The organism is Cellulomonas sp. NEAU-ZC6, assembly GCF_056844425.1.
In genome coordinates, this window is sequence record NZ_JBXFYH010000001.1 from 1085674 (window position 1) to 1140572 (window position 54899).

The 54899-nt window shown below is 75.0% G+C and carries 55 protein-coding genes and 4 tRNA genes (2 of these 59 only partly in view); 18 read left to right on the top strand and 41 right to left on the bottom strand.

Annotated elements, in window-relative coordinates:
* Positions 1-312 carry the final stretch of an SDR family oxidoreductase gene (locus tag AC1050_RS05015; protein WP_482386267.1) on the top strand. 1413 nt of this gene lie to the left of the window's left edge, so only the last 312 of its 1725 coding nucleotides appear in the window; the start codon falls outside the window, past its left edge; its stop codon occupies positions 310-312.
* A gap of 189 nt (positions 313-501) precedes the next feature.
* Here AC1050_RS05015 and AC1050_RS05020 read toward each other — a convergent pair whose 3' ends face one another.
* From AC1050_RS05020 to AC1050_RS05050, 7 genes are all read right to left on the bottom strand, one after another.
* The gene (locus AC1050_RS05020) at positions 502-1023 is read right to left on the bottom strand and encodes an acyl-CoA thioesterase (protein ID WP_482386268.1); all 522 of its coding nucleotides are present in this window, start codon (positions 1021-1023) and stop codon (positions 502-504) included.
* Between the two features lie 62 nt (positions 1024-1085).
* On the bottom strand, positions 1086-2693 hold the full coding sequence (locus tag AC1050_RS05025) for a GTPase (protein ID WP_482386269.1): 1608 nt from the start codon (positions 2691-2693) through the stop codon (positions 1086-1088).
* Positions 2690-4654 (bottom strand): GTPase domain-containing protein, encoded by a 1965-nt coding sequence (locus AC1050_RS05030; RefSeq protein WP_482386270.1) that lies wholly within the window; start codon positions 4652-4654, stop codon positions 2690-2692. The genes AC1050_RS05025 and AC1050_RS05030 overlap by 4 nt, the downstream gene beginning before the upstream one ends.
* Before the next feature lie 343 nt (positions 4655-4997).
* On the bottom strand, positions 4998-6680 hold the full coding sequence (gene ettA / locus AC1050_RS05035) for an energy-dependent translational throttle protein EttA (RefSeq protein ID WP_482386271.1): 1683 nt from the start codon (positions 6678-6680) through the stop codon (positions 4998-5000).
* Between the two features lie 141 nt (positions 6681-6821).
* Positions 6822-7373 carry a single-stranded DNA-binding protein gene (locus tag AC1050_RS05040; RefSeq protein WP_482386272.1) on the bottom strand — a complete coding sequence of 184 codons (552 nt, stop codon included), beginning with the start codon at positions 7371-7373 and terminating at the stop codon, positions 6822-6824.
* Positions 7374-7527: 154 nt separating this feature from the next.
* Positions 7528-9084, bottom strand: a complete 1557-nt coding sequence (locus AC1050_RS05045) for a GTPase (protein WP_482386273.1) — start codon at positions 9082-9084, stop codon at positions 7528-7530.
* Positions 9081-10778: a dynamin family protein gene (locus AC1050_RS05050; RefSeq protein ID WP_482386274.1), complete on the bottom strand. Its 1698-nt coding sequence runs from the start codon at positions 10776-10778 to the stop codon at positions 9081-9083. The genes AC1050_RS05045 and AC1050_RS05050 overlap by 4 nt, the downstream gene beginning before the upstream one ends.
* A 144-nt stretch (positions 10779-10922) precedes the next feature.
* On the opposite strand from AC1050_RS05050, the gene AC1050_RS05055 reads away from it, so the two are divergent.
* Positions 10923-10998 (top strand) — tRNA-Arg (locus AC1050_RS05055).
* Between the two features lie 93 nt (positions 10999-11091).
* Here AC1050_RS05055 and AC1050_RS05060 read toward each other — a convergent pair.
* From AC1050_RS05060 to AC1050_RS05085, 6 genes are read right to left on the bottom strand one after another with little or no spacing between them, the layout of a single operon-like run.
* Complete coding sequence (locus tag AC1050_RS05060) at positions 11092-13419, bottom strand: exo-beta-d-1,3/1,6-glucosidase (RefSeq protein ID WP_482386275.1); 2328 nt, start codon at positions 13417-13419, stop codon at positions 11092-11094.
* The gene (locus AC1050_RS05065) at positions 13419-14393 is read right to left on the bottom strand and encodes an ABC transporter permease (protein WP_482386276.1); all 975 of its coding nucleotides are present in this window, start codon (positions 14391-14393) and stop codon (positions 13419-13421) included. The genes AC1050_RS05060 and AC1050_RS05065 overlap by 1 nt, the downstream gene beginning before the upstream one ends.
* A 3-nt stretch (positions 14394-14396) precedes the next feature.
* Positions 14397-15464 (bottom strand): ABC transporter permease, encoded by a 1068-nt coding sequence (locus AC1050_RS05070; protein WP_482386277.1) that lies wholly within the window; start codon positions 15462-15464, stop codon positions 14397-14399.
* Positions 15461-16261, bottom strand: coding sequence for an ABC transporter ATP-binding protein (locus tag AC1050_RS05075; protein WP_482386278.1), 801 nt, complete (start codon positions 16259-16261; stop codon positions 15461-15463). The genes AC1050_RS05070 and AC1050_RS05075 overlap by 4 nt, the downstream gene beginning before the upstream one ends.
* A complete protein-coding gene (locus AC1050_RS05080) occupies positions 16258-17079 on the bottom strand; it encodes an ABC transporter ATP-binding protein (protein WP_482386279.1) in 822 nt (273 codons plus the stop codon). Before AC1050_RS05080 ends, AC1050_RS05075 begins: the two co-directional genes overlap by 4 nt.
* 59 nt (positions 17080-17138) lie before the next feature.
* Positions 17139-18812: an ABC transporter substrate-binding protein gene (locus tag AC1050_RS05085; protein ID WP_482386280.1), complete on the bottom strand. Its 1674-nt coding sequence runs from the start codon at positions 18810-18812 to the stop codon at positions 17139-17141.
* A 216-nt stretch (positions 18813-19028) separates the two neighbouring features.
* On the opposite strand from AC1050_RS05085, the gene AC1050_RS05090 reads away from it, so the two are divergent.
* Positions 19029-19703, top strand: a complete 675-nt coding sequence (locus tag AC1050_RS05090; RefSeq protein WP_482386281.1) for a TetR/AcrR family transcriptional regulator — start codon at positions 19029-19031, stop codon at positions 19701-19703.
* A 55-nt stretch (positions 19704-19758) separates the two neighbouring features.
* Complete coding sequence (locus AC1050_RS05095) at positions 19759-20199, top strand: PGPGW domain-containing protein (protein WP_482386282.1); 441 nt, start codon at positions 19759-19761, stop codon at positions 20197-20199.
* A gap of 7 nt (positions 20200-20206) precedes the next feature.
* On the opposite strand, the gene AC1050_RS05100 is transcribed toward AC1050_RS05095, so the two are convergent.
* Positions 20207-20731 carry a MarR family winged helix-turn-helix transcriptional regulator gene (locus AC1050_RS05100; RefSeq protein WP_482386283.1) on the bottom strand — a complete coding sequence of 175 codons (525 nt, stop codon included), beginning with the start codon at positions 20729-20731 and terminating at the stop codon, positions 20207-20209.
* Between the two features lie 175 nt (positions 20732-20906).
* On the opposite strand from AC1050_RS05100, the gene AC1050_RS05105 reads away from it, so the two are divergent.
* The 3 genes from AC1050_RS05105 to AC1050_RS05115 all read left to right on the top strand — a co-directional run bounded on the left by AC1050_RS05105 (position 20907) and on the right by AC1050_RS05115 (position 21979).
* Positions 20907-21110: a hypothetical protein gene (locus AC1050_RS05105; RefSeq protein ID WP_482386284.1), complete on the top strand. Its 204-nt coding sequence runs from the start codon at positions 20907-20909 to the stop codon at positions 21108-21110.
* A gap of 73 nt (positions 21111-21183) precedes the next feature.
* A complete protein-coding gene (orn, locus tag AC1050_RS05110) occupies positions 21184-21846 on the top strand; it encodes an oligoribonuclease (protein ID WP_482386285.1) in 663 nt (220 codons plus the stop codon).
* A gap of 57 nt (positions 21847-21903) precedes the next feature.
* Positions 21904-21979 (top strand) — tRNA-His (locus tag AC1050_RS05115).
* Between the two features lie 181 nt (positions 21980-22160).
* Here AC1050_RS05115 and AC1050_RS05120 read toward each other — a convergent pair.
* Together AC1050_RS05120 and AC1050_RS05125 are read right to left on the bottom strand one after the other, a co-directional pair.
* Positions 22161-23078 carry an ATP-grasp domain-containing protein gene (locus tag AC1050_RS05120; protein WP_482386286.1) on the bottom strand — a complete coding sequence of 306 codons (918 nt, stop codon included), beginning with the start codon at positions 23076-23078 and terminating at the stop codon, positions 22161-22163.
* Between the two features lie 40 nt (positions 23079-23118).
* Positions 23119-24135 (bottom strand): ABC transporter ATP-binding protein, encoded by a 1017-nt coding sequence (locus tag AC1050_RS05125; RefSeq protein ID WP_482386287.1) that lies wholly within the window; start codon positions 24133-24135, stop codon positions 23119-23121.
* A gap of 221 nt (positions 24136-24356) precedes the next feature.
* On the opposite strand from AC1050_RS05125, the gene AC1050_RS05130 reads away from it, so the two are divergent.
* The 3 genes from AC1050_RS05130 to AC1050_RS05140 all read left to right on the top strand — a co-directional run bounded on the left by AC1050_RS05130 (position 24357) and on the right by AC1050_RS05140 (position 26953).
* A complete protein-coding gene (locus AC1050_RS05130; protein ID WP_482387244.1) occupies positions 24357-25001 on the top strand; it encodes an ABC transporter permease in 645 nt (214 codons plus the stop codon).
* Between the two features lies 1 nt (position 25002).
* Entirely contained in the window at positions 25003-25800 is a 798-nt protein-coding gene (locus AC1050_RS05135; protein WP_482386288.1) for an ABC transporter permease, read from the top strand.
* A 148-nt stretch (positions 25801-25948) separates the two neighbouring features.
* Positions 25949-26953, top strand: a complete 1005-nt coding sequence (locus AC1050_RS05140) for a glycine betaine ABC transporter substrate-binding protein (protein ID WP_482386289.1) — start codon at positions 25949-25951, stop codon at positions 26951-26953.
* A 71-nt stretch (positions 26954-27024) separates the two neighbouring features.
* On the opposite strand, the gene AC1050_RS05145 is transcribed toward AC1050_RS05140, so the two are convergent.
* Entirely contained in the window at positions 27025-28509 is a 1485-nt protein-coding gene (locus AC1050_RS05145) for a dihydrolipoyl dehydrogenase family protein (protein ID WP_482386290.1), read from the bottom strand.
* 250 nt (positions 28510-28759) lie between these two features.
* Here AC1050_RS05145 and AC1050_RS05150 point away from each other — a divergent pair, with 250 nt between their 5' ends.
* Positions 28760-28975, top strand: a complete 216-nt coding sequence (locus AC1050_RS05150; RefSeq protein ID WP_482386291.1) for a hypothetical protein — start codon at positions 28760-28762, stop codon at positions 28973-28975.
* 12 nt (positions 28976-28987) lie between these two features.
* On the opposite strand, the gene AC1050_RS05155 is transcribed toward AC1050_RS05150, so the two are convergent.
* The 5 genes from AC1050_RS05155 to AC1050_RS05175 all read right to left on the bottom strand — a co-directional run bounded on the left by AC1050_RS05155 (position 28988) and on the right by AC1050_RS05175 (position 32133).
* Entirely contained in the window at positions 28988-30592 is a 1605-nt protein-coding gene (locus AC1050_RS05155; protein ID WP_482386292.1) for a methyl-accepting chemotaxis protein, read from the bottom strand.
* A gap of 133 nt (positions 30593-30725) precedes the next feature.
* Positions 30726-31100 carry an STAS domain-containing protein gene (locus tag AC1050_RS05160; RefSeq protein WP_482386293.1) on the bottom strand — a complete coding sequence of 125 codons (375 nt, stop codon included), beginning with the start codon at positions 31098-31100 and terminating at the stop codon, positions 30726-30728.
* A gap of 188 nt (positions 31101-31288) precedes the next feature.
* Positions 31289-31361, bottom strand: a tRNA-Lys gene (locus tag AC1050_RS05165).
* Positions 31362-31437: 76 nt separating this feature from the next.
* Entirely contained in the window at positions 31438-31725 is a 288-nt protein-coding gene (locus AC1050_RS05170) for a hypothetical protein (protein ID WP_482386294.1), read from the bottom strand.
* 111 nt (positions 31726-31836) lie between these two features.
* A complete protein-coding gene (locus AC1050_RS05175) occupies positions 31837-32133 on the bottom strand; it encodes a GroES family chaperonin (RefSeq protein ID WP_482387245.1) in 297 nt (98 codons plus the stop codon).
* Positions 32134-32263: 130 nt separating this feature from the next.
* Here AC1050_RS05175 and bcp point away from each other — a divergent pair, with 130 nt between their 5' ends.
* The 3 genes from bcp to AC1050_RS05190 all read left to right on the top strand — a co-directional run bounded on the left by bcp (position 32264) and on the right by AC1050_RS05190 (position 34709).
* Complete coding sequence (bcp, locus tag AC1050_RS05180; RefSeq protein ID WP_482386295.1) at positions 32264-32731, top strand: thioredoxin-dependent thiol peroxidase; 468 nt, start codon at positions 32264-32266, stop codon at positions 32729-32731.
* A gap of 28 nt (positions 32732-32759) precedes the next feature.
* Positions 32760-32842: transfer RNA gene (locus tag AC1050_RS05185), tRNA-Leu, on the top strand.
* A 193-nt stretch (positions 32843-33035) separates the two neighbouring features.
* The gene (locus AC1050_RS05190; RefSeq protein WP_482386296.1) at positions 33036-34709 is read left to right on the top strand and encodes a methyl-accepting chemotaxis protein; all 1674 of its coding nucleotides are present in this window, start codon (positions 33036-33038) and stop codon (positions 34707-34709) included.
* Positions 34710-34772: 63 nt separating this feature from the next.
* Here the strand turns inward: AC1050_RS05190 and trxA are convergent, their stop codons facing one another.
* Positions 34773-35144 (bottom strand): thioredoxin, encoded by a 372-nt coding sequence (gene trxA, locus AC1050_RS05195; protein WP_482386297.1) that lies wholly within the window; start codon positions 35142-35144, stop codon positions 34773-34775.
* Positions 35145-35279: 135 nt separating this feature from the next.
* Between trxA and AC1050_RS05200 the strand changes: the two genes are divergently transcribed.
* Entirely contained in the window at positions 35280-35834 is a 555-nt protein-coding gene (locus AC1050_RS05200; protein ID WP_147796132.1) for an NUDIX hydrolase family protein, read from the top strand.
* A gap of 6 nt (positions 35835-35840) precedes the next feature.
* Positions 35841-36533 (top strand): Pr6Pr family membrane protein, encoded by a 693-nt coding sequence (locus AC1050_RS05205; RefSeq protein ID WP_482386298.1) that lies wholly within the window; start codon positions 35841-35843, stop codon positions 36531-36533.
* Between the two features lie 15 nt (positions 36534-36548).
* On the opposite strand, the gene AC1050_RS05210 is transcribed toward AC1050_RS05205, so the two are convergent.
* The 7 genes from AC1050_RS05210 to clpS form a co-directional block, all read right to left on the bottom strand.
* Positions 36549-38165, bottom strand: coding sequence for an ABC-F family ATP-binding cassette domain-containing protein (locus AC1050_RS05210; protein WP_482386299.1), 1617 nt, complete (start codon positions 38163-38165; stop codon positions 36549-36551).
* Positions 38162-38794: an RdgB/HAM1 family non-canonical purine NTP pyrophosphatase gene (gene rdgB / locus AC1050_RS05215; RefSeq protein ID WP_482386300.1), complete on the bottom strand. Its 633-nt coding sequence runs from the start codon at positions 38792-38794 to the stop codon at positions 38162-38164. The genes AC1050_RS05210 and rdgB overlap by 4 nt, the downstream gene beginning before the upstream one ends.
* Positions 38791-39603, bottom strand: coding sequence for a ribonuclease PH (rph, locus tag AC1050_RS05220; protein WP_482386301.1), 813 nt, complete (start codon positions 39601-39603; stop codon positions 38791-38793). Before rph ends, rdgB begins: the two co-directional genes overlap by 4 nt.
* Positions 39604-39640: 37 nt before the next feature.
* Complete coding sequence (locus AC1050_RS05225; RefSeq protein WP_482386302.1) at positions 39641-40444, bottom strand: MBL fold metallo-hydrolase; 804 nt, start codon at positions 40442-40444, stop codon at positions 39641-39643.
* A 188-nt stretch (positions 40445-40632) separates the two neighbouring features.
* Positions 40633-41448, bottom strand: a complete 816-nt coding sequence (gene murI / locus AC1050_RS05230) for a glutamate racemase (RefSeq protein WP_482386303.1) — start codon at positions 41446-41448, stop codon at positions 40633-40635.
* On the bottom strand, positions 41445-42185 hold the full coding sequence (locus tag AC1050_RS05235; RefSeq protein WP_482386304.1) for a DUF2017 family protein: 741 nt from the start codon (positions 42183-42185) through the stop codon (positions 41445-41447). The genes murI and AC1050_RS05235 overlap by 4 nt, the downstream gene beginning before the upstream one ends.
* Positions 42186-42473, bottom strand: coding sequence for an ATP-dependent Clp protease adapter ClpS (gene clpS / locus AC1050_RS05240; protein ID WP_482386305.1), 288 nt, complete (start codon positions 42471-42473; stop codon positions 42186-42188).
* 61 nt (positions 42474-42534) lie between these two features.
* Between clpS and AC1050_RS05245 the strand changes: the two genes are divergently transcribed.
* On the top strand, positions 42535-43914 hold the full coding sequence (locus AC1050_RS05245; protein ID WP_482386306.1) for a nicotinate phosphoribosyltransferase: 1380 nt from the start codon (positions 42535-42537) through the stop codon (positions 43912-43914).
* A 218-nt stretch (positions 43915-44132) separates the two neighbouring features.
* On the opposite strand, the gene AC1050_RS05250 is transcribed toward AC1050_RS05245, so the two are convergent.
* The 11 genes from AC1050_RS05250 to AC1050_RS05300 all read right to left on the bottom strand — a co-directional run bounded on the left by AC1050_RS05250 (position 44133) and on the right by AC1050_RS05300 (position 54603).
* Positions 44133-44288, bottom strand: a complete 156-nt coding sequence (locus AC1050_RS05250; protein ID WP_482386307.1) for a hypothetical protein — start codon at positions 44286-44288, stop codon at positions 44133-44135.
* 178 nt (positions 44289-44466) lie between these two features.
* The gene (locus AC1050_RS05255; RefSeq protein ID WP_482386308.1) at positions 44467-46272 is read right to left on the bottom strand and encodes a DEAD/DEAH box helicase; all 1806 of its coding nucleotides are present in this window, start codon (positions 46270-46272) and stop codon (positions 44467-44469) included.
* Complete coding sequence (locus AC1050_RS05260) at positions 46269-46649, bottom strand: DUF3039 domain-containing protein (RefSeq protein ID WP_454051571.1); 381 nt, start codon at positions 46647-46649, stop codon at positions 46269-46271. The genes AC1050_RS05255 and AC1050_RS05260 overlap by 4 nt, the downstream gene beginning before the upstream one ends.
* Positions 46650-46786: 137 nt before the next feature.
* Complete coding sequence (locus AC1050_RS05265) at positions 46787-47695, bottom strand: hypothetical protein (protein WP_482386309.1); 909 nt, start codon at positions 47693-47695, stop codon at positions 46787-46789.
* Positions 47696-47841: 146 nt separating this feature from the next.
* A complete protein-coding gene (locus AC1050_RS05270) occupies positions 47842-48195 on the bottom strand; it encodes a DUF2200 domain-containing protein (protein ID WP_482386310.1) in 354 nt (117 codons plus the stop codon).
* Positions 48196-48199: 4 nt separating this feature from the next.
* A complete protein-coding gene (gene nagB, locus AC1050_RS05275; protein ID WP_482386311.1) occupies positions 48200-48994 on the bottom strand; it encodes a glucosamine-6-phosphate deaminase in 795 nt (264 codons plus the stop codon).
* Positions 48994-50016, bottom strand: a complete 1023-nt coding sequence (locus AC1050_RS05280; protein WP_482386312.1) for an ROK family protein — start codon at positions 50014-50016, stop codon at positions 48994-48996. The genes nagB and AC1050_RS05280 overlap by 1 nt, the downstream gene beginning before the upstream one ends.
* A 1-nt stretch (position 50017) precedes the next feature.
* A complete protein-coding gene (locus tag AC1050_RS05285; RefSeq protein WP_482386313.1) occupies positions 50018-50995 on the bottom strand; it encodes a carbohydrate ABC transporter permease in 978 nt (325 codons plus the stop codon).
* Positions 50992-51954, bottom strand: a complete 963-nt coding sequence (locus tag AC1050_RS05290) for a carbohydrate ABC transporter permease (protein ID WP_482386314.1) — start codon at positions 51952-51954, stop codon at positions 50992-50994. The genes AC1050_RS05285 and AC1050_RS05290 overlap by 4 nt, the downstream gene beginning before the upstream one ends.
* 71 nt (positions 51955-52025) lie before the next feature.
* Entirely contained in the window at positions 52026-53324 is a 1299-nt protein-coding gene (locus AC1050_RS05295; protein WP_482386315.1) for an extracellular solute-binding protein, read from the bottom strand.
* A 103-nt stretch (positions 53325-53427) separates the two neighbouring features.
* Positions 53428-54603: an ROK family transcriptional regulator gene (locus tag AC1050_RS05300; protein WP_482386316.1), complete on the bottom strand. Its 1176-nt coding sequence runs from the start codon at positions 54601-54603 to the stop codon at positions 53428-53430.
* A gap of 131 nt (positions 54604-54734) precedes the next feature.
* Between AC1050_RS05300 and AC1050_RS05305 the strand changes: the two genes are divergently transcribed.
* On the top strand, positions 54735-54899 hold the start of the coding sequence (locus AC1050_RS05305) for an LLM class flavin-dependent oxidoreductase (RefSeq protein ID WP_482386317.1). The gene runs 885 nt beyond the window's last position; the window shows 165 of its 1050 coding nt (coding positions 1-165); its start codon is at positions 54735-54737; its stop codon lies beyond the right edge, outside the window.

Sequence of the window (54899 nt, forward strand, 5' to 3'; positions counted from 1 at the left end):
CTGCTGCGGCTGCGCGCCGAGATGCGCGTGCCCGGCCTCGCCTGGCTGGAGCTGCGCGTCGAGCCCGACGGCGAGGGGTCCGACCCGGCCGACGTCTCGTCCGAGCGGTGGCGGTCCCGGCCGACCACGTTCGCGCAGCGCGCGGTCTTCCACCCGCACGGGCTGGCCGGCCAGCTCTACTGGTGGTCGGTGTACCCGTTCCACGGGATCGTGTTCGGCGGGATGCAGCGGAACATCGCGCGGGCGGCGGAGACGGCCGAGCGGTCGCGCAAGGACCTCCCGGACGGCAGAGCGGTCCCGACCCAGCCGTGACGCGTTCGCCGAGATAGGACGCTCGCGTCGAGATAGGCCCCTCCGAGGACCTACCTCGACGGCGGGGCCCTATCTCGGCGTCGGGCGTCGGGTCGGCTTCAGGCCAGGCCAGGCCAGGCCGGGTCGGGCCGGGCCGGGGTGGGCCGGGGTGGACCGGGGTGGGCCGGGGTGGGCGTGTGCCAGGACGCGTCAGCGGCCGCGGCGGCGGAACGTCGGGGGCTCCTCGACGTACGGCAGCCACGCCGCGCGCTCGACCTCGCCGATCCGGCGCGGCGACCCCGTCGCGGCGTCGACCAGGACCAGCGTGGTCACGGCGCGGGCGTACGGGTCGGCAGCCCCGGGCTCGGCGTCCTGCACCTCGTAGCAGACGTCGATGCTGGCGCCGCCCAGGTGCCCGATCCACATGTCGACGACGACGGGCGTGCGCCGGTAGCCGAGCGGGCGCAGGTACTCGACCTCCTGCCGGGCGACCAGCGTCGCGGTCTGCGCTCCGGGGCCGGCGTCGAGGACGGCGGTGGGCCACCGCTCGGCGGCGGGCGCCTCGGCGGGCGCGGCGACGGCCTCGCCCGGTGGCGTCGCGGCGGCCGGGTGCGCCCAGAACGCCTCGATCCGCGCCTCCTCGAGCAGCCGCAGCATCTCGACGTTGTTGACGTGCCCGTAGGCGTCCATGTCGGACCACCGCAGCTGGACCGGCACCCGCAGCCTGGTCATGCGCACTCCCTCGCTCCCGGCCGGCGTCCCCGGCCCGGGAGCCATCCTGCACCGCCCCGAGGTCAGCGGCCCCGCTCGCCCGTCGCCCGGCGCGCCTGCTCCCGGCAGGTGGCCAGGTCGGCGAGCACCCCGGCGACCGGGTCGACCACGCGCTGCCGCGCGACACCGCCGACCGCCACGAGCAGCCGGGCCCGGGCCGCGCGGGCGCGCCGCGCCGCCGCCGCCCGGGCCAGCACGGCGGCGAGCAGCGCGAGCAGCACCCCGGCCAGCAGCCCGCCGAGCAGCAGCGCGGTCGGCACGGGCACCGGCCCCCACACGGGGGTCTCGGGCTCGGGCAGGTGCAGGTACGCCATCCCGGCCAGCAGCCCCAGCCAGACGGCGCCCGCGACCGCGGCGGCGAGCAGCACCCACTGCAGCAGGCCGAGCGCGCGGGCCCACGCCGGCGCGCGGTCGGGCAGCAGGACGGTCCCGCCGACGGCACGGTCCAGGTCGTCGCCCAGGTCGGCGGTGCCCACGCGCGCACGGGCGTCGAGCGCCCAGGCGTCCGGGACGTCCGCCGTGGCGTCGTCCACGTAGCGGCGGACGGCCGCCCCCGCGGCAGCCCGTGCGGCCGGGCCGGGCGCGGGCAGCGAGGTCCGCTCGGTCCCGTCCGTGGCCGCGTCGCGGCCCAGGTGCAGGCGGCGCAGCGGGTCGGGACGGAACCGGGCCAACCAGCGGACGGGCGGCCAGCCCGCGCGCGCCGTCGCCCGCCGCACGCTCGCCGCCCGCACGGCACGCACCACCAGCGGGACGCCGGCTGCCTCGCCGAGCGCGTCCACCAGCGCCGCCTCACGACCGGAGCGCCCGTCCCGTCCGGTGCGCCGGGAGGTGCCGGGTCCCTCGCACGCGTCCAGCACCCGCCGCGCGGCGACCTCGACGTCGGCCTCCCAGCGGCGGGTCGCGGCGAGGCGGCGCTCGGCGGCCTCGTCCAGGAGGCCGCGCAGCGCGTCCAGGCCCTCCCCGGTGCGCGCCGAGACCGCGAGCGCCCGGACGCCCGGCAGCCCGTCCTCGGCGGCGAGCCGGCGCAGGTCGCCCAGCACGGCGTCGACCTCCGCCGGGGCGAGCCGGTCGGCCTGGTTGAGCACCAGCACCACCACGTCGGCGTGCCGGGCGAGCGACCGCAGGTACCGCTCGTGCAGGGCGGCGTCGGCGTACTTCTGCGGGTCGACCACCCAGACCAGCAGGTCGACGCGCTCCATCAGGTGCTCGGAACGCACCCGGTGCTCGGTGACCACGGAGTCGTGGTCGGGCAGGTCCAGCAGCACCAGCCCACCTGCCGCACGCGACCCGGCGGCGGCGCCGACCTCGTGCCGGCTGCGCACGCCGAGCCAGTCCAGCAGGGGCCCCGCACCCTCGCCCCGCACCGCGGCCAGCCCCTCCGACGTCGTCGGACGCTGCACGCCGGTCCGCGCGAGCTCCTCGCCGACCAGGGCGTTGAACAGCGTCGACTTGCCGGATCCGGTCGCGCCGGCCAGCGCGACGACGGTGTGCTCGGCGGACAGCGCGGCGCGCTCGCCCGCGTGCGCGACGACGCCGCGCGCCCGCTCGACGACCTCCGCGGGCAGGCGCTCCTCCCCCGCGTCGAGCGCCGTCGCCAGCGCCTCGACCCGGTCCCGCAGCGTCAGGCTCATCCGGCGTCCCCGCGGCCGAGCAGGCGGCGCCAGAAGCCCGGCCGGCTCGGCGGCCGGCCGTCGGTGGTCCCCGGGGCGACCGCCCCCGCGGTGCCGCTGCGGTCGCCGGCGCGCCAGCGGTCGGCACCGCGCAGGCTCGGGGCACCCAGGGCGCTCCCTGCGTCCGCGGTCGCCCGCTCCACCCCGGCACCACGGGCGGCGCGGCCCGCCCGCTCCGCGCGTGCGGCGTCCTGCACCGCCAGCGCGGCCGTGCGCAGCCCGCCGCCTCCCGCGACCGTCAGGGCGTCGAGCTGCGCCGTGTACCGGGCGGCCTCGCCGTCGAGCACCTGGCGCACCCGGGTGTCCAGCCGCTCGCGGGCGGTCGTGGTCAGCCGGCGGACGGCGTCGTCGCCGAACACGGCCTCCAGCAGCTTCTGCGCGACGACCGCCGTGCCGCCGGCGATGCCGACCTCGACGCCCGTCAGCCCGCCCGTCGACGCGAACGCCAGCACCATCAGGCTCACACCCAGCGCGTTGACGCCGAACGACAGCGCCCGCGCGGTGCCCCGCTTCTGCACGCCCTGGTCGCGCACCAGGTCCAGCACGTCCGCCTGCCACGCGCGGATCTGCTGCTCCACCTCGGCGCGCAGGGTCGCCGACGACCGGGACAGGTCGAGGTCCGGCAGCAGCGCCGCGCCCGCGGGGTCGCCCCGCCAGGCCGCGTGCGTGCGCTCGGCCGCCCCGTCGGCGGCGTCCAGGACGACCGCCGCGAGGCCGTGCGCGATGGCCTGCTCGACCGGGGGCGCCGCGGGCCGCCCGCGCACGAAGCCGACCACCCGGTCCCGCAGCCGGCCGACCTGGTGCTCCACGGAACGCAGCAGCTCGCCGGTGCCGACGAACTCCTGCCAGCGCGCCAGCACCTCGCCGCGCAGCATGGCGCCGTCGGAGGTGGCGATCTCGACCTGGGTCGCCGCGTCCGCGTACGCGCGGGCCACGGCGTCCCGCAGCCGCGCGTCCGCGACCACCTGCTCGTCGCCGGCCGTGGCGAGCAGCAGCGCACGCCGCCCGAGGTCGTCCACCACGCCGTCCCGGGTCAGCAGCGCGACCTCCTGCCGCGCGTCCGCGTCGGCGAGCTCCGACAGCCAGGCGGCGACCTCGCCGACGGCGTGCTCCGGCAGCAGGCCGTCGTCGGCCAGCCCCTCCTCGACGGCGAACAGCGGCGCACCCTCCAGGCCGGCCGCGTCCATCATCCGGCGCAGGTCGCTGACCGCGGCCTCGGCGCCGGGGTCGACGCGGTCGACGACCAGGGCCACCTGCGCGTGCCGGCGGGCCGCGCCGTCCAGCAGGTCCCACGGCACCGCGTCGGCGTACCGGGCGGCGGTCGTGACGAACAGCCACAGGTCGGCAGCGGCGAGCAGCTGCGCGGCGAGCTGCCGGTTCGCGGTCTCGACGGAGTCGACGTCCGGGGCGTCCAGCAGCGCCAGGCCCCGGGGCAGCGCCGGGCTCGGGACGAGGCGCACGGCCTCGACGCCCGCGCCCGCGCCCGCGCCGCCGGCCGCCGACGCGCCGTCCCGCGGTCCGGTGACCCGGGCGAGCGCGGGCAGCACCCGGTCGCTCGCGAACCACCGGGCGTCCAGCGGGTGGTGCACCAGCACGGGCGAGCGGGTGGTCGGCCGCAGCACCCCCGGGTCGGTGACCCGCTCGCCGAGCAGGGAGTTCACCAGCGTCGACTTGCCCGCGCCGGTGGACCCGCCCACGACGACGAGCAGCGGCGCGCTCCCGGCCCGCAGCCGCGGCAGCAGGTAGTCGTCCAGCTGGTCGAGCGCGGCCTTCCGGTCGGCCCGCGCCGCGGCGGCGTCCGGGGTGTCGAGCGGCAGGGCGAGGTCCCGCAGGCGCGCGTGCAGGCGGTCCAGGGCGTCGACCAGCGCGGCGTCCGCGCCGGTCACCGGGGCCGGAGCCGGCGTCGGGGTGTCGTCGACCATGCGCCCATCCTGCCGCCCGCGCACCCACCGCGCCCGCGCGCCCTCCACCCACCGGCTCAGCGCGGGGCCGGGCTCACCGTGCCGGCACCCCCGCGCGGTGCCCCGGACGGCGCCCTGGCAGCCCGAGGTCGTCATACCTGGGCGAGGTCGTCATGCACGTGTGACGACCTCGCCCACGTGTGACGACCTCGCGGGCCGGGGCCCGGCCCGGGACGGACCGCGGCCGGGGTGGCGTCCGCTCGCCGGGCGACAGCGGGCCGCCGGAAGCGCACCCGGCCCGGACGCGGACCGGCCGCCGTCCCCGGGTGGGGGCGGCGGCCGGTGCGGTGGTGCGGGTGCTCGCTCAGTCGCGCGTGAGCTTGCGGTAGGTCACGCGGTGCGGGCGCGCGGCGTCGGCGCCGAGGCGGGCCACCTTGTTCTCCTCGTAGGAGGCGAAGTTGCCCTCGAACCAGTACCAGCTGGACGGGTTCTCCTCGGTGCCCTCGTAGGCCAGGATGTGGGTCGCCACCCGGTCGAGGAACCACCGGTCGTGGGACACCACGACGGCGCAGCCGGGGAACTCCAGCAGCGCGTTCTCCAGCGAGCCGAGGGTCTCGACGTCGAGGTCGTTGGTGGGCTCGTCGAGCAGCAGCAGGTTGCCGCCCTGCTTGAGGGTGAGCGCGAGGTTCAGGCGGTTGCGCTCACCACCGGACAGCACGCCCGCGGGCTTCTGCTGGTCGGGGCCCTTGAAGCCGAACGAGGCGACGTAGGCGCGGGACGGCATCTCGACGTTGCCGACCTTGATGAAGTCGAGCCCGTCGGACACGACCTCCCAGAGGGTCTTCTTCGGGTCGATGCCGCCGCGCGACTGGTCGACGTAGGAGATGGAGACGGTCTCGCCGACCTTGAGCTCGCCGCCGTCCAGGGGCTCCATGCCGACGATCGTCTTGAACAGCGTGGTCTTGCCGACGCCGTTCGGGCCGATGACGCCGACGATGCCGTTGCGCGGCAGCGTGAAGCTCAGGCCGTCGATGAGCTTGCGGTCGTCGAAGCCCTTCTCCAGGTCGTGGGCCTCGAGGACGACCGAGCCCAGGCGCGGGCCCGGCGGGATCTGGATCTCCTCGAAGTCGAGCTTCCTGGTGCGGTCGGCCTCGGCCGCCATCTCCTCGTAGCGGGCCAGACGGGCCTTGGACTTCGCCTGGCGGCCCTTGGCGCTGGACCGGACCCACTCGAGCTCGTCCTTCAGGCGCTTGGCGAGCTTGGCGTCCTTCTTGCCCTGCACCTCCATGCGGGCCTGCTTCTTCTCCAGGTAGGTGGAGTAGTTGCCCTCGTAGGGGTACAGGCGGCCGCGGTCGACCTCGCAGATCCACTCCGCGACGTGGTCGAGGAAGTACCGGTCGTGAGTGACGGCGAGGACGGCGCCGGGGTACGACGCGAGGTGCTGCTCGAGCCACAGCACGCTCTCGGCGTCCAGGTGGTTGGTGGGCTCGTCGAGCAGCAGCAGGTCGGGCTTCTCCAGCAGCAGCTTGCAGAGCGCGACGCGGCGGCGCTCACCACCGGACAGCACGGTGACGTCGGCGTCCGGCGGCGGGCAGCGCAGCGCGTCCATCGCCTGCTCGAGCTGGGCGTCGAGGTCCCAGGCGTCGGCGGCGTCGATGGCCTCCTGCAGGACGCCCATCTCGGCGAGCAGGGCGTCGAAGTCGGCGTCCGGCTCCGCCATCAGCGCGGAGATCTCGTTGAACCGGTCGATCTTGCCCTTGATCTCGGCGACGCCCTCCTGCACGTTGCCGAGGACGGTCTTCTCCTCGTTCAGCGGCGGCTCCTGCTGGAGGATGCCGACCGTGAAGCCGGGGCTGAGGCGCGCCTCGCCGTTGGAGGGCTGGTCCAGCCCGGCCATGATCTTGAGGATCGTCGACTTGCCCGCGCCGTTCGGTCCGACGACGCCGATCTTGGCGCCGGGCAGGAAGTTCAGCGAGACGTCGTCGAGGATGACCTTGTCGCCATGCGCCTTGCGCGCCTTGTACATGCTGTAGATGAACTCAGCCACTGGCTCTTCGTCCGCCTCGGTGCTCGTCGGGTGCTCGGGTGTCGTACGTCGCCGGCGGCCGGGGGCCGCGCCGGCCGCAGCCCGCGCGCCCCGGGTGGGGGCGCGTGCGGGCGGCGCCGGGCGACGTCGCGATCACCCAGCCTAGGCGATCGACGCCTCGGGGACACGGTCCCCCGGGTCCTCGTCCTCGAGCACCTGGGCGCCGGACACGTCCACCGGCAGGTCGTGGGCACCGCCGTCCGTCCCCGGACCCGCGGCCCCGGCGCCCGCACCTGCTCCCCCGGCACCCGCTGCGCCCTCGGCGCCCTCGGCGGGCGGGCCGTGCACGGTGCGCGTGAACCGCACCGTGCCGCGGCTCATGTCGTACCCGACCGACTCCGCCGTGATCTCCCCCGTCGTGCGCTGCTGCCCCTCGGGCGTCACCCAGTCGACCAGCCGCAGCCGACCGTGCACGACGACGGGCTCCCCGCGCCGGACGCACTCCGCCACGTTGAGCGCGAGCTGCCGGAACGCCTTCACCGTGAACCAGCTCGTGCCGCCGTCCACGTACGCGTCCTGCTCCCGGTCGTACACCCGCGGCGTGCTCGCCAGTCGGAACCGGGTGAACGGCACCTGCCCCTCGCCGCCGCGGTAGCAGACGGGGTCGCTGCCCACCAGGCCGATCACGGTGATGCCGAGCTCGTTGACCGCCACGCGTCCTCCTCGTCCGTGCCGGCACCCGGTCGGGCCGGCCGTGGGACGACGTTCCCGCGCCGCGACCGGCACGACCCGAGCGCGCGGGCCCTCGCTGGGGACGACCCGCAGCCACGCGGCCTGTGGACCACGCGGTGCCGCGTGACGACCCGGCTCAGCCCTCGCGCGCGCCGGCCGCGAGCTCGCGCACCCGCCGGTGGTCCGCCAGCACGGCGGACGTGGGCTCGGCCAGGCACCGGCGCGCCACGCCCTCCAGCGCCTCGCGCCCGTCGCGCCGCACGCGCTCGGCCCGTCGCAGCGCCGCCGACCGGCGGGCACGCACGGCCAGCACCGCGCACACGACGGCCAGCACGACCAGCCCGGCGGCGACCGGCCAGGCCAGACGCAGGGCGTCGGACACCCCGCCCGCGCCAAACGCCTGCCCGCCGCCGATGGCGGCCGCGGCGACCGCACCCGCCCCGAGGACGAAGGCCAGCACGGACAGCGTCGCGCCGAGCGCGGATCGCCGGGCGACGACGGCCACCCGGGACAGCGCCTCGTCGGCTGCCGAGCGGATCTCCTCGGTCTCCGCGAGCGCACCGCGCACGGACTCCGCCCACCGTCGCGGCAGCCGCGCGGTCACGGTGTCCGCCCACTGCCCGCGAGCGAGCGCGACGGACCCCGGCTGCACGGTGACGAACGACGGCACGGGGTCCTCGCTGCCGCGCACCACCGCGGCCACGGCGTCGGCGATGGCCGGCAGCCCGGCGGCCTGCGCGAGCGTCACCGCGACCGGCGTCACGTCGAGCACGTCGGCGGCGGGCTCCGCGTCGGCCACCTCGCCCTCGACCAGGCGCGCCGCGTCGGCGATCTCCGCCGAGGCCCGGCGCGCGGCGAGGCTCTGCCGGCCGACGACGGACGCGAGGGTGTCACGCATCTCCGCCACGCCCTCGCCGGTGCGGGCCGAGGTGGCGCGCACCTCGACGCCGGTCAGGCCGTCCTCGGCCAGCAGGCGGCCCACGTCCGTCTCCAGCGCGTCGCGCTGCTCCGGCGGCACGGTGTCGACCTGGTTCAGCACCACGAGCATCGCGCCCTCGTGCCCGACCAGCCGGCGCAGGTACCCGGAGTGCAGCGAGTCGTCCGCGTACTTCTGCGGGTCCACGACCCAGACGAGCAGGTCCGCCATCGGCAGCAGCCGGTCGACGGCCTCGCGGTGCGCCTCCTCGATGGAGTCGTGGTCCGGCAGGTCCAGCAGCACGAGGCCGCGCAGCGGCGCCTCGGTCTCGCCGTCGAGCGCGCTCTCCCGCTCGATCCGGCGGTCGGGGTCGACGTCCAGCCAGTCGAGCAGCGCGTCGCCGCCGGTGCCCCACACGCACGCCGCCGGCCGGGCGGTCGTCGGCCGCTTCACGCCGACCTCCGCGAAGTCGAGGCCGGCGACCGCGTTGAACAGGCTGGACTTGCCCGACCCGGTGCCGCCGAGCAGAGCGACGACCGTGTGGTCCACGCCCAGCGCGAGCCGGGCGCGGACGCGGTCGCCGATCACCCGCACCCGGGCGGCGGTCGCGGGGTCGACCCGGTCGCCGGCGACCGCGAGCGCCTCATCCAGCCGCGTGAGGCGGCGGGTCAGCACGGCGGTGTCGCTGCGGGGGTCGGCCTCGGCCGCGACCGCGCCGGCGTCCGCGGACGTGGTCGTGCCGACGACGGGCAGGTCCGCCTCGCGCGGGTCGGTCATGTCAGCCCCTTGATGACGGCGAGCCGCAGCCGCAGGGTGGAGGCCGCGTCCGCGGCCAGCTCCGGCCGGTCCAGCGCGGCCGCGACGGCGTCGCGCTCGCGCCCGGCCTGGTCGGCGGCGTGCTGGGCGAGCCGCTCGCGCAGCACGGTCACCGCGGCGGTGCCGCGCTCGCCGAGCAGGTCGGTCAGCATCCGGTCGGCCGCCTCGAGGCCCGCCGCGGCGGCGAGCGCGAGTGCGGCGAGGCCCTCGTCGCCCAGCGCCCGCCGCGCCGCGGCCGCGCGCTTCGTCGCCTTCGCGGCCGCACGCCGGGCGGCCCGGTCGGCGCCCGCGGGCGCGGTGACCGGCTCGGCGGTCGTCTCGTTCAGGACGTCGACGGCGCCGGCGACCCACTCGCGGGCGGCGCGCTCGACCTCGCGGGGCCGGTCGGCGGCGCGGTCCGTCGCGGACCAGGCCTCGGCGACCGATGCCCCGCCCGCGGGCCCGGCGACCAGGGCGTCGCGCAGCGAGCGCTCGGTGGCGGCGCCGACGGCGGCGAGCGTCGACCCGGCGGACGACACGAGGTCCTGCACCAGCGGCAGCACGGCGGTCGCCCGCTCCCGGCCGGTGCGGCGGGACCGGTCGACCCGGCCGGAACCGCGCAGCACGTCGGACAGCGGCGCCCCGGGCGCGGTCAGCTCGGCCCAGCGCGCCTGCGCCGAGCCCTGGGCCACGCCACCGCGGGTGACGGTGCGCCGCGCCTCGTCGGCGGGTGCGCGCACCGCGTCGTCCAGCGCCGCGGCGATCGCGGCCGCGGCGGAGGCCTGGGCGTCGACGGCCTCGGCGAGCTCGTCGACCCACGGCCGCAGCGCCGCCAGCGAGCCGCGCAGCGTTCGGGCGACGACGGTCCGGGCGCGGTCCGGACCGGCGAGCATCGTCAGCCACCGGGTGATCGGCGCGACGGTCGCGGGCTCCAGCAGCCCCTCGTGCGGGCCGAGGTCCGGCACGACGAACAGCGGCGAGCCCTGCATCCCGTGCCCGCGCAGCCGCTCCAGCAGGTCACCGCGGACCGTGGGGAGGGACGTCGGGTCGACGCGGTTCAGCACCATCGCCACCGACGCGCCGCGCGCCGTCGCCCCGCTGAGCACCCGCCAGGGCAGCGCGTCGCCGTAGCGGGCGGCGGTCGTGACGAACAGCCACAGGTCGGCGGCCTCGAGCAGCCGGTGCGCGGACCGGCGGTTGCCCGCGTCCACGGAGTCCAGGTCGGGTGCGTCCATCAGGGCGATGCCGCGCGGCACCTCGTCGGACGCCACGACGTCCACGGCGTCCGTGACCGGGTGCTCCGCCATGAGCTCGGCGTCCTCGGGGTGGTGCACCAGCACCGGCCGCCGGGTGGTCGGCCGCAGCACGCCGGCGAGGCTCACCTCGGACCCGACCAGCGAGTTCACCAGCGTCGACTTGCCCGCGCCGGTCGAGCCCGCGACCACCACGATCGCCGGTGCGGTGAGCTGCCGCAGGCGCGGCACGAGGTGGTCGGCCAGCTGGTCGACCAGCCGGGTCCGGGACGCGCGGCTGACCTCGACACCGGGCACGTCCAGCGGGAAAGCGGTCGCCCGCACGTCCCGCTCCAGGTCCCGGATCGCGTCGAGCAGGGACGTGGCGGCCAGCGGCCGGTCGAGGATGTCCCTCGCGGCCGAGCCTGCCGCCTGCGCGTTCACCCCGTCATCCTCTCGTGTGAACGCAACCGCGGCCAAACGCCCGCGCCGTGTGACCTGCGACGGTGTCCGCCGATCGCCCCGCACGACCGTCCGCCGCGCCGCGTAGGCTGGTGCGCCGACCGGCGGACGCGCGCCGCCGGCCGCGCCTCCATAGCTCAATGGATAGAGCAACGGCCTTCTAATCCGTCGGTTGCAGGTTCGAGTCCTGCTGGGGGCACCACCCCTCCGCCGAGGTGGAGCGACCGGCACGAGGTGCTGCCGGACACCGCTCGACCTCGGCCGGGACGCCTACCTCGACGAGCGAGAACCGGGGTCAGACCACCTCGAACGTCGCCCGGAGCAGGTCCGCGGCCTTCGACGACCGCCCCACGCGCACCTCGAATGCCCCGGCCTCCACGACCCGCTCCCCCGCCGCGTCGACGATCGTGCAGTCCGCGACCGCCAGGTCCAGCGTCACCTCGACGGACGCCCCCGGCGCGAGGTCCACCTGCCGGTACCCCTTGAGCTCCTGATCGGCCCACGACGCCGACGTGAACGTGTCCGACACGTACAGCTGCACGGTCTCCCGCGCCGGCCGCGTCCCGGTGTTCGCCAGGGTGACGGTGGCCCGCACCGTGTCACCGACCGAGGCCGACTCCCGATCGAGCCGCAGGTCCGCGTACTCCACGGTCGTGTAGGACAGCCCCTCCCCGAACGCGAACGCCGGCTGCTGGGTGAGGTCGGCGTACCGGTCGCCGTGCTGGCCGCGGATCTGGTTGTAGTAGGTCGGCTGCTGCCCGGCGTGCCGGGCGAACGAGATGGGCAGCCGGCCCGACGGCTCCGTGAGGCCCAGCAGCACCTCGGCGACGGCCGCGCCGCCCTGCATGCCGGGGTTCGCCACCCACAGCACCGCCTCGGCCCCGAGCGCGGAGTCCGGCAGCACCAGCGGCTTGGACGCGAGCAGCACCACGACCAGCGGCGTCCCGGTGGCCGCGAGCGCGTCGAGCAGCGCGACCTGGCCGCCGACCAGCTCCAGGGTCGCGGTGGACCGGCCCTCGCCGACCAGCTCGATCCGGTCGCCGACGACGGCCACGACGTAGTCCGCGTCCTGGGCGGCGGCGACGGCCTCGGCGATCATCGCCTCGTCCGGGGCGACGGGCACGCCGATGTCGGGGCGCGGCTGGCCGTCGGGGTAGAGCGGGCCGGCCGGGTCGGGCACCAGGTCGACGATGTCGGCGCCGGGGCTGTGCGTGACCGCCCACCCGACGGGTGCGGCGGCGCGCAGGCCGTCCAGCACGGTGACGATCATGTCCCGCGGGTGCCCCTCGGGCAGCCAGTCGGCCTGCCCCGAGTTGCCGGCCCAGTCGCCCAGGGTCGACTCGTGGTCGTCGGCGAGCGGGCCGACGACGGCCACCCGGCGGGGCGTCGGGTCGCCGCCGGCGGCGTGCACGGCCGCAGGAGCGGGCACGCCGCCGCCGTCGACGACCCGTCCCGCGGCGCCCGGGACGCCGGAGAAGCCGCCGGCGAGCGGCAGCACCCCGGAGTTCCGCAGCAGCACGACCGAGCGCCGGGCGACCTCCAGGTTGAGGTCGGCGTGCGCAGCGGCGCCGACGACCGGCGCCTGCGCCGTGACGTCCGGCCGGCGCGGGTCCTCGAACAGCCCGAGCCGGAACTTCAGCGTGAGGATGCGGCTCACGGCAGCGTCCAGCTCGGCCTCGGCCAGCAGGCCGGACTCGATCGCCTCGAGGGCGCCGTCGAAGAACCCCGGCGTCGTCATCACCATGTCGTTGCCCGCCTGCACCGCGGCCGCGGCGGCGTGGGCGTAGTCGGGCTGGACCTTCTGCTCCCAGACCATGCGGCCGACGTTGTCCCAGTCGGTGATCAGGGTGCCGGTGTAGCCCCACTCGCCGCGCAGCACGTCGTTCAGCAGCCAGTCGTTGACCGTGATCGGCACGCCGTCCATGGTCTGGTAGCCGAGCATGAAGGTGGCGCAGCCCTCGCGGGCGACGCGCTCGAACGGCGGCAGGAACCAGGACCGCAGCTTGCGTCGCGAGATGTCCGCCTCGGAGGCGTCCCGCCCGCCCTGGGTCTCGGAGTACCCCGCGAAGTGCTTGGCGGTCGCGAGGATCGCGGTCGGGTCGTCGAGGCCGGTGCCCTGGTAGCCGCGGACCATCGCGGACGCGAGCTCGCCGATGAGGAACGGGTCCTCGCCGAAGGTCTCGTCCACGCGGCCCCAGCGCAGGTCGCGGGCGATGCAGAGCACCGGGCTGAACGTCCAGTGCACGCCGGTGGTGGCGGCCTCGCGGGCGGTGACCCGGGCGACCTGCTCGACCAGGTCGACGTCCCAGGACGCCGCCATGCCGAGCTGGGTCGGGAAGATCGTCGACCCGGCGAAGAACGAGTGCCCGTGGATGCAGTCCTCGCCGACCAGCAGCGGGATGCGCAGCCGGGTCTCGGCCGTCAGGTCGTGGGCGTGCGCCAGCCGCTCGGGCGACGCGTGCAGGATCGAGCCCACGTGCTTGCGCAGGATGTCGTCCGCGTAGTCGCCCCGGGCGTCGAGCTGGAGCATCTGCCCGACCTTCTCCTCGGCGGTCATCCGGGCGAGCAGGTCCTGCACGCGGTCGGCGACGGGGAGGCTGGCGTCGAGATAGCTGGCAGTCATCAGGTGGTCGGTCCTTGCGTCGTGTTCGAGGTGACGGCGGTGACGCCGGCGGTGGTGTCGAGGCCCTTGCGGCGCATCGCGCGGGCGAGTTCTCCGGCAGAACGCAGCCGCGGGTTGATGTACTCGTCGATGCCGAAGTTCAGCAGTGCCAGCGCGACACCGATCGCCGCGATGCACAGCCCCGGCGGCAGGAACCACCACCACTGGTTCTGGGTGAAGGCCCCCTGGGCCGAGGCCCAGTTCAAGATCGTGCCCCAGTTGTACGCGTTGACCGGGATGACGCCGATGTAGGACAGCGTGGTCAGCCCGAGGATCGCCGCGGTGACCGAGCCGACGAACGACGACGCGATCAGAGCCGTGAGGTTGGGCAGCATCTCGACCCCGATGATGCGACGCAGCGGCTCGCCGTTGAGCCGCGCGGCCTGGACGAAGTCGCGGTTGCGCAGCGACATCGTCTGGGCCCGCAGCACCCGCGCGCCCCATCCCCACCCGAGGATCCCGAGGATCGCGGCGACCACCCACAGCGGGGGGTTGGTGAACCGCGAGGCGATGATGATCAGGATCGGGATGCCCGGGATGACGAGGAAGACGTTCGCCAGCGCCGACAGGGCCTCGGACCGCCACCCCGACAGGTAGCCGGCCAGGACGCCGATGACGATGGCGATCGCCATCGAGATCAGCGAGGTGAGCGCACCGACGACGACCACCCCGCGGGTGCCGTGGACCACCTGGCTCAGGACGTCCTCGCCGAGGTGCGTCGTGCCGAACCAGTGCGTGCTGCTCGGCGGTTGCAGCCGGGCCGTCGCGTCGATCTGCGTCGGGGAGAACGGTGCGAGCTGGTCGGCGAAGACCGCGACGAGCACGAAGACCGCGAGGATCGACAGGCCGGCGATCGACTTGCCGTTGCGGAACATCGCGAGGGCCGCGCCGAACCGGGCGCCACGGCCCGGAGGAGTCAGCTGCGTGGTCGACATCTCTCAGGCCTCCGACTGGCGGGTACGGGGATCGAGGACCGCGTAGGCGACGTCCGCGAGGATGTTGGCGATCAGGACGGCCAGCACGATCACCAGGAACCCGCCCTGCATGAGCGCGTAGTCCTTGGCGTTCGTGGCGTCCAGGAGCATCTTGCCGACGCCCGGGTAGGAGAAGACCTGCTCGACGATGATCGCGCCGCCGACGATGAAGCCGATCGACAGGGCGAACGACTGGATCTGCGGCAGGACGGCGTTGCGCGCGGCGTAGCGCCACAGGACGCGCCGGTTCGGCATGCCCTTGGCCTGCGCGACGGTGACGTAGTCCTCGTCGAGGACCGTGAGCATCATGTTGCGCATGCCGAGCATCCAGCCGCCGAGCGAGGCGACGACGATCGTGGCCAGCGGCAGGGCCCCGTGCGTGATCACCTGCCCGGCGAACTCGAGCGTCAGGCCCGGCGTGGTGCCGATCCCGTAGGCCTTGCCGATGGGGAACCAACCGAGCGTGACGGCGAAGACCGAGATCGCCATCAGCCCGATCCAGAAGTACGGGACGGTGGACAGGAAGGTCGTGACCGGGATGAGCGCCTCCAGGCGCGACCCGCGCCGCCAGCCGACGATCGCGCCGCCGACGGTGCCGATCAGGAAGGAGAGCACGGTCGCCAGCCCGATCAGGCCCACGGTCCACGGCAGCGCGTTCGCGATGACCTGGCCGACCGGCTGCAGGCCGTGCGTGATGGCCACGCCGAGGTCGCCGCGGGCCAGCATCGCCAGGTAGTCCACGTACTGCTGCCACAGCGTCCGGTCGGAGTCCAGGCCGAGCAGGGCGCGCAGCGCGTCGGCCGCCTCCGGGGACATCCCGCGGTTGCGGGCGAGGTAGTTGTCGACCGCGTCACCCTTCATCAGGCGGGGCACGAAGAAGTTGATGGTGACCGCGGCCCACAGGGTGAACAGGTAGAACGCGACGCGTCGGCCGATGAACCGCCAGGGGACCCTCGGCCGGGCCCTCGAGGCCCGGGTCGCGGTCGTCCCGTCGGCGACCACGTCGGTCTCCGGCGTGCTGAGCGTGGTCATCGCGCACCTCCGGCGCTGTCGGCGAAGAAGCGCTCCGGGTCGGGGGACGCCCCTCGGAGCTCGCGGGTGTACGGGTGCCGCGGGCGCAGGATGACCTCGTCGGCGGAGCCGTGCTCGACGATCCGTCCCTGGTTGAGCACGATGATCTCGTCCGAGAAGTACCGGGCCGTGGCGAGGTCGTGGGTGATGTAGAGCACCCCGAGCCCGTCCTGGGCCTGGATGTCGGACAGCAGGGAGAGGACCCCCATCCGCAGGGACACGTCCAGCATCGAGACCGGCTCGTCCGCGACGAGCAGCGCCGGGCGCGGGGCCAGGGCCCGGGCGATGGCGACCCGCTGACGCTGGCCCCCGGACAGCTCGTGGGGCCGGCGGTCGACGACGGCCCCCCCGTCGAGGTGGACCCTGGCCAGCAGACGGTGCACCTCGGCGTCGATCTGCTCCCTCGGCACGACCCCGGAGAGCGCGAGCGGGCGTTCGATGTGGTGGCGGATCGAGTGGTACGGGTTCAGCGACGCGAACGGGTCCTGGAAGACCATCCGCAGCTGCTGGCGGTAGGCGCGCAGCGCCGCGCCCCGGGACGGGACCGGCCTGCCGTCGAGGAGCACCTGCCCGCTGGTGGGCCGCTCCATCTGGGTGAGGATCTTGGCGACGGTCGACTTGCCGGAGCCGGACTGCCCCACCATGCCGATGGTCTGCCCGCTCGCGAGCGTGAACGACACGTCCTGGAGGGCGACGACCGCCCCCGCGCCCCGGACGCGGTAGGTCTTGGAGACGCCTCGGACGTCGATCGACGTCATCGGGCCACCTCGCGCTCGGCCGTCAGGCGGGGGAAGGACGACAGCAGGGTCCTGGTGTAGTCGTGGCGCGGTCGGAACCAGATGTTCGCCGCGGTGTCGATCTCGACGATCTTCCCGGCGCGCATGATCGCGATGCGGTCGGAGATCTCCAGCAGCAGCGGCAGGTCGTGCGTGATGAAGACCACCGAGAACCCGAACGCCTCGCGCAGCCGGGTGATCTCCCGCAGGATCTCCCGCTGCACCAGGACGTCCAGCGCCGTCGTCGGCTCGTCCATGACCACGAGCTGCGGGCGCAGGGCGAGCGCCATGGCGATCATGATGCGCTGGCGCATCCCGCCGGACAGCTCGTGGGGGTAGCTCCTGATGCGCGCCGCGCCGACCTTGACGATCTCGAGCAGCTCGACGACCGCGGCGGTGCGTGCGGACCTGGACATCGCGGGCCGGTGCACCTCGAAGACGTCGGCGAGCTGGGCACCGACCGTCGCCACCGGGTTCAGGGCGCTCATCGCGCCCTGGAAGACCATGGAGATCTTGTCCCACCGGAACGCCATCAGCGCGTCGGCGCTCAGGGCGAGGAGGTCGGTGTCGCTGCCGTCGGCGTCGTGCCAGGTCACCGAACCCCCGGGAATGACGGCCGGGGGCCTGAGCAGGCGCTGGACGCCGTAGGCGAGGGTGGTCTTGCCGCACCCGGACTCGCCGGCGAGCCCGAGCACCTCACCCCGGTGGACGGTGAGGGACACGTCCTGGACCGCGTCCACGGGTGCGGCGGTCTCGTAGCGGACCGAGAAGTCGCGGACCGACAGGAGGGGGTCGCTCATCTGTGAGGTCTCCTTGCGTGAGGGCGCCAGGGGCGGCCGCGGCCGCCCCTGGCGCGGGATCACTCGACGGGCTCGAGCGTGCTCAGGACGAGCGCGACCTCGGGCTGGGTCGGGTCGGCCGAGGCGTACATGTCCGCCTCGGTCGGCCACCCGGTGTAGCTGCGCTCGTTGAACAGGCCCAGCAGCGGGTGCGAGCCCAGCGGGATCGCCGGCACGTCCCGGGCGAACGCCTGCTGCAGCGTCGTCATCGCGGCGGCGCGGTCGGCGTCGTTGTCGGTGCTCGCGTAGGTGTTCAGCGCCGCGTCGACCTCGGGGTCGCGGTAGCGGCCGAAGTTGAAGTCGGCGTTCTCCACGCCGGCGTCGTCGGTCGTGATCCACCGGGTGCCCATGATGGAGTCGTAGACGCCCCAGGCGCCCTCGCCGTCGAGCCAGTGGATGATCGCGTCGAAGTTCCCCGTCTTGCGGGCCTCGTCCCAGCCGCCCCAGTCGGGCTGCTCGATCGTGACCTCGATACCGAGCTCCTTCATCTGCTCGGAGAGCAGCGCCTGCTCGGTGTTCCAGTCGGTCCACCCGGCGGGGACCGAGACCGCGAAGGTGACCGGTTCGCCGTCCGGGTCGACGAGGGCGTCCCCGACTCCCGTGTAGCCGGCCTCCGTCAGGATGGACGTCGCCTTGTCGAGGTCGACCTCGTAGGTCTCGCCCGCGAGCTCGTCGACGACGTCCTGCTCCAGGGACGGGCCGAGGCCGGTCACCGAGTCCACGACGGCCGAGGCGCCCTCCCGGGCGATCTCGACGTAGGCGTCGCGGTCGACGGTCCAGGCGAGCGCCTCGCGCAGCGCCACGTCGTCGAAGGGCTTGCGGGTGAGGTTGAGGAACAGCGTCCCCGCGCCGGCGGTCGGGGTCACCAGGTAGCGGTTCGCCGGGTCCTTGTCGAGAAAGGTCTCCTGGACCTGCGGCAGGAACGCCTGCGCCCAGTCCGCCTCGCCGGTGGTCAGGGCCGTGGCCAGCGCGGAGTTGTCGCCGTAGGAGACGTAGTGCAGCTCCGGGACGGCGAGGTCCCCGTCCCAGTAGTCCGGGTTGGCCGTGAGCGTCACCGACTCCGTCGACCAGCTCGACAGGACGTACGGACCGGTCCCGACGGCCTCGCCCTCGCCGGCGAGCGCCGCGGTCGCCGGGTCGTCGAGGGTGTCCCAGATGTGCTGGGGGACGATCGGGACGTGCAGCACCGTGCCGCGCTTGACGAACTTGGAGTTGCCGAACCTCAGCGTCGCCTGGTTCCCGTCGACGTCGGCGCCCAGGTAGTCCAGCGCCGCGGTGTCGGTGAGCCGCCCGTCGAGGTACATGTCGAACGTGCCGACGATGTCGTCGATGGTGAACGGCTCGCCGTCGTGCCAGGTCACCCCGTCACGCGCGGTGACGGTGAGCTCGGTGTAGTCCGCGTTCCACTCCAGCTCCGAGGCCAGGCGGGGCGTGACGACGCTCGAGTCCGCGGTGTTGACCAGCGCCATCGTCTCGAACATGGCGTAGCGGTAGCCGTACATGCTGGCCGAGCTGTCCCCCAGGAACGGGTTGTTCGACTCGGTGGTGATCGCGCCGTCCGGCTTCGCGATGGTCAGCGCGGCACCGGCGCCGCCGGCCGAGGCGCTCTCCCCGCCTCCCGGTTCTCCGGAGCAGGCCGTCAGCGCCAGCGCGGCGGCCACGCCGAGCGCGATCGCGGGGAACTTCACCCTCATGGTTTCTCCTTCGAAACGAGGCGCCCGCTAAGGACGCCTCTGAGGTCGCGCCGCGTCGTCGCGGTCGCGCTGCGCGAAACGTTACTACACTGTCAGTAAGTAAAATCCAGCCCCGGCAGCAGCCGTGACCAAGTCGTGACCCGCGCCGGCCCGCGTGGGCGGCGCCGCTAGGGTTGGCGGCGTGCCGAGGGCGCGACACGAGGATGCGAGGGACGGATGAGCACCACGAGGCGCGCACCGCGGGCCCGGCCGGAGACCCTGGCCAAGCGCGCCGAGATCCTGCGCGCCGCGACCGCCACCTTCGGCGCCAAGGGCTACAACCGGGGGCCGCTCACGGAGATCGCCGACCAGGTCGGCATGACGCACGCCGGGATCCTGCACCACTTCGGGTCCAAGGACCAGCTCCTCCTCGAGGTGCTGAAGTTCCGCGACCAGACCGACGTCGAGGGCCTGCAGGACCAGCGGATGCCGGACGGCATGGACCGGTTCCGGCACCTGGTGCGCACCGCGTTCGCGAACGAGAGCCGCCACGGCATCGTCCAGGCCTACGCGGTGCTGTCCGCGGAGTCCGTGACCGACGACCACCCCGGTCGCGCGTACTTCGAGGACCGGTACCGCACCCTGCGCCAGGACCTCCGCGACGCGTTCGAGGACGTCTGCGCCGAGCGCGGGATCACCGTGCCCGCGACCGTCGACCGGGCCGCCGCGTCCATCCTCGCCGTGATGGACGGGCTGCAGGTCCAGTGGCTGCTCGCGCGGGACGACGTGGAGCTCGCCGAGGCGAGCGCGTTCGCGATCGAGGCGCTGGTGTCGGCGGTGCTGGACCCGCGGCCGTCGCCGCTGGGCGAGGCGCGCACGGGCGCCGCCGACGCCGGGACCGCCGGCGCGTGACGGCCTCACCCGCGCGACCGGGAACAAAGCGGGCGGCCCGCTCGTCGTTGCTGGCATGACGACACCGACCCCCGCCGGCGCCGGCCCCGCCGAGGGCCCCGCGCCGACCGAGGGCCTCGCCGCCGAGATCGCCGCGGGCGAGCGCACCGACACCGGCGCCCACCGCGCGCTCGCCCGGCTGCGCGCGCGGGTGGAGAAACGGCCGTGGCTGCGGCTCACCTACAAGATCGTGGTGACGACCGTCGGCGCGACCGTGGTGCTCGCGGGCATCGCGATGCTGGTGCTGCCCGGGCCGGGCTGGCTCGCGATCTTCCTCGGGCTCGGGATCCTCGGGACCGAGTTCGCCGTCATCCAGCGGTTCAACCACCGGCTCAAGGCGCTGGTGCTGCGGTACTGGCACCGGTTGCGCGAGCGCCGCGCCCGTCGGGCGGCTGAGCGTCGCGGCACCGCCGAGCGCCGGGCGACCACGGCCGGCCGGGGCTCCCCCACCGCCTGAGGGCGCCTCAGCCCGCCTCGTTGCCGCAGGCCTCCGACGGATCGACCACCGGGTTCTGCGCCTGCAGCCGGTTCTCCGGGTCGAGCGCGCCGAGCACCGCGAGCGCGATCGCGTCCAGCTGGGTCATCTGCTCGGGGGTCAGCCGGTCGACCACCAGCCGGCGCACCTCCCCCACGTGCGACGGCGCCGTGGCGACGACCTTCTGCCAGCCCTGCTCGGTCAGCGACGCGAGCGTCGCCCGCCGGTCGTCCTCCGACCGGGTGCGCGTGAGGTAGCCGCGGGCCTCCAGCCGGGCGGCCACGTGCGACAGCCGCGGCAGGGTCGCGTTGGTGCTGGCCGCCAGGCCGCTCATCCGCAGCGTGCGGCCGGGCGCCTCGGAGAGCTTCGCCAGCACCAGGTAGTCGTAGTGCGAGAGGTCGGCGTCGCGCTGCAGCTGGTGGTCCAGCGCGGCCGGGAGCAGCTCCGCGACCGCCTCCAGGCGCATCCAGGCCTGCAGCTCGCGCGCGCTGAGCCAGCGGGGGTCGTCGGTCATGGACCCATCCTACCCAATGGTTGACGCTTCAATGGAACGCCGAGGCTCGGAGCGGCCGCCGGGATATTCGCGTGACCGGGCGGGTGCGCCGCTGGCACCGTGGGGTTCACCGCGCGGTGCGTCCCCGGGGCCCGGCCAGGCCCCACTCCCGGCTTCACGCAGAGGACCCACCACCATGCACCCCACGCTCACCTACGACCTGATCCAGGCGGACCACCGCGAGCGCCTCGAGACGGCCCGGCTGCTGTCCCGGCACACCGTGTCGCGGGCCACGGCCAGACCCGGCACCGAGTCCCGCGGTCGCCCGCCGGAACGCGTCCGCCAGCCGCGCCTGCGGCTGCTCCTGGCCGCGACCACCGCGGTCGGCGCGATCCGGTGACCCGCAGCACCCGCACCGCACGCGACGAGCCCGCCGGACCACCGTCCGGCGGGCTCTCTCGTACCCTGTCCGGGTGAGCACCCTGAACAACGGCAACGGCAGCGCCGACCGGATCGTGTGGATCGACTGCGAGATGACCGGCCTGGACTCCGTCCAGGACGCCCTCGTGGAGGTCGCCGCCGTCGTGACCGACTCCGAGCTCAACGTGCTCGGCGAGGGCGTCGACGTCATCATCGCCCCGCCGGCCGGGGCGCTGGAGCAGATGGGCGACTTCGTCCGCACCATGCACACGACCTCGGGCCTGCTCACCGAGCTCGCCGGCGGCACCACGCTCGCCGACGCGCAGGAGCAGGTGCTCGCGTACGTGCGGCAGTGGGTCCCGGAGCCGGGCAAGGCGCCGCTGGCCGGCAACTCCGTCGGCACCGACAAGGTCTTCCTGGACCGCGACATGCCGGAGCTGGTCGCGCACCTGCACTACCGGATCATCGACGTCTCCTCGATCAAGGAGCTCGCCCGTCGCTGGTACCCGCGGGTGTACTTCGCCTCGCCCAAGAAGAACGGCGGCCACCGCGCGCTCGCCGACATCCTGGAGAGCATCGACGAGCTCCGGTACTACCGCGCGGCCCTGCTCGTCGCGCAGCCGGGGCCGGACTCCAAGACGGCGAAGGCCGTCGCGGAGCAGATCCAGGCCACGTCGGTGGCGGCCGCGCACCGCGGGACGACCGCCACGTCCTGAGGACCCCGGAACACCCGGTATGCTTGTCGACGGCCCCGGAGGTTTCCTCCGGGCATGGTGGCTATAGCTCAGGTGGTAGAGCGCCTGGTTGTGGTCCAGGAGGTCGCGGGTTCAAGTCCCGTTAGCCACCCCAGCAGAGCGGGCGTCGTACCCACGGGTACGGCGCCCGCTCTCGTGCGTGCCGGGTCCAGCGGCACCCGGGAGTGCCGCCCGCGAGGTCGTCAGACGTGATCGAGGTCGTCACGTGCACGTGACGACCTCGATCAGGTGTGACGACCTCGCCGCGCCGGCACCGGGGCCGGGGCGGCCGCGGGTCAGAGCCGGCGGACGATGGCGTCGGCGAACCGGTCGACGGCCTCGGGCGCCTGCGCGAAGAAGAAGCTCGGCTCGATCAGCTCCAGCTCCAGCACCACGGGGTTGCCCTGGTCGTCCGGGATGAGGTCGACACGGGTGTAGGCCAGCGGCTCCTCGACCCCCGGCAGCAGCTGCGGCAGCGCGTCGACGACCCGCTGGCCCAGCGCGAGCTCGGCCTCCGAGGCGTCACGCGACGTCATGACCTCCTCCTTGTAGAGGACGCCGTCCATCGTGCCCTCGCGGTACGGCCCCTCCAGCAGCGGCGCCTTGCGCACGGCGTGGCTGAGCTTGCCGTCGAAGTAGACCAGCGCGGTCTCCCCCACCGTGTCGACCTGCTTGAGGTAGCGCTGCACCATCACGTGCCGCCCCTCGTTGAGCAGGTTCTTCACGTGGGTGATGGCGAGCGCCCGCGAGGGGGTCTGCCCGGCGTCGTACCGGCCGGTGTCGCGCGAGCCGGCGCTGACCGTCGGCTTGATGACGAAGTCGCCGAACGCGGGGAACCGGGTGTGGATGGCGCGGGCGTTGAAGTTGCGCGCCGGGTCCATCCAGATGGTCGGGACGATCGGCAGGCCGGCGGCCTCCATGGCGCGCTGGTACGTCTTGTCGATGTTCCAGGTGAGCGCCTGCGCCGAGTTGATCAGCGTCGAGGACTGGCTGACGCGCTGCGCCCACCACCGGAAGTCGCGCGGGTGCTCGGTGTAGTCCCAGGTGGACCGGACCACCACGGCGTCGTAGGACGACCAGTCGACGTCCCCGGCGTTCCAGACGGGCGACTCGACCTCCAGGCCGCGGGCCTGGAGCGCCCCCACGAGCGGGGCGTCGTCCGGGTCGAGGTCCGGCAGGGCGGCGCAGGTGGCGAGGGCGATGCGTGTGGTCACCCTGGGCACACTACCCACGCACCCGGTCGCGCGGCGTGGTTCAGCCGACGACAGCCGACTCCGCCGCGTCCCGCGGGGCCGCGTCCTGCGCCCGGTCGACCAGCCGGTGCAGCGCGGCGAGCAGGCCCGGCGCGTCGAGGGCGCCCACGACCTCGTCGCCCTGGCGGACGAGGACGCGGCCCGCGGGCTGCGCCGCCAGCGCGGCGAACGCGGCGTCGAGCGGGTCGCCGACCCGCAGCGGCGCGGCACCGGCCTCACCTGCACCGTCGGCCGGGCCCAGGTCGCCGCGCTCGACCACCCCGAGCGCGAGCAGCCGCACCGCGGCACCCGTGCCCACCAGGTCGGCGACGGCCGCGCCGGCGGGCGCGGCGAGCAGCCGCACCGGGTCGGACAGCTGCTCGAGGTGCCCGCCGCGGCTCAGCACCGCGACGCGGTCGGCCAGCCGGACCGCCTCGTCGACGTCGTGGGTGACGAGCATCACGGTGGTGCCGAGCTCGTCCTTGATCCGCCGGAACTCGGTCTGCAGCCGGCGCCGGCCCACCGGGTCGACGGCGCCGAACGGCTCGTCCATCAGCAGCACGGGCGGGTCCGTGGCCAGCGCGCGGGCGACGCCCACGCGCTGCCGCTCGCCGCCGGACAGCTCGTGGGGGTAGCGGCGCGCGTACCGGTCCGGCGCGAGCCCGACCAGCTCCAGCAGCTCGCCGGTGCGGGCACGCGTCCGCGCCCGGTCCCAGCCGAGCAGCCGCGGCACGGTGCCGACGTTCTGCTCCACCGTCCGGTGCGGGAACAGGCCCACGTTCTGGATGACGTAGCCGATCCGCCGGCGCAGGGCGACCGCGTCGACGGCGGTGACGTCGTCGCCGTCCAGGAGGATCCGGCCCGAGGTGGGCTCCACCAGCCGGTTCGCCATCCGCAGCGTGGTGGACTTGCCGCAGCCGGACGGGCCGACGAGGGCGAGCAGCTCGTGCTCCTGCACGTCGAGCGACAGGTCGCCGACCGCGACGGTGCCGTCGGCGTACGCCTTGCGGACGTGGTCGAACGCGATCGCGGTGCCCATCCGACGACGGTACCCGCGTCGTCCGACACCTGCGCCGCCCCGGCTGCGAATCACCCCGCGGACCACCGGCGGACCGCCCGGGGACCACCCGCGGGCCGTCCGGCGCTGCGCGGTTGTCACCGCACGGCGGTAGCGTCCCTGCGGTGACCACAGCCTCGAGCCCCCTCGGCGCCGCCGGCGACCTCGCCGCCGCGGCCGGCGGCGGCGCGGCCAACCCGTGGCTGTCCTGGGACTACGTCCAGCGGAACTGGGGCGACATCTCCCGGGCGCTGGAGCAGCACGCCGGCCTGACCGTGCAGGCGGTGCTGATCGCGGTGGCGATCGCCGTCCCGCTGGGCATGCTCGCGCACCTGCGCCCGCGGCTGGCGGCCCCGATCGTCGGCACCACCGGCGTGCTCTACACGATCCCGTCCCTGGCGCTGTTCACGGTGCTCGTGCCGTTCACCGGCATCGGGCGCACCCCGGTGCTGATCGGCCTGGTGGTCTACGCGCTGCTGGTGCTGGTCCGCAACGTGCTGGTCGGGCTCGGCGGCGTGGACGCGAGCGTCCGGGACGCCGCGCGCGGGCTCGGCTACGGCCGCCTGCGCCTGCTGCTGACCGTCGAGCTGCCGAACGCGCTGCCCGCCATCATCGCCGGGATCCGGCTGGCGACCGTGACGACCGTCGCGCTCGTCACGGTGGGGGTGGTCGTCGGCTACGGCGGGCTCGGCACCCTGATGTTCCGCGGGTTCCGCAACAACAAGTACCACGCGGAGATCCTGACGGCGACGCTGCTGTGCCTGGCGCTGGCGCTGGTGCTGGACCTGCTGCTCTGGCTGGTGGGCCGCGCCGTGACGCCGTGGGCCCGGCGCGGGCGGGAGGCCTGACGTGGACGTCCTCCAGGAGGCCCTCGCCTGGCTCAACGACCCGCTGAACTGGACGGGCCGGAACGGGGTGATCGCCCTCACCGCCGAGCACCTGCGGCTGAGCGCCCTCGCGGTGCTGCTCGCGGCCGTCGTCGCGCTGCCCCTCGGCGTCTGGCTGGGGCACCGGCGGCGGGGCGGCGTGGTCACGGTCGTGCTGGCCAACACCTCCCGGGCGCTGCCGACCTTCGCGCTGCTGACGATCTTCGCCGCGACCGGGCTGTTCGGCGCCACGGCCACGGTGCTCGCGGTCGCGGTGTTCGCGGTGCCGCCGATCCTCAGCAACACGTTCACCGGCCTGATGGAGGTGGACGCCGACGTCCGGGACGCGGCCCGCGGCGTCGGCATGTCGGGGCGTCGCTCGCTCGCGGTCGTCGAGCTGCCGCTGGCCCTGCCGCTGATCGGCGCGGGCCTGCGGACGGCGGTGACCCAGGTGCTGGCCACCGTGCCGCTCGCCGCGCTCGTGGGCGGCCGCAGCCTGGGCTCGATCATCGTCGAGGGGATGGCCCTGCAGCGGTACGGGCAGGTCGTCGCGGGCGCCGTGCTGGTCGCCGGGCTGTGCCTGGTGATCGAGGGCGTGCTGGCGCTCGTGCAGCGCGGGCTCACCCCCGCGCCCATGCGCGTCGGCACCGGCCTGCGCCGCCGGCCCCGGCCCGGCTCGTCCTCCCCGCAGCCCGACGCCGCCCCGGCCCCGGCACCTGCCGGGACGCCGGACGCCACCCCTGCCGACCCGACCCCCGCCGGCCCGGTCCGGCGCTCGTGACCCGATCGTGACCCGGCACCCCGTCCCCGGGGTTGCCGCACCGGGGCGCCGCCGGTCGAATGGTCGGCGGCCGTCCTACCAGCCCCCATCCGGGGGTGCACCCGCACCGAACACCGTGTGCCACTTCCCGAGAACAGAGGACCCGCACATGAACGCACGTCGATCCACGCTCCCCGCAGCCGCCGCAGGCCTCCTGCTCCTGCTCGCGGCGTGCGGCGACCCGGGCTCGGGTGGCGGCACCGCGGACCCGACGTCCGGCGCCAGCTCCGGCGCCGCGGTCTGCGAGCCCGTCGCCGGCGACCAGCTGGTCGTGCTGGAGGACGACCAGGGCCTGCAGAACGCCGACAACGTGATCCCCGCCGTCAACGCCGAGGCCGCCGCGGCGGACCCCGCGCTGATCCCGCTGCTCAACTCCGTGTCCGAGGCGCTCGACACCGACAAGCTGATCCAGCTGAACAAGTCCGTCGACATCGACCGGCAGACCTCCACCGAGGCCGCGGCCCGGTTCGTCGAGGACGAGGGCCTGGCGGCCTCCGGCGGCGGCGCGGGCAGCGGCCGGAGCGTCGTGATCGGCGCCGCGAACTTCTCCGAGAGCGCCACGCTGTCCGAGATCTACGCGACCGTCCTGCGCTCCGCCGGCTACACCGCCGAGGTGCAGACCATCGGCAACCGCGAGACCTACCTGCCGGCGCTGCAGAGCGGGCAGATCACGCTCACGCCGGAGTACGCCGCCACCCTGGCCGAGTTCCTCAACACCTCGACCAACGGCGCGGACGCGGAGCCGGTCGCCAGCGGCGACCCCGACGCGACCGTCGAGGCCCTCACCGCGCTCGGCGCCGAGGCCGGCCTGACGTTCGGCGAGGTCTCCGCGGCGCAGGACCAGAACGCGTTCGCGGTCACCTCCGCGTTCGCCGAGGAGCACGACGTCACGACGCTGTCCGACCTCGCCACGGCGTGCGGCGGCGGCGTGGTCCTGGCCGGCCCGGCCGAGTGCCCGGAGCGGCCGTTCTGCCAGATCGGCCTCGAGGACACGTACGGCATCACGGTCAGCGAGTTCGCGTCGTACGACTTCGGCCTGATCGGCGACGCCGTGCGCCAGGGCGAGGCCTCCATCGGCCTGGTGCTGTCGAGCGACGGCTCGCTCGCGAGCTGACCCACGGCGGCACGACGACGGGGGCGGGCCCGGCCGGGTCCGCCCCCGTCGTCGTGCTCAGCCCCCGCGGGTCACAGGCCCGCGGTCTCCAGGAGGCGCAGCCACACCTCGCTCACCGTCGGGTAGGCCGGCACCGCGTGCCACAGCCGGTCCACCGGCACCTCGCCGGTGACGGCGATCGTGGCCGCCTGCAGCAGCTCGGCGGCGTCCGGCCCGGTGAACGTGGCCCCGACGACGACACCACGGTCCTCGTCCAGCACGACCTGCGCGGTCCCGCTGTACCCGTCCGCCGACACGGAGGCGCCGGCGACCGACCCGATCGGGTAGGACACCGCCCGCACCCGCAGACCGGCTGCACGCGCCTGCTCCTCGGTCCGCCCCACCCATGCCACCTCGGGCCGGGTGAAGACCACCTGCGGGACCGCCACGTGGTCCGCGGACGCCCGGTACCGGCTCCACGCCGCCGCGCCGCGCTCGGACTCGGCGGCGCCGTCCGCGGACTCCCCGGCCGAGAACCGCGCGGCCACGACGTCGCCCACCACCCGGGCGTCGTACTTGCCCTGGTGCGTGGTGGCCGTGCGCCCCGTGACGTCCCCGACGGCGAACAGCCAGCCGTCCGGCACACCGGTGGCCTGCAGCGCGTCGTCCACGGCGACGGGGGCGCCCGGCTCCAGCCCGATGACGTCGAGCCCGAGGTCCGTGGTCCGGGGCCGGCGGCCGGTCGCCACCAGGACCTCGTCCGCGTGCACCTCGTCCGTGCCCTGCGGGCCCTCGACCGTCAGGTGCACGCCCCGCTCGTCGCGGGACACCCGCGTGGCGGACGCGCCGAACCGGAGGTCCACCCCGAGGTCGCGCAGCCCGGCGGCGACCTCGTCCGCGGCGAACGGCTCGGCACCGGTCAGCAGCCGGTCGCCCCGCACGAGCAGCGTGACCTCCGAGCCGAGGTCCCGGTACGCGACGGCCATCTCGACGCCCACGACGCCGCCGCCGAGGATCGCCAGGCGCGCCGGCACGTCCTTGACCGCCGTCGCCTCGCGCGAGGTCCAGGGCTGCGCCTCGGCCAGGCCCGGGACGCCCGGCACCACCGGCTCGCTGCCGGTGGCGACCACGACGGCGTGCCGGGCGATCACCCGGGTGTCGCCCTCCTCGGTCTCGACGAGCAGCTCCTTGGGACCGGTGAACCGGGCGGTGCCGCGCAGCAGCCCGATGCCGGCGGAGTCCAGCCACTCGACCTGGCCGTGGTCGTCCCAGTGCGACGTGAACACGTCGCGACGGGCCAGGACCGCAGCCGGGTCCAGGGTGCCCTGCACCAGCTCCGCGGCCCCGGGCACGGCGCGGGCGGCCGCCAGCACCGCACCCGGCCGCAGCAGCGCCTTGGACGGCATGCACGCCCAGTAGGAGCACTCGCCGCCCACCAGCTCGTGCTCGACGACCAGCACGGACAGCCCCAGCCGCCCGGCGCGGTCCGCCGCGTTCTCCCCCACCGCCCCGGCACCGACGACCACCACGTCGTAGGTCACCGTCCCGGTGTCCGCCTGCAGGGTGCGCTCGGTCATGCCTGGCTCCGTCCGTCGGGGTGCCGCGCGGGTGCGCGCTCCCCCATCGTGGCCCCTCGACCGGCGTGCAGCCAGGGCGGACGCGGGCCCCGCGCCGGGCGGGATGTGATCCTGGCGTCACTCCACCGGTGCATGAAGGCGGTCACGTTCGACCGGCTATCAGGTGAATTGAGCGGTTTGCCCCGCTGGTGGCGGGTGAAAGTCCCGGATCCGGATACCGGGCCCCGCGGGGCGGTGGGACCTTGGACGCATGAACGAGGACCTCTGGCGCGTCGACGTGACGGACGCGGACATCCGCGGCGCCAAGCGCGCGTGGATCGCCGCCCGCGACGGCGCCGCGTCCGACGCGGAGGTCGACCGCCGGTACGAGGACCTGCGCCGCCTGGTCAGCGCCCAGGCGCAGCAGATCGCCGACCTGGTCCGGGCCCGGACCGCCGCGCGGCGGCTGTCGCCCGAGGCCGACTGAGCCCGCCGCGCCTCAGTAGCGGAACTGCGAGACCCGCCCGCGCAGGTCCTCCGACATCCGGGCCAGCTCCGCCACCGCGGTGCCCATCTGGTTGAGCGTCTGCGACGACTCGGACGCCGCGGACGCCACCCCGGTGATGTTCGTGGCGATCTCGCCGGAGCCGGTGGCGGCCTCGGCCACGGAGCGCGACATCTCGTTGGTCGTGGCGGTCTGCTCCTCGACCGCGCTGGCGATGGTGAGCTGGTAGTCGTTGATGCTGGCGATGATGTGGCTGATCTCGCCGATCGCCGCGACGGCGCCGGTGGTGTCGCCCTGGATCGCCTCGACCCGGCGGGCGATGTCCTCGGTCGCCTTGGCGGTCTCCTGGGCGAGCTCCTTGACCTCACCGGCGACGACCGCGAAGCCCTTGCCGGCCTCCCCTGCGCGGGCGGCCTCGATGGTGGCGTTCAGCGCCAGCAGGTTGGTCTGCTCGGCGATGCTGGTGATGACCTTGACGACGTTGCCGATCTCCTGGCTGGAGGCACCGAGCCGGGCGACCTGCTCGTTGGTCGTCGCGGCGGCGTCGGTGGCCTGACCGGCGACCTTGGCCGCCTGGGACGCGTTCTGGGCGATCTCCCGGATGCTGGCGCCCATCTGCTCGGCGCCGGCCGCGACCGTCTGGACGTTGCGGGACACCTGCTCGGCGGCCGCGGCGACGACGCCGGCCTGCGCGGACGTCTCGTCGGAGCCCGCGACCACCTGGGTGGACGCGGCGGACAGCTCCTCGGCCGCGGCGGCGACCGTCTGCGCCGTCTCCACCACGCCGCTCATCAGCGCGCGCAGCGAGTCCTGCGCCTCGTTCAGCGACCCGGCCATCCGGCCGAGCTCGTCGCGCGAGTCGAGGTCCACCGCGACGGTGAGGTCGCCCTCGCCCATGCTCTGCACGGTGCGCTGGACCGCCGCGAGGTCCCGGACGATCCGGCGCACCAGGACGACACCCAGCGCCGTCGCCAGCACCACGCCCGCGAGCCCGATGGCGATCATCTGGATCCCGGCCGCGTTCGCGCTCGCCGACGCGTCGGCCACCCCCTCGGACGCCTGGGCGGCGACGGAGTCCGTCAGCGCCTGCAGCGCGTCGCCGATCTCGGTCGTGGTGCCGCGGACCTGGTCCGCGTACGCGTCGTGGTACGCCACCGCGTCGGCACCGGCCAGAGGCTCGATCGCCTCGGCCGCGGCCTGGTACCGGGCGTAGGCGTCCTGCAGCGTCGCGTAGGCGGCGTCGTCCAGCACGTAGGGCGCGTAGGCCGCGACGTTCTCCAGCGCGTCGGCGTCGAAGCCCGCGCGCTGCTCCGCGATCTCCGCCCGCTCGCCGGGGGCGACCATCCCGTACTCGAGCACCCGCGCCCGGCTCGCCTGGAACCAGCGCTGCGTGTTGACCAGGTACGTCTGCGGCTCGATCGCCTCCCGCCCCAGGCGGTCGACGGACGACTCCAGGCTGCCCAGGCGGGCGATGCCCAGCGCCGCGACCGCGACGACGACCACCGCGAGCACGCCGAGCACCGCACCGATGCGGGCGCCGACGGGCAGGTCGGCGACCAGCCGGCGGGGGCGGGAGGTGGTGCGGTCGGCAGCGGGCATGCGGAGGACTCCGTCCGGGCAGGGGTGGGCGGGCACGTCGTGACCCACCCGTCCGCATCGGACGGGACCCCGGCACCGTGAGCGACCGGAGCGGGTGAAAGGTGCGACCTTTGGGCGCGTGGGCGCCCGGGCGTCAGGGGCGGACGGACAGCCGGGGCAGCAGCCCGGTGACCTCGAGCACCGTCTCCACCACCGGGCCGATCCCGCGCACGACCAGCTGCTCCCCGGTCGGCTCGAGACCGACGACCAGCCCGGCCAGCAGCCCGACCGCCGAGGAGTCCGCGAACGTGACCTCGGTCATGTCGACGGTCCGCACCTCGCGCAGGTGGCTCGCCAGCTCCGAGCCGCGGGGGCTGTCGGCGCCGACCCGGTCGCGCAGCCGCTCGACGACCGCGACGTCCACCTCGCCGCTCATCCGGAGGAGGGTCGGGTCGGCGCCGTCCACCCAGACGCGGCCGGGCTCGGCGGACGGGACGGCGCTGGCGGCAGCGGCTGCGTCATGAGGCACGCGTCCAGTATGCGGCCCCGGTCCCGCGGATGTCTGCGGGCCCGGCGCGGGTCATTCGCCGAGGAATGCCGTGCACCCGGCACCGACGACCGGCGGGGCGCCGCACGACGGACCGCTCGGAGGCGCTCGACCCGCCGGACGACGAAGGCCTCCGACCCGCGTCGCCGCTGGTCGGAGGCCTTCTGCTGTGCGCCATCAGGGACTCGAACCCCGAACCCGCTGATTAAGAGTCAGCTGCTCTGCCAATTGAGCTAATGGCGCGCGAGAAAGAACGTTAGCACCCTCGGCGGGCGGATGCGAACCCGATCCGCCCGCCGGGGCCCGTTCGTGGCGCAGGTCACGCCGTGGACGTGCTCGCCGCCGCGTCGGGGTCGGCCGGGACGTCGTCCTCGGCCGTCGGCGGCGCGTCCGCGGCGGGCTCCGCGCCCCCGTCGGACCCCTCCCACCAGGCGTCGTCCGGCAGCCCCTCGGCCTGCAGGATCGCCTCGGACCGCGGCTCGGCCGCGGCCAGGTCCGCCAGCAGCGTCAGCGGCACGTGCTCCGCCAGCAGGTCCATCACGGCGTCCGCCGCGTTCTCGTCCACCTCGTGCGCACCCGGCTCGGCCGTCTGCATCTCGTCGTCCATCACGGCACTCCCCCGGTCGTTCCTCACTCCAGGAGAACACCCGCCCCAGGGCGGTGCAAGGCAGCACGCCGAGGGCGAACAGCGCTCCTGCGCCGGCCGGCCCGACGAGGGTCAGAGGTAGAGCCCGGTGCCCTGACCGCCGTCCCGCGGGGCCGCCACGGCGTGCACGTCCTTCTCCCGGAGCAGCAGGTAGCTCTGGGCCTCCAGCTCGACCTCGGCGCGCTCGTCGGGGTCGAACAGCACCCGGTCGCCCACCGTCACCTGGCGCACGTGCTGGCCCGCGGCCACCACCACGCCCCAGGTCAGCCGCTTGCCGACCACGGCGGTCGCGGGGATGACGATGCCCGCGGTCGAGCGCCGCTCGGACGCGTCGGCGTCGAGCTGCACCAGCAGGCGGTCGTTCAGCATCCGGATCGGCAGCCCGGGGCGGCTCGCGGGACCGGCCGTACCGGCGGGGCTCTGATTCACCTGGCTGACGGTACCGGCCGGTCGTCGTACGCTGACGGCGCCCGCACCCGCACCACCCGCAGGAGACGTCATGCCCCGCCTCACCGCCGGCGACACGGCCCCCGACTTCACGCTCCCGACCGCCGACGGCGGCTCGGTCACCCTGTCGGACCTGCGCGGCCAGCACGTCGTCGTCTACTTCTACCCGGCCGCCGGGACCCCGGGGTGCACCAAGCAGGCGTGCGACTTCCGGGACTCCCTCGCCTCGCTGCAGGGCCACGGCTACCGGGTGGTGGGCGTCTCCCCCGACGGCGTCGCGAAGCTGGCGTCCTTCGCCGAGGCGGAGCAGCTGACCTTCCCCCTGGCCTCCGACCCGGACAAGACGGTCCTCGAGGCGTGGGGCGCCTGGGGCGAGAAGTCGCTGTACGGCAAGACCGTCACCGGGGTGATCCGCTCGACCGTCGTGGTCGACCCCGAGGGCACCGTCGAGCTCGCGCAGTACAACGTCAAGGCCACGGGCCACGTCGCCAAGCTGCGCCGGGACCTCGGCATCGACTGACCGGACCGCCCCGGAGAACGGGGCGCACGCGGGAGTGGTGAAACGGCAGCCACGCCAGGTTTAGGTCCTGGTGCCCGAGAGGGCGTGCGGGTTCGAGTCCCGCCTCCCGCACCCCGCTGCACCTCCCCTCCGCTTCACCCGCCGGCGTCCCTCATCACCCGTGTGCGCCGGCCGATGGGACCCGTCCGGGTGAGCCGGCCGGCCGCGGCTCAGGAAGCGCCTTCCCCGCACGACAGGGAGGAACGGGACGCGACGCGCCCCGCGCGGGCGACGGCGGCTGCGGTGGCACGACGAAGGGCCGACGATGACGGCGACGACGGACGACCGGACGGGTACCGCGACGCGTGCACCGCGTCCCCCGCACGGGGCGGGCGGCCTGCCGCACGTGCCGCAGCAGCGCACCGCGCCGGACGGCGCCCCCGGCCGCTCCCCCGCCGGTCGGCGCGGGCTGGGGTTCCTGGGCAAGATCCTGCTCACCGTGTCCGCGGCGCTGGTCATGGTCGTGGTGCTGGGTCTGGTGGCGATCGCCGCCCTGGGGTCCGCGACCGCCACCACGCAGGCGATGGTCGACGACCACGTCACCGGCATGACGCTCGCGAGCGCGATGCGGTCCGAGCTCGGCGTCGCGCAGAAGATCGGGGCCGACATGCGGGCGGCCGAGGCCAACGGCGACCCGTTCAAGGCCGAGGGGCTGGTCGGGTCGCGGGACGCCGCCGTCGCGGAGGCCCTCGCCCGGCACGCGGACTACGTGGCGCTGCCGGACCGGGGCGCGGAGCAGCAGGCCGCGGCCGAGGCCGTGCGCACGGCGCTCAGCACCTTCGCGGGCCTCGCCGGGTCCAGCGCGGGCGCCGACACCGCCGCGCAGTCGGCGGCGGACAAGATCGACGCCCTCATCGCCGTCGAGGCGGACGCCGCCACGGCGGCCGGCGCGGACGCCGCCGCCTCGGGCGACCGGAGCGCGCTGCTGGTGCTGGTCGCGCTGGTCGTGGCCGCCGTGGTGCCGGCCGTCGTCGGCGTGGTGGTCGCGCGCCGGCTGAGCCGGCGGCTGGACCGCGTCGCGTCGGCGGCGCAGGCGCTGGCGGGCGGTGACCTCACCGTGCGCAGCGGCGTCACGGGTGGCGACGAGATCGGCCGGACCGCGGCCGCGCTCGACGCGGCGGCGGCCGCCCTCCAGGACACGGTCAGCGGCATCGTCAGCACCGCCCGTGCCGTCGCCGAGGCCGCCGGGTCGCTGGACGCGTCGACGCAGCGGGTCGTCGCGGGCTCCGACCGCACCTCCGAGCAGGCGGGCGTCGTCGCCGCGGCCGCGGGCCGGGTGAACGACGACGTGCAGACCGTGGCGGCCGGCGCCGAGCAGATGGGCGCGTCCATCCGGGAGATCGCCCAGAGCGCCGCCGAGGCCGCGCAGGTGGCGGCCCGGGCCACCACGGCCGCTGCCGCCACCAACGAGCAGGTGAGCCGGCTGGGCGCGTCCTCGGCCGAGATCGGCAACGTGGTCAAGGTCATCACGAGCATCGCGGAGCAGACCAACCTGCTGGCGCTCAACGCCACCATCGAGGCGGCGCGCGCGGGCGAGGCGGGCAAGGGGTTCGCGGTCGTCGCGGGCGAGGTCAAGGAGCTCGCCTCGGAGACGGCGCGCGCCACGGACGACATCGCCCGCCGGGTCGACGCCATCCAGGCGGACACCGCCGGCGCCGTCGCGGCCATCGCCGAGATCGGGCAGATCATCGCCCGGATCGACGACTACCAGACCAGCATCGCGTCGGCCGTCGAGGAGCAGACGGCGACCACCACCGAGATGTCCCGGTCCGTGCACGACGCCGCCTCGGGGTCCGGCGAGATCGCCCGCACCATCACCGGGGTCGCGGACTCGGCCGCCGGGAGCACCGTCGTGCTGGGCGAGATGAGCGCGGCGGTCGGCGAGCTCGCGCGCGCGGCCGACGAGCTGCGCGAGCGCGTGGCGCAGTTCCGGCACTAGGCGGCGACGCGACGAGGCCCCCGCACGCTGCTGCGTGCGGGGGCCTCGTCGGTGCGTGGTGGGTCAGCTCTGCGCAGCCCCGGCCGCGGCGATCTGCGCGCGGACGTCGTCCATGTCCAGCGCCTTGACCGCGTCGACGACCTGCTCCAGCGCCGGTGCCGGCAGGGCACCCGCCTGGTTGAAGACCAGGACGCCCTCGCGGAACGCCATCAGGGTCGGGATCGACGTGATCTGCAGCTCGGCCGCCAGCTGCTGCTCGGCCTCGGTGTCGACCTTCGCGTGCACGATGTCGGGGTGGGTCTCCGACGAGCTCTCGAAGATCGGGCCGAAGCGCTTGCACGGACCGCACCAGTCGGCCCAGAAGTCCACCAGGACGATGTCGTTCTCCGTGATCGTCTTCTGGATGCTCTCGGCCGTCAGCTCGGTCGTTGCCATCTGTCGCCTCCTGTTGTCGGTTTGACGCCAGTAGAGCGCCCGGACCCGGTCCAGTATTCCCGCGACGGCGCCGGCCCGCGTCCCGACCGCGCGTCGGGCTGGGCGGCGGGCCCCGGCCCGGGGTACAACTGCGAGGTGACCGACACGGCTGACCTGCCCCGCGAGCCCGAGCGCCCCTCCGGGTGGCTGAGTCCCGAGGGCATCGCCGCGGCCCGCCGCTCGCTCCCCCTGCTCTACGTCGACGCCGTCCCCGTGCGGGTCGACGACTCCGGCGACGTGGTCGCGGTCGGCCTGCTGCTCCGCGTGACCCCCGAGGGCGTGATGTCCCGCGCGCTGGTCTCCGGCCGCGTGATGTACCACGAGCGGGTGCGCGACGCGCTGCTCCGGCACATCGAGAAGGACCTCGGCCCCGTCGCGCTGCCGCAGGTGCCGCCGACGCCGCAGCCGTTCACCGTCGCCGAGTACTTCCCCACCCCGGGCGTGACGCCGTACCACGACCCCCGGCAGCACGCGGTGTCGCTGGCGTACGTCGTGCCCGTGACCGGGGACTGCCGGCCGCAGCAGGACGCCCTGGACCTCGCGTGGCTGACGCCGGAGGAGGCGTGCAGCGAGCAGGTGCAGGTCGAGATGAACGGCGGCCAGGGCCTGCTGCTGCGCCAGGCGATGGCGCACGTCGGCCGGATGCCCTGAGCCGGCGTGGACACCACGGCCCGCCGCCTGCTGGTCGCCCGGCTGCTGCACGCCCTCCTGGCGGCCGCCGCGCTGGCGGGCATCGCCCTGGAGGTCGGGCGGGCGCTCGCCGACGGCCCCGGTGACGCCGGGACCATGGCGGAGCGGCTGGTCCGGCTCTTCTCCTACTTCACCATCCAGTCCAACCTGCTGGTCGCCGTCGCCGGCGCGCTGCTGGCGGCCCGGCCCGCACGCACCGGACGGGTCGTGGCCGTGCTGCACCTGGACGCCCTGCTGTGCATCGCGGTGACGGGGGTGGTCTACCACGCGGTGCTCGCCGACCAGACCCTCCCGCTGACCGCGAGCGGCGCCCTCGCCAACCTGCTGCTGCACACCGTCACGCCGGTCGGAGCCTGGCTGGTCTGGCTGCTGGTCGGGCCACGGCCCCGGTTCGGGGGCAGCACCGCGGCGTGGTCCCTCGCGTACCCGCTGGCCTGGATCGGCTACACGTTCGCGCGCGGGGCCGTCACGGGCTGGTACCCCTACCCGTTCCTCGACGCCGGTGCGATCGGCACGGCGGCCGCCCTGCGGAACACCGCGCTGGTGGCGGTGACGTTCCTGGTGCTGGCGCTGCTGGTCCGGCTGCTGGAGCGCGTGCTGCCGGGGACCCCGCGGCAGCCCGCCGCGGCACCCGGTCCGGACGTCTCCCGCGTGGCCTGAGGTCCGGCGGGCGGCTCAGAGCGCGATCGCCGGCCAGTCCGCCAGGTCGGCGCGCATCGCCCGGTCGTGCGTCGCGACCACCACGGCGGCCGACGTCATCCGCAGCGCCTCGGTGAGCTCGTCGACCAGGGCGATCGACAGGTGGTTGGTCGGCTCGTCCAGCACCAGCACGTGCGGGGCCGCGACCAGCGCCGCGGCCAGCTCGAAGCGCCGGCGCTGCCCGACCGAGAGCTCACCGAGCGGGCGGTCCAGGTCCTCCTCCTCCAGGAGCCCGAGCGCGGCGACCGGCAGCACGTGCTCGGGGTCCAGCGCCCCGGCCTGCAGCAGGTCGAGCGCGCGCCGCGCCGCCGCGTCGAACCCCGTGGTCGCCAGGCGCGCGGGGCTGTCGTCGTCCTGCACCAGGACGCCGAGCCGGACGCCGTGCGCCGCGGCGCGGTGCCCGCGGTCCAGCGGCACCCGGCCGGTCAGGGCGGCGAGCAGCGTCGACTTGCCCGAGCCGTTCGGCCCGGTGACCAGCAGCCGGCCCGCCGGCGGCAGCTCGACGCGCACGCCCGGCAGGTCCAGCCGGCCGGCGACCCGGGGCGCGCGCAGCTCCAGCAGCGGCCCGCCGTCGTAGCCGACGGGGATGCTCGGCAGGTCCGGGAACAGCAGCGCCGGCGGCGGCACGGGCACCTCGACGGCCTCGGCCTCGAGCTTCTGCACCAGCCGGTCCGCGGCCTTGACGTGGATCCGGGCGCGGGTGGCCCGGCGGTGCTTCTGCGAGCCCTTGGCCGGGCGCCACTCGTCGGACAGCCCCTCGTAGGACTCGTCCAGGCGACGGGCCAGCTTCTCGGCCCGCTTGCGCTCCTGCGCGTACCGGGCCCGCCAGCGGCGCAGCGCCTGGTCCTTGGCGAACCGGTACGTCGCGTACCGCGTCGCACCGTAGAGCACCGGGCGGCCGTCCATCGACGGGTCCAGGTCGAGGATCGCCGTCATGACGTCGTCCAGCAGCTGCCGGTCGTGCGTGACGATGACGACGACGCCGGGCCACTGCTGCAGCTGCGCGGTCAGGTAGTCGATGCCGCCGGCGTCCAGGTGGTTGGTGGGCTCGTCCAGCAGCAGGACGTCGGCCCGCTCGGCGACGTGGCACGCCAGCCGCGCGCGGTACGCCTCGCCGACGCTGAGCGTGTCCAGCCGGCGGTCGTGGTCGCGGGGCGCGCCGAACCGGGTGAGCGCCTCGTCCACGCGGCGGTCGACGTCCCACGCCGCCAGCCGGTCGACGGCCGCGATGGCCTCGCTCAGCGCGGTCAGGTCGCCGCCCTCGTGGTCGAAGCCCTCGACGACCTCGTCCAGCCGGGCAGCGGCGGCTCGCACGTGCGTGGCGGTCCGGCGCACCAGGTCGCCGATGGTGGACCCGGGCGCGACGTCGAGCTCCTGCTGCACCACCGACACGGTGCCCGCGCGGCGCACCTCGCCCGCGGTGGGGTCCAGGTCGCCGGCGAGCAGCCGCAGCAGCGTAGTCTTGCCGGCGCCGTTCTCGCCGACCACGCCGATCCGGTCGCCGGCCGACGCCGACACGCCGACGCCGTCGAGGACGGGCCGGCCGGGGTAGCCGAAGGTCAGCCCGTCCGCGACGAGGTGGACGCCGGTCACGCGCCCGCCCGGCCGCCCAGCACCGCGACGACGGCGGGGACCAGCGCGCGGAACGCCTGCCCGCGGTGCGAGATGCGGTTCTTCTCCTCCGGCGCCAGCTCCGCGCAGGTGCGCGTCTCCCCCGCCGGCACCAGCACCGGGTCGTAGCCGAAGCCGTGCTCGCCGCGAGGCGCGAGCGCGAGCGTCCCGACCAGGTGGCCGAGCTCCACGTGCTCCTCGCCGTCCGGGGTGACCAGGGCGGCGGCGCAGGTGAACCGCGCGGCCCGGTGCTCGGGCGCGATGTCGCCGAGCTGCGCGAGCAGCAGGTCCAGGTTGGCGCGGTCGTCGCCGTGCCGGCCCGCCCACCGGGCGGAGAAGATGCCGGGGGCACCGCCGAGCACGTCGACGGACAGCCCGGAGTCGTCCGCCACGGCGGGCAGCCCGGTGTGCCGGGCCAGCGCGCGCGCCTTGATCAGCGCGTTCTCCGCGAACGTCACGCCGTCCTCCACCGGCTCCGGCGCGCCGACGTCGCGGGCGCCGACCACCTGGTCCGGGTCGAGCCCGGGCAGGGCCGGGACCAGGATCGCGCGCAGCTCGCCGAGCTTGTGCGCGTTGTGCGTCGCGAGGACGAGCCGGGCCGCTCCGGTCACGCGCCGGCCCCCGCAGCCACGACGCCGCCGCGGACGGTGACCGGGCCGGCGGTCGCGTCGAGCGCGAGCACCTCGGTCTGCACGCGGGCGAGCTCCGTCGTGCCGACCAGCGCCAGGTCCAGCAGGGAGTCCAGCTCGGCGCGGTTGAACGGCGCGTGCTCCGCCGTGCCCTGCACCTCGACGAAGTCGCCGGACCCGGTCACGACGACGTTCATGTCCGTCTCGGCGCGCACGTCCTCGACGTACGGCAGGTCCAGCACCGGGACGCCGTCCACGATGCCGACGCTCACCGCGGCGACGGAGTCCCGCAGCACCTGCTTCTTGGCGTTCACCGACTTCTGGGCGATGCCCCACGCGACGGCGTCCGCGAGCGCGACGTACGCGCCGGTGACCGCCGCGGTGCGGGTGCCGCCGTCGGCCTGCAGCACGTCGCAGTCGAGGACGATGGTGTTCTCGCCGAGCGCGGCGACGTCGATGACGGCGCGCAGCGAGCGGCCGATCAGCCGGGAGATCTCGTGCGTGCGGCCGCCGATCTTGCCGCGGACGGACTCGCGGTCGGACCGGGTGGTGGTGGACCGCGGCAGCATCGCGTACTCGGCGGTGACCCAGCCCTCGCCGGAGCCCTTGCGCCAGCGCGGGACGCCCGCGGTGAACGACGCCACGCACAGCACCTTGGTGCCGCCGAACTCCACGAGCACGCTGCCCTCGCCCGCGTCGAGGTACCGGCGGGTGATCGAGATCGGCCGGAGCTGGTCGGCGGCGCGGCCGTCGGCGCGCGCGGTGGTGAGGGCGGAGGGGTCGGAAGTCATCCCCCGAGCCTAACGACCCGCGAGGACACCCCTCGCGTCAGAGCTCGACGACCATCCCGGGCCGGGCCAGGTCGACGGGGCCGTCGTACGCCCCGCGCGCCTCGGCCAGGCTGACCGCCGGGTCGTTCCACGCCACCAGGTGCGTGAGCAGCAGCCGCCGGGAGCCGCCGCGCTGCGCCGCCGCACCCGCCCGCGAGCCCGTCAGGTGCACGCCGCGGGGCGCGTCGGGGGTCGTGTCGAGGTACGCCGCCTCGGCCAGCAGCAGGTCCGCGTCGCGCGCCAGGTCGTCCAGGCCCGCGCACTCGTCGGTGTCGCCGGTGTACGCCAGGGTCACGGTGCGCCCCGGGTCGACGGATGACGGCCCGGTCACCCGGAACCCGAACGCCGGGACCGGGTGCAGCACGGGCACCGGCTCGATGGTCAGCGGCCCGACCTGCACCGGCTCGCCCGCCCGCCAGGTCCCCAGGGCGAGGTGCGCGGCGGTGCTGGTCGCCGGGTCGTGGCCGGACAGCTGCGCCAGCCGCTCGTGCACCCCCTCCGGACCGAACAGCGGCAGCGGCGTCCCGCGCAGCCCGCGCGGGTCGTAGCGCAGCATGACGCCGAGCACCACGACGTCGGCGACGTGGTCGGCGTGCAGGTGGCTGATCGCGACGGCGTCCAGCGCCGCCGGGGCGATGTGCCGCTGCAGGGGGCCGAGCGCACCGTTGCCCAGGTCCAGCAGGACGCTCCAGGTGCGGGTCCCGCCCGCGCCGTCCGGGCCCTCGGCCTGGACCAGGTAGCAGGACGCCGCCGCGTCCGGCGCCGGGAACGAGCCCGCGCTGCCGACGACCACGAGCCTCATCCGCACACTCCCCTGCGATCCGGCGGACCGCGACCCGGCGTCACCGGCGGCCCCGGGGCCATCTTGCCGTGCGCCGCCCGGTCGTGGGCGGCGGTCCGGCGCGGAGGTCGGGTGGCGCTCGTCACGCGCCGTCGCGCGCGGCCGTCGGCGCGGCGGTCGTCAGCGCGGCGGTCGTGAGCGCGCGGTCGTCAGCGCAGCGCGGTGCGCTCCTCGACGTGCCGGACCTCCGGGCCGAGGAACCGCCGCGCCAGGTGCGCGAACGAGTCGGGGTCGCCGGTCGCCAGGAACCGGTGCTCGGGCTCGCCCGCGGCGGGGTCGCGCTCCAGGTCGTGCGCCACCAGCTGGCGGTACACGTCCTTGGCCGTCTCCTCGGCGCTGGACACCAGCGTGACGTCCTCGCCCATCACGTACGAGATGACGCCGGTCAGCAGCGGGTAGTGCGTGCAGCCGAGCACCAGGGTGTCGACGCCCGCGTCCTTGACCGGCTTCAGGTACTCCTCGGCGACGGTCAGCAGCTCGGGCCCGGACGTGATGCCGGCCTCGACGAACTCGACGAACCGCGGGCACGCCTGCGTGGTCAGCTGCACGCCGGGTGCCACGGCGAACGCGTCGTCGTACGCCCGCGACTCGACGGTGGCCTTCGTCCCGATCACGCCGATGTGCCCGGTCCGGGTGGCGGCGACCGCCCGGCGCGCGGCCGGCAGGATCACCTCGACCACGGGGATGCCCTTGCGCAGCGTGTACCGCTCGCGGGCGTCGCGCAGCACGGCCGAGGACGCGGTGTTGCACGCGATGACCAGCATCTTCACGCCGGCGTCCACCAGGTCGTCCATCACCTCGAGGGCGTGGGCGCGCACCGCGGCGAGCGGCTTGGGGCCGTACGGGGTGTTGAGGGTGTCGCCGATGTAGAGCACGGACTCGTGCGGCAGCTGGTCGATGATCGACCGCGCGTTGGTGAGCCCGCCCACCCCGGAGTCGAAGATCCCGATGGGAGCGTCGTTCACGACCCCGAGCCTAGTCCCGTCGCCGGGCCGGGGCGTCCGGGGCGCTCCGGGCGGTCGGGCAGGTCGGCCAGCAGGCAGGCCATCAGCGTCTCCTGCCACCACCCCAGGGCCAGGAACACCGACCCGAGGTACTGCCGCGCCTGCGCCTCGGCGTCGGCGTCCGCGCGACCGCGCACGACCTCGCGCTCCAGGGCGTCGCTCGCGTGCTCGTCGGTGACGCCGAGGCGCTCGCCGAGCACCAGGCGGATGTCCGTGAGCGTCGCCGCCAGGGCGGGGCCGCGGTCCCCCGCGACGCGGACCGTGCCCGCGCCGGCGTGCCGGGCGCGGTGCCGCCGGGACCGGCGGGAGTCGTCGGCGGGCTCGTCCGGGACCACGGCGTCGTCCGGCGCCGTGAGCGCGTCGAACAGCTCGGCCAGCCGCTCGATCTTCTGCTGCCGCAGGTCGTCCTCCGTCAGCCGGCGGAACTCCGCGGCGACGTCGGCGTCGTCCCGCGAGGCGTCGGGCAGCAGCCGGTGCACGGCCGGGTCGTCGGGGGTCGGCAGCGGGTCCAGGCGCAGGCGCATCGCGGGCGCCGCGTCGTCGGTGGCGGCGGCACGGCCCGTCGCGCGCGCCCGCTCCTCCAGCCGGCCGCCGCCGAGCAGCTCCGCGACGTCGGCCACGACGGTCGCCAGCACCTCGCGCTCGCCGGGGTCCACCTCGGCGACCAGCGCGTCGCCCTCGCGTCGGAAGGCGCGCACCTACGCGTCGCTCCGCTGCAGCGTGGCCCACAGGCCGAACGAGTGCATGGCCTGCACGTCCACCTCCATCTGCTCGCGGTTGCCCGCGGACACCGCGGACTTCCCGTCCTCGTGCACCTCGCGCATGAGCTTCTCGGCCTTGGCCTCCGGGTAGCCGAAGTACGACCGGAACACGTAGGTGACGTACGACATGAGGTTCACCGGGTCGTTCCAGACGATGGTGACCCAGGCGTCGGCGAGGGACCCGTCCGTGCGGGTCGTCTCGTGGGGCGCGATCTCGACGGACACCCGTCCACTGTAGGTCCCGCGCGACAGGCAGCCGGCCGGGGTCCGCGCATACCGTGTGCTCATGAGTGCACCCCACGACCTCGCTCGCCCCGCTCCCGAGCTCGCGGGGTCCCCGAGCACGTCGAGCACCGCCCTGCTGACGGACCGGTACGAGCTGACGATGCTCCAGGCCGCGCTGTCCGACGGGACCGCCGGCCGGCGGTGCGTCTTCGAGGTGTTCACCCGGCGGCTGCCGCACGGGCGGCGCTACGGCGTGCTCGCGGGCACCGGGCGCGTCCTGGAGGCGCTGGCCGACTTCCGGTTCGGCCCCGAGGAGCTCGACTGGCTGTCCCGCGAGCGCGTCGTGGACGACGCCACGCTCGACTACCTGGCCGGCTACCGGTTCACCGGCACGGTGCACGGGTACGCGGAGGGCGAGATGTTCTTCCCGCAGTCCCCCGTGCTGACGGTCGAGGGCACGTTCGCCGAGGCCGTGCTGCTCGAGACCGTCGTGCTGTCGGTCCTCAACTACGACTCGGCCATCGCCTCCGCGGCCTCCCGGATGACCAGCGCCGCCATCGGCCGGCCGGTCCTGGAGATGGGCGCGCGCCGGGCGCACGAGCAGGCCGCCGTCGCCGCCGCGCGGGCCGCCGCCGTCGCGGGCTTCGCCGGCACCTCGAACCTCGAGGCGGGCCGCCGCTACGGGCTGCCGACCATCGGCACCGCCGCCCACGCCTTCACGCTGCTGCACGACGACGAGGAGGCCGCGTTCGCCGCGCAGGTCGCGTCCTCCGGCCCGGGCACCACCCTGCTGGTCGACACCTACGACGTCCGCCGGGGCGTCGAGCGCGCCGTCGCCGCCGCCGGGACCGGGCTCGGCGCCGTGCGGCTGGACTCCGGCGACCTCGGCGTCCTCGCGCAGGAGGTCCGCGCGCAGCTGGACGGGCTGGGTGCCCGCGACACGAAGATCGTCGTCACCTCGGACCTCGACGAGTACGCCATCGCGTCCCTGGCCGTCGCGCCCGTCGACTCCTACGGGGTCGGCACGTCGCTGGTCACCGGCTCCGGGGCGCCCACCTGCGGCATGGTCTACAAGCTGGTCGCGCGCGAGGGCTCGGACGGCGTGCTCGCGCCGGTCGCCAAGGCCTCGGCGGCGAAGACCTCGGTGGGCGGGCGCAAGACCGCCGCGCGCCGGCTCGACGAGTCCGGGCGGGCGGTCGAGGAGGTCGTGGTCGGCGGGGCGGACGACGCCGTGCGGGCCTGGGAGCCCAGCTCCGCGGACCTGCGTGCGCTGCGGGTGCCTCTGGTGGTCGACGGCGAGGTGCTGCCCGGCTGGACCGGGGCCGAGGGCGTCCGCGCCGCCGCCGCCCGGCACGCCGCGTCCCGGGACGAGCTCCCGCGGGGGGCCCGCCGCCTCTCCGCCGACGAGGCCGCGCTCCCCACGGTGACCCTCACGGTCTGAGCCGGCGCCGCGCACGGGTCTTGGGCGACGGCGCGAGGTCGTCACTCGTCATCGAGGTCGTCAGGTACGCCTGACGACCTCGATCACGACTGACGACGTCATCGCGCCGGGCCGACCCGCACCGGGCCGACCCGCGCCGGCCGCGGCGCGCCCCGGACACGACGGAGCCCGCGTCCCCTCGAGGGGGCGCGGGCTCCGTCGTGTCGCGGGAGAAGTCGTTAGACGCGCGACTTGCCCCGGCGCAGCAGGCCGAGGATCAGGCTCACCACGAGCACGGCGATCCCGATGTACAGCAGGACCTTGGCGGCCTCGACGGCCACGCCGACGACGAGCAGCACGACACCGATGATGATGAGGATCAGCCACGTAGGCATCTGACGGCTCCCTTGGTCATTCTGGGGGGACGTGGTCCGCCGGGCCGGAGCCCGGTGAACCACCTGTTCACAGCGACGACCCTGGCAGCGATCCGCGCGGTCCGCACGTCGAACGCTCCGGTTGCGGTCATGGGACGACCTGGTAAGCCGACGCGCTGACCTGCGGGGACGCGAGCGGTCAGCGCTTGCCGACGAACCAGCCGCGCAGCATCGCCACGCGCGCCTCCAGCTGCCCCGGGTCGGCCAGCGCGACCTCGGGACCGCCGCAGCGACGGCGCAGCTCGGTGTGCACGGCCCCGTGCGGCTGACCGCTCTTGCGGGCCCACGCACCGACCAGCTGGGCGAGCTCCTTGCGCAGCTCGGCCTGCTTGCGGTGGTCCATCTCGGCGCGGTCCTCGGCGGCGGCGGCCTTGGTCTTGCGCGAGCTCTGCTGGCTGGCCTGGCGCTGCCGCAGCAGCGTCGTCACCTGGTCCGGGTCCAGCAGCCCCGGGATGCCCAGGAAGTCGAGCTCCTCGTCCGAGCCGACGTCGCCGCCCGTGCCGAACTCGCCGCCGTCGAACAGCACGCGGTCGAAGGACGCCTGCGCCTCCAGCGCCTCGAACGTGCCCTGCAGCGCGTCCGAGCCCTTCTCGGCCCGGTTCGCCTGCGCGACGAGCGCGTCCTCGGGGTTGTAGCCCTCGCCCTGCTCCTCCGCCGTCAGCGGGCGGTCCAGCGCGTGGTCGCGCTCGACCTCCAGCGCGTTCGCCAGCGCCAGCAGCGGGGCGACGCTCGGCAGGAACACCGAGGCCGTCTCGCCGCGCTTGCGGGCGCGCACGAACCGGCCGATCGCCTGCGCGAAGAACAACGGGGTCGCGGCGCTCGTGGCGTACACGCCGACCGCCAGGCGCGGGACGTCGACGCCCTCGGACACCATCCGGACCGCGACCAGCCACCGGTCGTCGGACGCGGAGAACTCGTCGATCCGGGCGCTCGCGCCGTCGTCGTCGGACAGCACGACCGTGGGCGACTTCCCCGTGATCCGGGCCAGGTGCCCGGCGTAGGCGCGCGCGTCGGTCTGGTCGGTCGCGATGACCATCGCGCCGGCGTCGGGCACGGTGCGCCGGACCTCCGTCAGCCGGCGGTCGGCGGCCGCGAGCACCGACGGGATCCACTCGCCGTCGGGGTTCAGCGCCGTGCGCCACGCCTGCGCGGTCATGTCCTTGGTCAGCGGCTCGCCGAGGCGCGCGCTGACCTCGTCGCCGGCCTTGGTGCGCCAGCGCATCGAGCCCGAGTACGTGAGGAACAGCACGGGGCGGACCACGTGGTCCCGCAGCGCCTCGGAGTAGCCGTACGTGTAGTCGGCCTTGCTGCGGCGGATGCCGTCGGGGCCGCGCTCGTACTGGACGAACGGGATCTGCGCCGTGTCGGAGCGGAACGGGGTGCCCGTCAGCGACAGCCGGCGGGTCGCGCCCTCGAACGCCTCGCGCACCGCGTCGCCCCAGGACAGCGCGTCGCCGCCGTGGTGCACCTCGTCGAGGATCACCAGCGTGCGGGCCGCGGTGGTCCGCGCCGCGTGCAGCGCCGGCTTCGCGGCCACGCCGGCGTAGGTCAGCGCGACCCCGTCGAACCCGTGGCCGTGCCGGCCCTGCGCGTTCTTGAAGTTCGGGTCCAGCTTGATCCCGACCCGCGCGGCGGCGTCGGCCCACTGGTGCTTGAGGTGCTCGGTCGGCGCGACGACGGTCACCCGGCGCACCACCCCGGCCTGCAGCAGCTCCGTGGCGATCCGCAGCGCGAACGTCGTCTTGCCGGCGCCGGGCGTCGCGACCGCCAGGAAGTCCTGCGGCCCCGACGTCAGGTACTGGTCGAGCGCCTCGGCCTGCCACGCACGCAGCTTGCCCGCGGTGCCCCAGGGCGCACGCGCGGGGAACGCCGGGGGCAGCTGCGATGCTGCCGACGGCGATGCGTGCGTGCTGGGTGCGGTCGCGGGGCGGTCCGGGGCGGTCACTGTCCGCCGGAGGAGTCGCCGGACCCCTTGCCGCGGCCGAAGCCCCAGCGGCGTCCGCCCGAGCCCTTGCCCGAGTCCCCGTCGCCGCCGTCCTGCGGCTCGCGGAGGCCCTCGAAGATCTCCTTGCACACCGGGCAGACCGGGAACTTGTTCGGGTCGCGGCCCGGCACCCACACCTTCCCGCAGAGCGCGACCACGGGCTTGCCGGACATCGCCGACTCCATGATCTTCTCCTTGCGCACGTAGTGCGCGAAGCGCTCGTGGTCGCCCGGCTCGGCGAGCTGCTCCTCCGGGCGCTCCAGCAGCCCGGTCCCGGCGCCGGTGCTGGGGTCCGACAGACGGTCCGGCTCGGGGCTCGGCGGCAGCGGCTCACTCATGCGATCAACTGTACGCGGCCCCACCCACGCCCCTGCGTCCCGCCGAGGCAGCCGGCCCGCGACGTCGAGTGGTTGTCGGGTCCAGCGCGCCGCAATCCCTCGACCTCGTCGCAACCCCTCGACCTCGGCGGACGCGATCAGCGAGGTGCGCGAGCCAGTGCGGATCGGACCCGGGCCGCGAGCGCGTCGGGGGCGCGGAGGTCGCCCCAGGTGACGCGCAGCACGCGCCAGCCCGCGTCCTCGATCGCGTCCTGGCGCTGCTTCTCCGCGAAGACCACCTCGGCAGCCGTGCTGCCGTGAGCCCCGGAGTACTTGACGAAGCCGTCGAACTCGAGCGCGACGCGTCGTCCCGACCAGCCGAGGTCCACCCGGAACCGGCCTCGTCGCGTGGCGATCACCACCTGCAGGTCCGGCGCAGGCACCCCTCGGTCGTGCAGCAGGAGCCGGACCAGCGTCTCGCCGGGCGACTCCGCCCGCCCGTCGGCCAGCACCAGCGTCCCCCGGGCACGAGCGACACCGCGCCGACCCGCACGCTCCCCGAGCATGCGCGCCACCACGTCGGCGTCGGTGCCCTGCCGCAGGGCCGAGTCGGCGATCACCAGCGCCCGGTCGGTCGGCAGCGCGCACGCGCAGTCGACCACCGTCCGCTCGGCCGAGGTGACGGGCAGCCCCTGCGCCGTCCCGCGTTCCGTCGTCGTGAGGGAGCCGTGGTGCCGGACCACCTCGATGCGTCCACGCGCGGCGGGGCGGCCCGGTTGGACGAGGTGGACGGTCTCGGAGAGCCGCACCGCGTCGAACCCCCAGAGCACGGCGGCCGACTCGTGGCTGAACCAGTGCGGCACGACGAGCTGCGCGTGCACCGCCGCGATGCGACCCAGAGCCCGGCGGCGGGCGTCCCGGCCCGTCCCCTGCGACGGCACAGCAGGGAGGTAGGCACCCCACCCCACGCGTTCCAGGTCGCCGCGGGCGTGCCGGGACGCGATCCGGTCCCGGTCGTCGCGGCGCGCGAGCACCACCTCCCGCAGCGCCGACGTGTCCTCCCGCATCCCCCCACCCAACCGCGAGCACGGAGCACGGAGTCCCCCTCCGCGGGATCTGTGGACAGCCGCCGCCGAGGTCGAGTGGTTGTCGACGATTGCCGCCCGGAAACCGTCGACCTCGTCGCAAACCCTCGACCTCGAGGCCGGAGGGGCTACGGGGTGCGGAGGATGCTGGTGAGCTTCTTGCCGCGGGCCAGCTCGTCCACCAGCTTGTCCATCCAGCGGATCTGCTGCATCAGCGGGTCCTCGATCTGCTCGACGCGGACGCCGCAGACCACCCCCGTGATGAGGTCGGTCGCCGGGTTCATCGCCGGGGCCCGCGCGAAGAACTCCTCGAGCGTCACGCCGGACTCCACCGCCGCCTTCAGCCCGACGTCGTCGTAGCCGGTCAACCAGGTGAGGACGGTGTCGACGTCCGTGCCCGGACGCCCCTTGCGCTCCACCTTCTCGACGTAGAGCGGGTAGATCGCCGCGAACGGCGTGCCGAAGATCCGGTGCCCGGCCACGGCTTCAGACCCCCTGCCAGTCCGGCTTGGCGTCGAACGTCTCGCGGTAGTAGGCCGCGAGCTGCAGGCGGCTGGCCGCGGCCTCGTCGACCAGGACCGTGACGTGCGGGTGGTGCTGCAGGACCGTGCCGGGCCACATCGCGCTGACCGGGCCCTCGACCAGCTGGTGCACGGCCTCGGCCTTGTGCTTGCCGGTGGCGAGCAGCAGCACGTGCCGCGCGGACATGATGGTGGCCAGGCCCTGGGTGAGGCAGTGCGTCGGCACCTGCGCGACGTCGCCGCCGAAGAACCGGGCGTTGTCCTCGCGGGTCTGCCGGGTCAGCGTCTTGATCCGGGTGCGCGACGCCAGCGAGGAGCCGGGCTCGTTGAACGCGATGTGCCCGTCGGTGCCGACCCCGAGGATCTGCACGTCCACGCCGCCGGCCTCCGCGATGGCGGCCTCGTACGCCGCGCACGCCGCCGGGATGTCGTCCGCGAGCCCGTCCGGGCCGTGCACGTCGGCCGGGTCGATGTCGAGACGGGAGGCGAACTCCTTCTCGACGACGTTGCGGTACCGCTCGGGGTGGTCCGCGGGCAGGCCGACGTACTCGTCGAGCATGAACGCCCGCACGCCGGCGAAGGACAGGCCGTCCTCCGCGTGCCGCCGCGCCAGCTCGTCGTAGACGGCCAGCGGGCTCGATCCCGTGGCGATGCCGAGCACCGCGTGCTCGTCGGCCGCGGCACGGGCGCGCAGCACGCGCTCGATCGAGTCGGCGGCGATCCGGGCCAGCTCCGGCCCGGGTGCGATGACGACCTCCATCAGGACTCCTTCCGTCCGACCAGCGCGGCGCCGACGGCACCCACCGGTACTCCGCGCGGTGCGAGGGTCACCCGCTCCGCCATGTGCATCGCGGCCAGGAACGCGGAGTCCCGGGACGCCCGGTCCAGCCGTGCCCGCACGACGTCCAGCAGCGGGGTGCCGAGCTCGCTCACCCCGCCGCCGATCACCACGCGAGCCACGTCCGTGCTGAGCAGCAGCACCCGCACGGCCGCGGCGACGGCGTCGGCGAACACCTCGCGCACGGCCACGGCAGCAGTGTCCCCCGCCGCGGCCGCCGCGAACAGGGCCGCCGGTGCCGGCAGGTCCACGGGGTCGAACGGCCCGGGCCACGCGGCGACCAGCGCGCTGCCGGACGCGTACTGCTCGAGGCAGCCGCGCTGGCCGCACGGGCAGGGCAGCCCGCCGGCGACGTGCACCAGGTGGCCGATCTCCCCCGCGACCCCGCTGGCGCCGCGCCGCAGCCGGCCGTCCAGCACGAGGCCGGCCGCCAGCCCGGTGCCGAGCGCGAGGAACGCGAGGTCGGGCTCGGGCTCCGGCAGCAGGTGCGCCACGCCGAGCGCGGCGACGTTGAGGTCGTTCTCCAGCCGCACCGGCACGCCGCCCAGCGCCGCCGACACGTCGTCCGCGAGCGCGACACCGGTCTCGATGCCGAGGTTGACGGCGTGCTCGACGCGGCCGGCCACGGGGTCGACGATCCCCGGCAGGCCGATGCCGACGCCGACCAGGTCCCCGCGCACCAGGCCCGCGTCGTCGAGGAGCCGCTGGACCGCCTCGGCGGCGGTGGCGGCGACGGCCGCCCCGCCCCGCCGGGTCGGCAGGCGCAGCCCGGGGCCGCTCGTGCCGTCCGGCGCCACGAGCACGCCGAGGGTCTTGGTCCCGCCCACGTCGAGCCCGACGGACCAGCCGGCGACCGGGACCACGGGGGCCGCGGGAGCGGCGTCGACCGCGGCACCGACCGGCCGGCCCGCACCCTCGCGCGGCCAGGTCATCAGATCGTCCACGTCAGCCCTTCACCGCTCCGGACACCAGTCCCGAGGTCATCCTGCCCTGCACCAGCAGGAAGAACACGATCACGGGGACGGCGATGAGCGTGGAGGCCGCCATCACCTCGCCCCAGTCGACCCCGCGGTTGGCCGACGCCGCCAGGAACGACCGCAGCCACAGCGGCAGCGTGCGCGCGGACTCGGCGGGCAGGGCGACCAGCGCGACGGTGAACTCGTTCCACGCCTGCAGGAACGCGTACACGCCGGAGGCGACCAGCCCGGGCGCGAGCAGCGGGAGCGTGATCCGGATGAACGCCCGGGTCCGGCTGAGCCCGTCGACCATGGCGGCCTCCTCGAGCTCGATCGGCACGCCGGCGACGAACCCGCGGAGCATCCAGATCGTGAACGGCACGACGGCCGCCGTGTACAGGATCGAGACGCCGACCACGCTGTTCAGCAGGTTGACGGACGACAGCATCTTGTACTGGGCGATGAACAGGCCCTCGGCGGGCAGCATCTGGACGAACAGCACCGCGATGACGAACGTGAGGCGGCCCCGGAACCGGAACCGGCTGATCGCCAGCGCGCCGAAGAACGCGAACACCAGCACGGCCAGGACGGTCAGGAGCGTGATCGCCAGGCTCATCTGCAGCGCGCCGGTGAACCCGGACCCGTCCAGCACCGAGCGGTAGTTGGCCAGCGTGGTGCCGGTGGGCAGGAACGTCGGCGTGGCCGCGCGCAGCCGCGTGCTCGGCAGCAGCGACGACAGCACCATCCAGTAGACGGGGAACGCCCAGACGACGGCGACCACGACGGCGAGCAGGCCGAGCAGCGCCCGGCGGACCCGGCGCCCGGTGCGGCCGCCCGCGGCGGGCCGGCGGGCACCGAGGCGTGCCGCCGGCACGGGCGTGCCGGACCGCGCGGGCTGCGCGGCGACGGGGCCGACCGGGCCGGCGGGGCCGACGGGACCCGCCGACGGCGACGTGGTGGCGCTCATCGGTCCTCCTGCAGCAGGTTGCGCACGTACGGCCAGCTCAGCAGCACCGTCAGCGCGAGCACGAAGATGGACACGGCGGCGGCGCCGGCGAAGTCCTGGCGGCCGATGCCGAGCTCGAAGATGAAGTTGCCCAGCAGGTTGGTCTCGCCGACGGGCGCGCCGCTGTCCTGCAGCAGGCGGATCTGCGCGAACACCCGCAGGTCCCAGATGATCTGCAGCAGCAGCACGATCGACAGCACGGGCCGGATCAGCGGCAGCGTGATGTGCCACAGGATGCGCCCGGAGCCGGCGCCGTCGATGCGGGCGGCCTCCAGGACCTCGTCGGACACCTGGGTCAGCGCGGCGTAGACGGACAGCGCCACGAACGGCACCGACATCCACACGATGATGATCGTGGCGACGAAGAAGAACGACAGCGGCTGGGCGAGCCAGGCGTGCCCGCTGTACTGGTCGAAGCCGACCTGCACGAGCAGCCAGTTGATGACGCCGGTGCGCCAGTCGAACAGCCACTTCCACACGGTCACCGCCGCGACCATCGGCATCGCCCAGGCCAGCAGCAGGGCGACCTGCAGCACGATCCGGACGACCGGGTGCACCGCCTTCATCAGCAGCGCCAGCAGCACGCCGACCCCGACGGTGAGGAACGCGTTGACCAGGCAGAAGACGATGGAGCGGACGACGACGGCCCACAGCGCGTCGTCGGTGAAGATCCGCGCGTAGTTGTCGAGGCCGACGAACGTCGGCGGCTGGCCGAACTGCTGCGCCAGGCCGAACTCCTGCATCGACGTGACGATCTGCCAGTACAGCGGGTACCCCATGCCGGCGAGCAGCACGAGGACGGCCGGCACGAGCAGCACGTAGGGGGTGGACCGGGGGCCGCGGCGCCGCGGCCGGGCCGCCGTCCGGTCCGGGGGCGCCGGCGGCGCCGGGGGCGCGGGTCGCGCCTCGAGGGTGGGCATCGCATCTCTCCTGACGGGCGACGAGGAACGGTCCCGGCCGCGGGGCGCGCGGCCCCGCGGCCGGGAGGACGTCACTGGCCGTTGAGCATCGGCGTGATCTTCTCGTCGTACTGCGCGGCGAGCTCGGTCACGTCACCGCCCTCGGCGATCGCCTGGAACAGCTCCTCGTAGACGAACGCCGCCTCGACGGCCGCCCAGCCCGGCGCCGCCGGGGTGAGCTTGGAGGCCGCCGCGGTCTCGATCATCGTGGTGGCGAACTTGTCGTCGCCCAGGGAGTCGACGTACTGCGAGTTGGCCGGGCCGAGCCCGTTCTCGCCCAGCATCTGCTGGTACTCCTCGGAGAAGATGATCCGCAGCAGGTTCTCGGACAGCTCCGGGTGCTGGGACTGCGCCGAGACGGCGATGTTCGAGCCGCCCGCGAACACCGGCGCGATGCCGCCGTCCACGCCCGGCAGCGCGAAGATGTCGAACCGCGACTCGTCGACCATGCCGTCGCGGACCTCCTCGCCCTCGTCGTTGGTGGTGAGGTCACCGATCGACCAGCGGGCCCAGCCCGGGGACATGATGGTCGCCGCGGCGGGAGCCGCGCCGTCCGTGCCGTCGTTCAGGAAGTCCCAGTACGCGACGTCCCGCTCGGTGGCCGGCACGTTGGACGCGCCCTGGTAGACGGCCTGCCACTGCTCGAGGCCCGCGATCGTGTTCGGGTCGGACAGCGTGGAGGTCCACTCGCCGCCGTCCTCGGTGGCGAGCTCGCCGCCGTTCGCGAACACCCACGAGATGCCGTTGCGCCAGTCCTGGCCGCCCATCGCGAAGCCGGACTGCGCGTCCGTCGTCAGCTGGGTGACCGACTCGCCGAACTCCGCGAGCGTCGTCGGCTTCTCGAGGCCGGCCGCCGACCAGATGTCCGGGCGGTAGAACATGTAGCGCGAGCCGAAGTAGTACGGCAGCGCGTAGTTCTTGCCCTCCGCCTGGCCGACCTCGACGAACGACTGCAGCAGGTCGTCGCCGCCGAGCTCGTCGTACAGCGGGGTGAGGTCGCGGAACGCGCCGATGGTGGTGAACGTCGGCGACTGGGTGTTGCCGATCTCCACGACGTCCGGCGTGTTCTCCGCGTCGGGCAGCGCGGTGGTCAGCTTGGTGACCACGTCGGCCCAGTCCTGCTCCTCGATGACGAGGGTCGAGCCGGGGTTCTCCTCCTCGAAGGTCGTCTTGAGGTAGTCGCGCAGCTCGTCGGGCGTGTCCGCGCCGTTGAGCCAGAGCGTGATCTCGGCGGCCTCGGGGGTGCCGTCGGAACCGGTCGAGCCCTCGTCGTCGCCGCCCGACGAGCAGGCGGTGAGCACGAGCGCCGCCGCCACACCGGCGGCTGCCATCCGTACGATCTTCACGTGGGTGTTCCTCCCTGATGCGAGGCGAGGCCGGCAGGCGTCGCCCGGGGTGTGAGTACCGGCACTGCAGGCGGTCGGCTCGGGGTCGTCACGTGACCCCGAGCTGACCGGACAGCACGAGGGCCGCGGCGCCGGAGAGCGCCCCGTCCTCGTCCAGCGAACCCATCCGCAGCACCAGGTCCTGCCCCAGCAGGGGCAGGGTCCGGGCCCGGACGGTGGCCAGCGCCTCGGCTCTGAGAGCGCCGCCCAGCAGCTCCGGCGGACCGGAGAGCAGGACCTCGGCCAGGTTGAGCGCACTGACGACGGGAGCCAGGGCCAGGCCCAGCTTCCGCCCGACCGACGCGAGAGCCGCGTCGGAGTCCTCGGGGCTGCGGCCGGCGGTGGCACGGCGCAGCGCGGGCAGGGAGAGCAGCGTCTCCAGGCAGCCGGCGCGTCCGCAGGCGCACGGCAGCGGCTCGGGGTCGCCGGCCCGGACGTCCCGGTCGTCGACGACGGTCACGTGCCCGATCTCGCCCGCGGCGTGCGCGCGGCCGGCCACGAGCGCGCCGTCCAGCACGATGCCCGCGCCGACGCCCTGCCCGACGGTGACGACCATCAGGCCGGCGCCGGTCGCGCCGCCGTAGGTGTACTCCCCCAGCGCGTGCGTGTTGGCGTCGTTCGCGACCTGAACCGGCACGCCGAGCCGCTCCGTCAGGTGCGCGGCCAGCGGCAGGTCGTACCAGCCGCGGTTGGGGGCGGAGACGACCACCCCGGCGGCGTCGACCACGCCGGGCGACCCGATGCCCACGCCCACGACCGGGCGGTCCGCGGCGGCGAGCAGCGCTCGGCACAGGTCCTCGAGCACCGCGACGGCCGCGTCTCCCGTGCGCCCGTCCAGCGACACGGTGCGCCGGGCCACGACGGCGCCGGTCAGCGTCATCACCGCGCCGCGGAGGCTGGCGTCGTCCGCCAGGTCGACGGCCACGACGTGGAACTCCTCGGTCCGCATCCCGACCAGCGTCGCGGGCTTGCCAACGCGGCCCTCGGGGCGGATGCCGAGCTCCTCGGCGAGCCCCTCGGAGATCAGCACCGACACCAGGTCGGACACGGTCACGCGGGTCAGCCCGGTGCTGCGGGCGACGTCGGCGCGCGACGACGGCCCCTGGTGGAACAGGTGCTGCAGCACCATCGCGCGGTTGTGCGCCCGGGCGTGCTCGGGCAGCACCTTGGCCGTGGGGCGCAGCGTGCGCCCCACTCCCCGCAGCGTCGTCCCGGCCGGTGTCATGTTTGTTAGTAGACCTTCCTTACTAATGACGGTCAAGATGTTCCTGTGACCGTGACCACATCGTGACCGCGGGTTCACCGGCCCGACATCCGCGCGGGAATGCCCGGCCCCGGGGCACGCTTGGCACGGGCATGGAGCTCGGTCTGTACACCTTCGGCGACGTCCACCCCGACCCCGTGACCGGCGCGGTCACCTCCCCCGCGCAGCGGCTGCGCGACGTCATGGAGCGCGTGCGGCTGGCCGAGCAGGTCGGGCTGGACCACGTCGGCATCGGCGAGCACCACCGGCCCGACTAC

What these genes read in the sequence shown, in the direction of transcription:
- AC1050_RS05225 (WP_482386302.1), bottom strand. Translation starts at nt 40,444, where the DNA reads ATGAGGCTCGTGGTCGTCGGCAGCGCGGGCTCGTTCCCGGCGCCGGAC.
- AC1050_RS05085 (WP_482386280.1), bottom strand. Translation starts at nt 18,812, where the DNA reads ATGAGGGTGAAGTTCCCCGCGATCGCGCTCGGCGTGGCCGCCGCGCTG.
- nagB (WP_482386311.1), bottom strand. Translation starts at nt 48,994, where the DNA reads ATGGAGGTCGTCATCGCACCCGGGCCGGAGCTGGCCCGGATCGCCGCC.
- AC1050_RS05025 (WP_482386269.1), bottom strand. Translation starts at nt 2,693, where the DNA reads ATGAGCCTGACGCTGCGGGACCGGGTCGAGGCGCTGGCGACGGCGCTC.
- AC1050_RS05295 (WP_482386315.1), bottom strand. Translation starts at nt 53,324, where the DNA reads ATGGCAGCCGCCGGTGTGGCGGCGGCGCTCGTGCTCACCGCCTGCTCG.
- AC1050_RS05070 (WP_482386277.1), bottom strand. Translation starts at nt 15,464, where the DNA reads ATGACCACGCTCAGCACGCCGGAGACCGACGTGGTCGCCGACGGGACG.
- AC1050_RS05300 (WP_482386316.1), bottom strand. Translation starts at nt 54,603, where the DNA reads ATGACACCGGCCGGGACGACGCTGCGGGGAGTGGGGCGCACGCTGCGC.
- AC1050_RS05065 (WP_482386276.1), bottom strand. Translation starts at nt 14,393, where the DNA reads ATGTCGACCACGCAGCTGACTCCTCCGGGCCGTGGCGCCCGGTTCGGC.
- AC1050_RS05100 (WP_482386283.1), bottom strand. Translation starts at nt 20,731, where the DNA reads ATGACCGACGACCCCCGCTGGCTCAGCGCGCGCGAGCTGCAGGCCTGG.
- AC1050_RS05030 (WP_482386270.1), bottom strand. Translation starts at nt 4,654, where the DNA reads ATGGTCGACGACACCCCGACGCCGGCTCCGGCCCCGGTGACCGGCGCG.
- AC1050_RS05020 (WP_482386268.1), bottom strand. Translation starts at nt 1,023, where the DNA reads ATGACCAGGCTGCGGGTGCCGGTCCAGCTGCGGTGGTCCGACATGGAC.
- trxA (WP_482386297.1), bottom strand. Translation starts at nt 35,144, where the DNA reads ATGGCAACGACCGAGCTGACGGCCGAGAGCATCCAGAAGACGATCACG.
- AC1050_RS05060 (WP_482386275.1), bottom strand. Translation starts at nt 13,419, where the DNA reads ATGACTGCCAGCTATCTCGACGCCAGCCTCCCCGTCGCCGACCGCGTG.
- AC1050_RS05175 (WP_482387245.1), bottom strand. Translation starts at nt 32,133, where the DNA reads ATGCTGAACGACCGCCTGCTGGTGCAGCTCGACGCCGACGCGTCCGAG.
- rph (WP_482386301.1), bottom strand. Translation starts at nt 39,603, where the DNA reads ATGACTTCCGACCCCTCCGCCCTCACCACCGCGCGCGCCGACGGCCGC.
- AC1050_RS05140 (WP_482386289.1), top strand. Translation starts at nt 25,949, where the DNA reads ATGAACGCACGTCGATCCACGCTCCCCGCAGCCGCCGCAGGCCTCCTG.
- AC1050_RS05095 (WP_482386282.1), top strand. Translation starts at nt 19,759, where the DNA reads ATGACGACACCGACCCCCGCCGGCGCCGGCCCCGCCGAGGGCCCCGCG.
- AC1050_RS05080 (WP_482386279.1), bottom strand. Translation starts at nt 17,079, where the DNA reads ATGAGCGACCCCCTCCTGTCGGTCCGCGACTTCTCGGTCCGCTACGAG.
- AC1050_RS05105 (WP_482386284.1), top strand. Translation starts at nt 20,907, where the DNA reads ATGCACCCCACGCTCACCTACGACCTGATCCAGGCGGACCACCGCGAG.
- AC1050_RS05045 (WP_482386273.1), bottom strand. Translation starts at nt 9,084, where the DNA reads ATGACCGACCCGCGCGAGGCGGACCTGCCCGTCGTCGGCACGACCACG.
- AC1050_RS05075 (WP_482386278.1), bottom strand. Translation starts at nt 16,261, where the DNA reads ATGACGTCGATCGACGTCCGAGGCGTCTCCAAGACCTACCGCGTCCGG.
- bcp (WP_482386295.1), top strand. Translation starts at nt 32,264, where the DNA reads ATGCCCCGCCTCACCGCCGGCGACACGGCCCCCGACTTCACGCTCCCG.
- AC1050_RS05170 (WP_482386294.1), bottom strand. Translation starts at nt 31,725, where the DNA reads ATGGACGACGAGATGCAGACGGCCGAGCCGGGTGCGCACGAGGTGGAC.
- AC1050_RS05155 (WP_482386292.1), bottom strand. Translation starts at nt 30,592, where the DNA reads ATGCCCGCTGCCGACCGCACCACCTCCCGCCCCCGCCGGCTGGTCGCC.
- AC1050_RS05150 (WP_482386291.1), top strand. Translation starts at nt 28,760, where the DNA reads ATGAACGAGGACCTCTGGCGCGTCGACGTGACGGACGCGGACATCCGC.
- AC1050_RS05125 (WP_482386287.1), bottom strand. Translation starts at nt 24,135, where the DNA reads ATGGGCACCGCGATCGCGTTCGACCACGTCCGCAAGGCGTACGCCGAC.
- AC1050_RS05250 (WP_482386307.1), bottom strand. Translation starts at nt 44,288, where the DNA reads ATGCCTACGTGGCTGATCCTCATCATCATCGGTGTCGTGCTGCTCGTC.
- AC1050_RS05290 (WP_482386314.1), bottom strand. Translation starts at nt 51,954, where the DNA reads ATGCCCACCCTCGAGGCGCGACCCGCGCCCCCGGCGCCGCCGGCGCCC.
- AC1050_RS05090 (WP_482386281.1), top strand. Translation starts at nt 19,029, where the DNA reads ATGAGCACCACGAGGCGCGCACCGCGGGCCCGGCCGGAGACCCTGGCC.
- AC1050_RS05245 (WP_482386306.1), top strand. Translation starts at nt 42,535, where the DNA reads ATGAGTGCACCCCACGACCTCGCTCGCCCCGCTCCCGAGCTCGCGGGG.
- AC1050_RS05285 (WP_482386313.1), bottom strand. Translation starts at nt 50,995, where the DNA reads ATGAGCGCCACCACGTCGCCGTCGGCGGGTCCCGTCGGCCCCGCCGGC.
- AC1050_RS05145 (WP_482386290.1), bottom strand. Translation starts at nt 28,509, where the DNA reads ATGACCGAGCGCACCCTGCAGGCGGACACCGGGACGGTGACCTACGAC.
- AC1050_RS05260 (WP_454051571.1), bottom strand. Translation starts at nt 46,649, where the DNA reads ATGAGTGAGCCGCTGCCGCCGAGCCCCGAGCCGGACCGTCTGTCGGAC.
- AC1050_RS05190 (WP_482386296.1), top strand. Translation starts at nt 33,036, where the DNA reads ATGACGGCGACGACGGACGACCGGACGGGTACCGCGACGCGTGCACCG.
- AC1050_RS05265 (WP_482386309.1), bottom strand. Translation starts at nt 47,695, where the DNA reads ATGCGGGAGGACACGTCGGCGCTGCGGGAGGTGGTGCTCGCGCGCCGC.